The 57,671-nt window shown below is 43.3% G+C and carries 54 protein-coding genes and 2 pseudogenes (1 of these 56 cut by a window edge); 41 read left to right on the top strand and 15 right to left on the bottom strand.

The window, feature by feature from the left end:
- From sppA to argH, 11 genes are all read left to right on the top strand, one after another.
- Positions 1-113, top strand: partial view of a signal peptide peptidase SppA gene (gene sppA, locus MHB50_RS04405; protein WP_339162172.1) — the 3' end only. 889 nt of this gene lie to the left of the window's left edge; the window shows 113 of its 1,002 coding nt (coding positions 890-1,002); the start codon falls outside the window, past its left edge; it ends in the stop codon at positions 111-113.
- A 15-nt stretch (positions 114-128) separates the two neighbouring features.
- The gene (locus MHB50_RS04410; RefSeq protein ID WP_077110816.1) at positions 129-599 is read left to right on the top strand and encodes an RDD family protein; all 471 of its coding nucleotides are present in this window, start codon (positions 129-131) and stop codon (positions 597-599) included.
- A gap of 550 nt (positions 600-1,149) precedes the next feature.
- Positions 1,150-1,839, top strand: coding sequence for a DUF2953 domain-containing protein (locus MHB50_RS04415; protein ID WP_077110818.1), 690 nt, complete (start codon positions 1,150-1,152; stop codon positions 1,837-1,839).
- Positions 1,745-2,212 (top strand): GerW family sporulation protein, encoded by a 468-nt coding sequence (gene ytfJ / locus MHB50_RS04420; RefSeq protein WP_077110819.1) that lies wholly within the window; start codon positions 1,745-1,747, stop codon positions 2,210-2,212. Before MHB50_RS04415 ends, ytfJ begins: the two co-directional genes overlap by 95 nt.
- A gap of 81 nt (positions 2,213-2,293) precedes the next feature.
- The gene (tpx, locus tag MHB50_RS04425; protein ID WP_340084909.1) at positions 2,294-2,788 is read left to right on the top strand and encodes a thiol peroxidase; all 495 of its coding nucleotides are present in this window, start codon (positions 2,294-2,296) and stop codon (positions 2,786-2,788) included.
- A 160-nt stretch (positions 2,789-2,948) separates the two neighbouring features.
- Positions 2,949-3,938, top strand: a complete 990-nt coding sequence (locus MHB50_RS04430) for a class I SAM-dependent methyltransferase (RefSeq protein ID WP_077110823.1) — start codon at positions 2,949-2,951, stop codon at positions 3,936-3,938.
- Between the two features lie 30 nt (positions 3,939-3,968).
- Entirely contained in the window at positions 3,969-5,159 is a 1,191-nt protein-coding gene (locus tag MHB50_RS04435; protein WP_339162179.1) for an acetate kinase, read from the top strand.
- A gap of 68 nt (positions 5,160-5,227) precedes the next feature.
- Complete coding sequence (locus tag MHB50_RS04440) at positions 5,228-6,070, top strand: EcsC family protein (protein WP_340084910.1); 843 nt, start codon at positions 5,228-5,230, stop codon at positions 6,068-6,070.
- Positions 6,067-6,573 (top strand): molybdenum cofactor biosynthesis protein B, encoded by a 507-nt coding sequence (locus MHB50_RS04445; RefSeq protein WP_077110829.1) that lies wholly within the window; start codon positions 6,067-6,069, stop codon positions 6,571-6,573. The genes MHB50_RS04440 and MHB50_RS04445 overlap by 4 nt, the downstream gene beginning before the upstream one ends.
- Positions 6,574-6,701: 128 nt before the next feature.
- Positions 6,702-7,943: an argininosuccinate synthase gene (locus MHB50_RS04450; protein ID WP_077110830.1), complete on the top strand. Its 1,242-nt coding sequence runs from the start codon at positions 6,702-6,704 to the stop codon at positions 7,941-7,943.
- Positions 7,940-9,310, top strand: a complete 1,371-nt coding sequence (argH, locus tag MHB50_RS04455) for an argininosuccinate lyase (protein WP_077110832.1) — start codon at positions 7,940-7,942, stop codon at positions 9,308-9,310. Before MHB50_RS04450 ends, argH begins: the two co-directional genes overlap by 4 nt.
- A gap of 217 nt (positions 9,311-9,527) precedes the next feature.
- Here argH and MHB50_RS04460 read toward each other — a convergent pair whose 3' ends face one another.
- On the bottom strand, positions 9,528-9,983 hold the full coding sequence (locus tag MHB50_RS04460) for a universal stress protein (protein ID WP_077110834.1): 456 nt from the start codon (positions 9,981-9,983) through the stop codon (positions 9,528-9,530).
- 259 nt (positions 9,984-10,242) lie between these two features.
- On the opposite strand from MHB50_RS04460, the gene MHB50_RS04465 reads away from it, so the two are divergent.
- The 5 genes from MHB50_RS04465 (at position 10,243) to MHB50_RS04485 (ending at position 14,005) form a co-directional block, all read left to right on the top strand.
- The gene (locus MHB50_RS04465; RefSeq protein WP_077110836.1) at positions 10,243-11,085 is read left to right on the top strand and encodes a basic amino acid ABC transporter substrate-binding protein; all 843 of its coding nucleotides are present in this window, start codon (positions 10,243-10,245) and stop codon (positions 11,083-11,085) included.
- 94 nt (positions 11,086-11,179) lie between these two features.
- Complete coding sequence (locus MHB50_RS04470) at positions 11,180-11,836, top strand: amino acid ABC transporter permease (protein ID WP_077110838.1); 657 nt, start codon at positions 11,180-11,182, stop codon at positions 11,834-11,836.
- A complete protein-coding gene (locus tag MHB50_RS04475; protein WP_077110840.1) occupies positions 11,833-12,555 on the top strand; it encodes an amino acid ABC transporter ATP-binding protein in 723 nt (240 codons plus the stop codon). Before MHB50_RS04470 ends, MHB50_RS04475 begins: the two co-directional genes overlap by 4 nt.
- A gap of 663 nt (positions 12,556-13,218) precedes the next feature.
- Entirely contained in the window at positions 13,219-13,431 is a 213-nt protein-coding gene (locus tag MHB50_RS04480) for an HNH endonuclease signature motif containing protein (protein WP_139345595.1), read from the top strand.
- Positions 13,432-13,465: 34 nt separating this feature from the next.
- Complete coding sequence (locus MHB50_RS04485) at positions 13,466-14,005, top strand: SMI1/KNR4 family protein (protein WP_077110844.1); 540 nt, start codon at positions 13,466-13,468, stop codon at positions 14,003-14,005.
- 261 nt (positions 14,006-14,266) lie between these two features.
- On the opposite strand, the gene MHB50_RS04490 is transcribed toward MHB50_RS04485, so the two are convergent.
- From MHB50_RS04490 to MHB50_RS04515, 6 genes are all read right to left on the bottom strand, one after another.
- Positions 14,267-15,490, bottom strand: coding sequence for a M20 family metallopeptidase (locus tag MHB50_RS04490; protein WP_340084911.1), 1,224 nt, complete (start codon positions 15,488-15,490; stop codon positions 14,267-14,269).
- Positions 15,487-16,953 carry a sodium/pantothenate symporter gene (gene panF / locus MHB50_RS04495; RefSeq protein WP_340084912.1) on the bottom strand — a complete coding sequence of 489 codons (1,467 nt, stop codon included), beginning with the start codon at positions 16,951-16,953 and terminating at the stop codon, positions 15,487-15,489. The genes MHB50_RS04490 and panF overlap by 4 nt, the downstream gene beginning before the upstream one ends.
- Positions 16,950-17,237 carry a YhdT family protein gene (locus MHB50_RS04500; RefSeq protein ID WP_077110850.1) on the bottom strand — a complete coding sequence of 96 codons (288 nt, stop codon included), beginning with the start codon at positions 17,235-17,237 and terminating at the stop codon, positions 16,950-16,952. Before MHB50_RS04500 ends, panF begins: the two co-directional genes overlap by 4 nt.
- Positions 17,238-17,345: 108 nt before the next feature.
- Entirely contained in the window at positions 17,346-17,837 is a 492-nt protein-coding gene (locus MHB50_RS04505) for a hypothetical protein (RefSeq protein WP_340084913.1), read from the bottom strand.
- A gap of 4 nt (positions 17,838-17,841) precedes the next feature.
- Positions 17,842-19,404, bottom strand: coding sequence for a sodium/proline symporter (locus MHB50_RS04510; protein ID WP_340084914.1), 1,563 nt, complete (start codon positions 19,402-19,404; stop codon positions 17,842-17,844).
- Between the two features lie 21 nt (positions 19,405-19,425).
- Positions 19,426-19,551 carry a hypothetical protein gene (locus MHB50_RS04515; protein ID WP_268920976.1) on the bottom strand — a complete coding sequence of 42 codons (126 nt, stop codon included), beginning with the start codon at positions 19,549-19,551 and terminating at the stop codon, positions 19,426-19,428.
- A gap of 198 nt (positions 19,552-19,749) precedes the next feature.
- On the opposite strand from MHB50_RS04515, the pseudogene MHB50_RS04520 reads away from it, so the two are divergent.
- The 5 genes and pseudogenes from MHB50_RS04520 to MHB50_RS04540 all read left to right on the top strand — a co-directional run bounded on the left by MHB50_RS04520 (position 19,750) and on the right by MHB50_RS04540 (position 26,235).
- Positions 19,750-21,013: pseudogene (locus MHB50_RS04520) on the top strand (M20 family metallo-hydrolase).
- On the top strand, positions 21,010-21,231 hold the full coding sequence (locus MHB50_RS04525) for a DUF3311 domain-containing protein (protein WP_077110855.1): 222 nt from the start codon (positions 21,010-21,012) through the stop codon (positions 21,229-21,231). The pseudogene MHB50_RS04520 and the gene MHB50_RS04525 overlap by 4 nt, the downstream one beginning before the upstream one ends.
- Positions 21,231-22,697 (top strand): sodium:solute symporter family protein, encoded by a 1,467-nt coding sequence (locus tag MHB50_RS04530; RefSeq protein WP_340084915.1) that lies wholly within the window; start codon positions 21,231-21,233, stop codon positions 22,695-22,697. The genes MHB50_RS04525 and MHB50_RS04530 overlap by 1 nt, the downstream gene beginning before the upstream one ends.
- 25 nt (positions 22,698-22,722) lie before the next feature.
- On the top strand, positions 22,723-24,342 hold the full coding sequence (locus tag MHB50_RS04535) for an amidohydrolase (RefSeq protein ID WP_077110870.1): 1,620 nt from the start codon (positions 22,723-22,725) through the stop codon (positions 24,340-24,342).
- A gap of 1,035 nt (positions 24,343-25,377) precedes the next feature.
- The gene (locus tag MHB50_RS04540; protein ID WP_077112956.1) at positions 25,378-26,235 is read left to right on the top strand and encodes an ABC transporter ATP-binding protein; all 858 of its coding nucleotides are present in this window, start codon (positions 25,378-25,380) and stop codon (positions 26,233-26,235) included.
- A 188-nt stretch (positions 26,236-26,423) separates the two neighbouring features.
- On the opposite strand, the gene MHB50_RS04545 is transcribed toward MHB50_RS04540, so the two are convergent.
- Positions 26,424-26,576 carry a hypothetical protein gene (locus MHB50_RS04545; RefSeq protein WP_171973958.1) on the bottom strand — a complete coding sequence of 51 codons (153 nt, stop codon included), beginning with the start codon at positions 26,574-26,576 and terminating at the stop codon, positions 26,424-26,426.
- Positions 26,577-26,861: 285 nt separating this feature from the next.
- Between MHB50_RS04545 and MHB50_RS04550 the strand changes: the two genes are divergently transcribed.
- Positions 26,862-27,551 (top strand): ABC-2 transporter permease, encoded by a 690-nt coding sequence (locus MHB50_RS04550; RefSeq protein ID WP_236017056.1) that lies wholly within the window; start codon positions 26,862-26,864, stop codon positions 27,549-27,551.
- A 109-nt stretch (positions 27,552-27,660) separates the two neighbouring features.
- Here MHB50_RS04550 and MHB50_RS04555 read toward each other — a convergent pair whose 3' ends face one another.
- On the bottom strand, positions 27,661-29,274 hold the full coding sequence (locus tag MHB50_RS04555; RefSeq protein ID WP_205179272.1) for a PucR family transcriptional regulator: 1,614 nt from the start codon (positions 29,272-29,274) through the stop codon (positions 27,661-27,663).
- Positions 29,275-29,422: 148 nt separating this feature from the next.
- On the opposite strand from MHB50_RS04555, the gene MHB50_RS04560 reads away from it, so the two are divergent.
- From MHB50_RS04560 to ald, 3 genes are all read left to right on the top strand, one after another.
- Positions 29,423-30,892 carry a CoA-acylating methylmalonate-semialdehyde dehydrogenase gene (locus MHB50_RS04560; protein ID WP_205179270.1) on the top strand — a complete coding sequence of 490 codons (1,470 nt, stop codon included), beginning with the start codon at positions 29,423-29,425 and terminating at the stop codon, positions 30,890-30,892.
- Between the two features lie 302 nt (positions 30,893-31,194).
- The gene (locus tag MHB50_RS04565; protein ID WP_340084916.1) at positions 31,195-32,550 is read left to right on the top strand and encodes an aspartate aminotransferase family protein; all 1,356 of its coding nucleotides are present in this window, start codon (positions 31,195-31,197) and stop codon (positions 32,548-32,550) included.
- 149 nt (positions 32,551-32,699) lie between these two features.
- The gene (gene ald, locus MHB50_RS04570) at positions 32,700-33,812 is read left to right on the top strand and encodes an alanine dehydrogenase (RefSeq protein ID WP_077111176.1); all 1,113 of its coding nucleotides are present in this window, start codon (positions 32,700-32,702) and stop codon (positions 33,810-33,812) included.
- Between the two features lie 468 nt (positions 33,813-34,280).
- On the opposite strand, the gene MHB50_RS04575 is transcribed toward ald, so the two are convergent.
- Positions 34,281-35,375 (bottom strand): Xaa-Pro peptidase family protein, encoded by a 1,095-nt coding sequence (locus MHB50_RS04575; RefSeq protein ID WP_340084917.1) that lies wholly within the window; start codon positions 35,373-35,375, stop codon positions 34,281-34,283.
- A 152-nt stretch (positions 35,376-35,527) separates the two neighbouring features.
- Between MHB50_RS04575 and MHB50_RS04580 the strand changes: the two genes are divergently transcribed.
- The 3 genes from MHB50_RS04580 to MHB50_RS04590 all read left to right on the top strand — a co-directional run bounded on the left by MHB50_RS04580 (position 35,528) and on the right by MHB50_RS04590 (position 37,902).
- The gene (locus tag MHB50_RS04580; protein ID WP_340085288.1) at positions 35,528-36,211 is read left to right on the top strand and encodes a metal-dependent hydrolase; all 684 of its coding nucleotides are present in this window, start codon (positions 35,528-35,530) and stop codon (positions 36,209-36,211) included.
- Between the two features lie 51 nt (positions 36,212-36,262).
- A complete protein-coding gene (locus MHB50_RS04585; protein ID WP_340084918.1) occupies positions 36,263-36,517 on the top strand; it encodes a hypothetical protein in 255 nt (84 codons plus the stop codon).
- 74 nt (positions 36,518-36,591) lie between these two features.
- Positions 36,592-37,902: a CBS domain-containing protein gene (locus MHB50_RS04590; RefSeq protein WP_340084919.1), complete on the top strand. Its 1,311-nt coding sequence runs from the start codon at positions 36,592-36,594 to the stop codon at positions 37,900-37,902.
- Positions 37,903-38,063: 161 nt separating this feature from the next.
- On the opposite strand, the gene MHB50_RS04595 is transcribed toward MHB50_RS04590, so the two are convergent.
- On the bottom strand, positions 38,064-38,375 hold the full coding sequence (locus MHB50_RS04595) for a YtpI family protein (RefSeq protein WP_205179036.1): 312 nt from the start codon (positions 38,373-38,375) through the stop codon (positions 38,064-38,066).
- Positions 38,376-38,509: 134 nt separating this feature from the next.
- Here MHB50_RS04595 and MHB50_RS04600 point away from each other — a divergent pair, with 134 nt between their 5' ends.
- On the top strand, positions 38,510-39,448 hold the full coding sequence (locus tag MHB50_RS04600; protein ID WP_340084920.1) for a bifunctional oligoribonuclease/PAP phosphatase NrnA: 939 nt from the start codon (positions 38,510-38,512) through the stop codon (positions 39,446-39,448).
- Between the two features lie 9 nt (positions 39,449-39,457).
- On the opposite strand, the gene ytrI is transcribed toward MHB50_RS04600, so the two are convergent.
- Together ytrI and MHB50_RS04610 are read right to left on the bottom strand one after the other, a co-directional pair.
- A complete protein-coding gene (ytrI, locus tag MHB50_RS04605; RefSeq protein WP_077110085.1) occupies positions 39,458-39,964 on the bottom strand; it encodes a sporulation membrane protein YtrI in 507 nt (168 codons plus the stop codon).
- Entirely contained in the window at positions 39,961-40,293 is a 333-nt protein-coding gene (locus tag MHB50_RS04610; RefSeq protein ID WP_321189654.1) for a YtrH family sporulation protein, read from the bottom strand. Before MHB50_RS04610 ends, ytrI begins: the two co-directional genes overlap by 4 nt.
- 135 nt (positions 40,294-40,428) lie before the next feature.
- Between MHB50_RS04610 and dnaE the strand changes: the two genes are divergently transcribed.
- The 7 genes from dnaE to MHB50_RS04645 all read left to right on the top strand — a co-directional run bounded on the left by dnaE (position 40,429) and on the right by MHB50_RS04645 (position 50,598).
- A complete protein-coding gene (gene dnaE / locus MHB50_RS04615) occupies positions 40,429-43,737 on the top strand; it encodes a DNA polymerase III subunit alpha (RefSeq protein ID WP_340085289.1) in 3,309 nt (1,102 codons plus the stop codon).
- Positions 43,738-43,837: 100 nt separating this feature from the next.
- Positions 43,838-45,076: a malic enzyme-like NAD(P)-binding protein gene (locus MHB50_RS04620; protein WP_077110086.1), complete on the top strand. Its 1,239-nt coding sequence runs from the start codon at positions 43,838-43,840 to the stop codon at positions 45,074-45,076.
- Between the two features lie 111 nt (positions 45,077-45,187).
- The gene (accD, locus tag MHB50_RS04625; RefSeq protein WP_077110087.1) at positions 45,188-46,057 is read left to right on the top strand and encodes an acetyl-CoA carboxylase, carboxyltransferase subunit beta; all 870 of its coding nucleotides are present in this window, start codon (positions 45,188-45,190) and stop codon (positions 46,055-46,057) included.
- Entirely contained in the window at positions 46,051-47,028 is a 978-nt protein-coding gene (gene accA / locus MHB50_RS04630) for an acetyl-CoA carboxylase carboxyl transferase subunit alpha (protein WP_077110088.1), read from the top strand. The genes accD and accA overlap by 7 nt, the downstream gene beginning before the upstream one ends.
- A 381-nt stretch (positions 47,029-47,409) precedes the next feature.
- Positions 47,410-48,369: a 6-phosphofructokinase gene (gene pfkA, locus MHB50_RS04635; RefSeq protein ID WP_339162218.1), complete on the top strand. Its 960-nt coding sequence runs from the start codon at positions 47,410-47,412 to the stop codon at positions 48,367-48,369.
- A gap of 35 nt (positions 48,370-48,404) precedes the next feature.
- On the top strand, positions 48,405-50,165 hold the full coding sequence (gene pyk, locus MHB50_RS04640; protein WP_205179023.1) for a pyruvate kinase: 1,761 nt from the start codon (positions 48,405-48,407) through the stop codon (positions 50,163-50,165).
- A gap of 46 nt (positions 50,166-50,211) precedes the next feature.
- Positions 50,212-50,598, top strand: coding sequence for an FxsA family protein (locus tag MHB50_RS04645; protein ID WP_077110091.1), 387 nt, complete (start codon positions 50,212-50,214; stop codon positions 50,596-50,598).
- Between the two features lie 162 nt (positions 50,599-50,760).
- On the opposite strand, the gene MHB50_RS04650 is transcribed toward MHB50_RS04645, so the two are convergent.
- Complete coding sequence (locus tag MHB50_RS04650) at positions 50,761-51,048, bottom strand: hypothetical protein (RefSeq protein WP_171973816.1); 288 nt, start codon at positions 51,046-51,048, stop codon at positions 50,761-50,763.
- A gap of 61 nt (positions 51,049-51,109) precedes the next feature.
- A complete protein-coding gene (ytvI, locus tag MHB50_RS04655; RefSeq protein ID WP_077110093.1) occupies positions 51,110-52,240 on the bottom strand; it encodes a sporulation integral membrane protein YtvI in 1,131 nt (376 codons plus the stop codon).
- A 120-nt stretch (positions 52,241-52,360) separates the two neighbouring features.
- Here ytvI and MHB50_RS04660 point away from each other — a divergent pair.
- From MHB50_RS04660 to MHB50_RS04680, 5 genes and pseudogenes are all read left to right on the top strand, one after another.
- Positions 52,361-52,836: pseudogene (locus tag MHB50_RS04660) on the top strand (DUF441 domain-containing protein).
- Between the two features lie 247 nt (positions 52,837-53,083).
- Entirely contained in the window at positions 53,084-54,202 is a 1,119-nt protein-coding gene (gene citZ, locus MHB50_RS04665; RefSeq protein WP_077110094.1) for a citrate synthase, read from the top strand.
- 105 nt (positions 54,203-54,307) lie between these two features.
- Positions 54,308-55,579, top strand: a complete 1,272-nt coding sequence (gene icd / locus MHB50_RS04670; RefSeq protein ID WP_077110095.1) for an NADP-dependent isocitrate dehydrogenase — start codon at positions 54,308-54,310, stop codon at positions 55,577-55,579.
- A 118-nt stretch (positions 55,580-55,697) separates the two neighbouring features.
- Positions 55,698-56,636: a malate dehydrogenase gene (mdh, locus tag MHB50_RS04675; protein ID WP_077110096.1), complete on the top strand. Its 939-nt coding sequence runs from the start codon at positions 55,698-55,700 to the stop codon at positions 56,634-56,636.
- 142 nt (positions 56,637-56,778) lie between these two features.
- On the top strand, positions 56,779-57,228 hold the full coding sequence (locus MHB50_RS04680) for a MaoC/PaaZ C-terminal domain-containing protein (protein ID WP_205179019.1): 450 nt from the start codon (positions 56,779-56,781) through the stop codon (positions 57,226-57,228).
- Positions 57,229-57,671: the final 443 nt, after the last annotated feature.

Genomic DNA, 57,671 nt, shown 5'->3' on the forward strand with positions numbered 1-57,671 from the left:
CGTTTTTCAGCGTGGCAGCCCAAAAATTATCAGGAACATCTGGGGTAAATGAGCTTCTCCACGCCTTGAATCGTCCAAATTCACCGCGGCTCATGTATTTATACACGCAATAAGGGAGGTGGCAATGAATGGATGAACTGCAACCTGACAAGACGGCAGCATGGGAATATGGCGGATTTTGGATGCGGTTTTGGGCTTATTTACTTGACTTGCTTGTGATCGCCGGTATCAATGGCATCTTAATCAAGCCGATTTTTCGCCTTCTCGATCTTTCATTAGACGCGAGTGGGATTTTTACACCCATTAATATCACAACGGCTGTCGTATTTTATGTATATTTTATTTTGATGACAAAGTTTTTTGGCCAGACACTTGGAAAAATGGTCTTTGGATTAAAAGTCGTCCCCCTCAACGATCGGGAATTAAGCTGGACAACGGTTATTTTTCGGGAATGGATCGGACGTTATATTTCTGCCACTTTTCAGATCTTGTATGTAATAGCCGCTTTCACGCCAAAGAAACAGGCACTGCATGATTTGTTTGCCGAGACAACCGTTATACACGAGCGTTCCAACACGATGAAACCTGCCTATGAGTAGGGCAAGGTTAGATTCTAACTGCATAGGAATTGCTCAAAAAGAACGAGTTAAATCGAAATATGGGCTAGATGAAAAGTGGATGGAAATTTTTTCAAGTTGCAAGTAATCGTAAAAATGGATTGTAATTCCAAAGCCGCGAGTAACTGGTAAAAGTGGCTAGTAATATCCAAAGTCTCGAGTAACTGGCAAAAGTGGCTAGTAATATCCAAAAAGTACGAGTAACTCAAAAAAAGTGGATAGTAATTCTTGCAAGTTGCAAGTAAGTCGCACAAGGTAATTCCCACAAGTTGCAAGTATAATTTGCAAAATGGATCGTAATTTCCAAAGTCTCGAGTAAGAGGATGCGCAAATCCCACAAGTAGGGCGTAACTCACAAAAGACGATCGTAACGCCCGAACGTCGATATGAAATGGGAAAAAATATAAAATCTCTCCAAAACGGCGAATGGATTTGCCGTGCTTAAGCTTTCGAGGGTTTTTCAATAACCTGCCTATAAAGAGGCAGGTTTATTTTTTTTTTCATACGGCAAAACTGATGCCGGAGGTAGCTTATGGGTACGGTTTTGATTACAGCGATGATGGTGGCAGGCTTGTTGGTCATTTTCATCCTGTTATCCAATATAAAAGTTTCATTACAGTTGAGCGCGGATGTTTCCAAGTGCATCTTATCCATTCAAATACGTTTTTTATACGGACTCATTCGGATCAATAGAAATGTTGATCTTAAAAAGCTTGCTGAAAAGTTGAAAGAAAACAAAACGGCGGAAGAGGTTTTTCGTTTCCGGGAAAAAATAAAGGATGAAGCCAATGTTGAAAAAATGAAAGGGATTAAGTCTTTTTTATGGAAGCAGTTTCCGAAGATACAAATTCACCGGTTCGTTTGGCATTCCAGCGTCGGCTTGAATGATGCTGCCGCAACAGGGGTTTTGTCCGGTGCTGTTTGGGCTTTAAAAGGGACGGCTTCCGCCTGGCTTAAAAGCTTATCCTGCATGAAATGTGAGCCGGAAATCTCCCTTGATCCTTCTTTTCAATCCTACTCAGCGAAAACGAACCTTTCATGTATGGTATCGATCCGGACAGGAAAAGCTATATGGACGATACTGCAACTATATTTACAACGGAAAAAGTTACAAAATGGGAGGACAGATGATGGAACATCCAATCAAAGGTGTAATGACAACGGCCATGGAGAATCTAAAGGAAATGATCGATGTGAACACGATCATCGGCGATCCGGTTGAAATTCCTGATGGCGGTGTGATTTTAACAGTTTCTAAAGTAGGGTTCGGGTTTGCCATGGGAGGAAGCGAATTTTCGGCAGGAAGCAAATCGGGAGGAGGTTATGATGAGGAGTCGACAGACCTGCCGTTTGGCGGTGGAAGCGGCGGGGGAGTGTCCATCACGCCTATTGCCTTTTTGGTCGTCAATTCCGATGGCGTCAATATGCTTCACCTTGAACAGAATACTCATCTGCTTGAAAAAATGATGGATATGGCTCCCGCGGCGATCGAAAAAGTCCAATGGTTTATGAAAAACAGTCAATCTGCCAAGAACAAGCATTCTTCCGATGAAAAACATGACCAAAAGGATAAAAGATTGGATTATCATATTTAGTTTTTTTCTGGCATCTTTTTCCTTGCCATTTCGAATAAAATCCATCATGATGGGAGATATAATCGACAAGGGGGAATGTTTATGCCAGCAGTGACATTTGGCGGCAATCCGGTTACACTTGATGGAAATCCAGTCAAACCGGGAGATGCAGCACCTGATTTTACCGTTTTGGCCCAAGACTTGTCAGAAGTGAAGTTGAGCGATTTTAGCGGCGTGCGCGTCATCAGTGTTGTTCCATCCGTGGATACGGGAGTATGCGCGGTACAAACAAAACGTTTTAATGAAGAAACAGCCCTTAAAAATGCGACTGTTTTAACCATTTCTGCAGACTTGCCGTTTGCCCAAAAACGATGGGCCCAGGAAAATGGCCTTGACGACGCCAAGATTTTTTCAGACCACCGTGACCTGTCTTTTGGACAAGCCTACGGGGTTGTCATAAAAGAATTCAGGCTTCTTGCCCGCAGCGTATTCGTCATCGACAGCAATAATCAAATAGCTTATGCAGAATATGTCAGTGAAGTAACCAATCATCCTGATTACGAAGCTGCCATCGAAGCAGTAAAAAATGCGAAGTAACAAGATCTAATCCCCGGTAAGGGGATTTTTTTCTTTCACGGCAATGACCTTCTAAGTCAGTGGCCAAATTGAAAATATATTAGCGAAACAGCAAATCCTTGTTAACAAGACGTTGCAAAGATAAAATAAGTAAGAGTAGTTTGTCGCGGGAGGTAGAACGTTGAAAACATTTCCAATCGAAAAGTTGTTTGAAGTGATCAATGAAACAACTGAAATATTACAAGAAGAATTAAAGTGCACCTATTTGGAAGCTCTTGCTGAAACAGGGGATAACCTGTTTCACCAAAAGGTTATGCAAGCTGAACTGAGCGAGCTGACTGAAAAAAGATTGGCGAAAAAGTATTCAGAGATTCAGCTTTCAGCCTACCATAACGAAGAAATCCGCAAGGCATACCAATTTGCCATTTTAAAAGGTATGAAGAACCATGTCCAGCAAAACCATCAAATGACACCGGACACCATCGGATATTTTATCAGCTATCTGCTTCCAAAATTTATGAATGGGAAAAATGAAATTCGGCTTCTCGATCATGCCGCCGGGACAGGCAACTTACTGACAACCATTTTAAATAAAAAAGCACCGGACGTGAACATGCATGCTTATGCCGTCGAGGTAGACGATATTTTGATCAGGCTGGCATACACCGGAGCAAATCTGTTGATGCATCCGATCGAGTTGTTCCATCAAGATGGGCTTGGCCCTTTGTTGATCGATCCGGTTGATGCCGTTGTCTGCGACTTGCCAGTGGGCTACTATCCAAATGATGAACGAGCTGCGGAATTTACTTTAAAAAGTGATGAAGGCCATTCTTATGCCCATCATCTCTTCATTGAGCAGGGACTTAACTATACGAAGCCGGGAGGATATTTATTTTTCCTTATTCCAAACGATTTGTTTGAAACAAAAGAAGCGCCAAAACTGAAGCAATTCTTAAAAGAAACAGCTTACATTCAGGCAGTCTTGCAATTGCCGTTTTCCATGTTCGCGAATAGTCAGGCGGCAAAGAGCATCTTTATCATTCAAAAAAAGAAACCTGGGATTAAGCCACCCCAAGAAGTGCTCTTGGCTGCTCTTCCAAAGCTGTCCAATAAAGAAGCATTGGACAAAATATTGGTTAAGATGGAAAAATGGTTTCAGGAAAACAAATAAAATAAACAGACCGCTAAAGGATGATTTTTATTGGCTAAAGTAATTGCTGTTAATGCGGGCAGCTCTTCGATTAAGTTTCAGCTTTTCGATATGCCGGAGGAGAAAGTGATAGGGAAGGGGCTGATAGAAAGAATCGGCCTGCCCAACGGTCTGGTGGCCATGACGATTGAAGGAGAAAGGCTGAAGGAAAAAGCAGATATTCCCAATCATGAAGCGGCGATAAAGCTTTTGCTTGACCGTATGATGACGAATGGGGCGATTAACTCCCCGGAAGAGGTGGTCGGGATTGGCCACCGGGTTGTGCACGGCGGAGAAATCTTTCATGATTCAGTGCCCATAACACCAAAAACGTTAGAAAAAATGGAGCAACTGATAGAACTTGCTCCATTGCATAATCCGGCCAATATTGTCGGGATAAAAGAATGTCAAAAAGCCCTTCCCTCTGTGCCGCAGGTTGCTGTTTTTGATACGGCATTTCACCAAACTATGCCCGAAAGCTCCTATTTATACAGTCTTCCATACGAGTATTACCAAAAATATGGTATTCGAAAATATGGCTTTCATGGAACATCGCATAAGTATGTATCACAGCGGGCGGCTGAGCTTCTTGGAAGGCCCCTTGAACAGCTTCGCCTCATTTCCTGCCATCTTGGAAATGGAGCGAGCATCGCCGCCATCAAAGGAGGAAAGTCGATCGACACGTCGATGGGGTTCACGCCGCTCGCCGGGGTGACGATGGGAACAAGGTCAGGAAATATCGACCCCGCGCTAATCCCCTACTTAATGGAAAAAACAGGGAAGTCAGCAGACGAAATCTTGGATATTTTAAATAAAAAATCCGGTCTGCTTGGTGTTTCCGGTTTTTCAAGCGACCTTCGCGATATTGAATTGGAAGCAGGCAGAGGAAATCACCGCGCAGAACTGGCATTGGACATATTTGCTGACCGTATTCATAAATACTTGGGATCTTATGCCGCCCGCATGTCGGGGGTGGATGCGATCATTTTTACCGCGGGAATCGGGGAGAACAGCGATGTGATCCGCGCGAAGGTGTTAAGCGGCCTTCAATTTATGGGGGTGTATTGGGACCCGGATTTAAATAAAATCCGCGGCAAAGAGGCTTTTCTAAATTATCCGCATTCGCCGGTAAAAGTTCTTGTCATACCGACAAATGAAGAGCTCATGATTGCGCGCGATGTAATGCGTCTAGTAATTCACTGAATCTATTTTTTGTGTTTTTACTCTTACTTTTTTATACTTAAGAATAAAACGATGAAGGGATGATTGCAATGGATTGGACAAAAAGGGAAGCAGTCGTTTGGGAAGAGTTGCAAGAATGGCGGCAATCAATGTTTGAACATGAACCGACCGATTTTGAGAACGCATACGATAAATGGATAGACCAAGTCTTTTCATTATTGCCTGATTCATTGCAAATTCAATTTTTTGAAAAAGTGGATGGATGGCTTTTCCATTTAAATTCATTGCTTCGGGGATCGCAATTGCAGTCCGAAGCGCCTGAAAAAATCTTGAGTGTTGCCAGGTCAATGAGCGGAGACATCGAAACATTAGCCGATTTGAGAAGGCTTTCTGTAGACAAGCTGACGTATTTGGCAGAACAGCAGGCGGCAAGACACAGATTATACTCCCTCATCCAAGGCGGTATGACCGGGTCAGGGAAAGCCATATGGGTGAGCAGCGATTTTCTGGCCATGCTCGTCATTAACCTGCGAGCCATCCAGTTGACCGCGATGTCATTCGGTTATAATGTCCAGTCCCCCGCCGGCCTCCTTGAAACATTGAAAGTATACCACACAGCCATTATGCCGAACCGCCTTAAAATGTTCGGCTGGGAAGATCTGATGAACGACTTGAAAAAAGAGGGAGAGGAATATTACTACGACATTCCCGAACGAGTGACGGACCAGTCTTGGATTGACGAGCCAATGAAACAAGTTTTAAAAACAGCGTTGATTGTCATGTTTGCCAAGAAAAAAATATCCGGCCAGCCGCTTCTTTCCATGATGATCGGTGCGGGCATCAACTACAGGACGACTAGAAATATTACTGAATTTGCTTTAAAGTATTACCAATATAAACATTTGCTTCAAAAAGGCGGCGGAGAACTATGAGTGTCCATGAGCATAAAAAAGAAGCGCCGCGCTCAGTCCGCTGTGCCGTTATCACAGTCAGTGACACAAGAACGGAAGAGACGGATAAAAGCGGAAAGTTAATAAAAGAACTCTTACAAGCACACGGGCATTCTATTGAGTATTATGAAATGGCCAAAGATGACGGAGAGACTATTCAAGCGGCATTCGTCAATGCCATCCGGCAGCCAGAAGTACAAGCCGTCATTGTCAATGGCGGGACGGGAATAGCCAAACGAGACGTCACGATTGAAACGCTCGTTCCGTTATTTGATAAAGAAATTGTCGGTTTTGGCGAGCTGTTTCGAATGATCAGCTATACGGAGGATATTGGCTCTGCTGCCATGCTGTCAAGAGCGGCGGCAGGCGTATGCCAAGATAAAGCTGTATTTATCACCCCTGGATCAAGCGGTGCCGTCAAGCTGGCTATGAAAAAATTAATTTTGAACGAATTGGGACATATCATCAGGGAAATACAAAAATAATGGCAGGGACTACCCGATTTTTCGGTGAGTCCCTGTTATTATTTTTATACATAATGATGAATAAGTATTGTACAATAGCGAAATGTGTGTTATTATCTCTTATATTAAATGATTAATTATAAACATTCATGTATAACTATACACCCCAAACGGAGGTTTTTTGTGTGAAAAAGAAAGTTGTTCTCGCTTATTCCGGAGGGTTGGACACCTCTGTTGCAGTAAAATGGTTTATTGATCAAGGATATGAAGTTGTCGCCTGTTGCCTCGATGTCGGCGAGGGAAAAGACTTGAATTTTGTAAAAGAAAAAGCTTTGACAATGGGCGCTGTTAAAAGCTATATGATTGATGCAAAAGAAGAATTCGCCAATGAATATGTGCTTCCCGCACTTCAGGCGCATGCTTTGTACGAGAACAAATATCCGCTCGTTTCCGCTTTATCCAGACCGCTAATCGCGAAAAAGCTTGTGGAGGTGGCTGAAAAAGAAAATGCGGATGCGGTGGCTCACGGATGTACAGGAAAAGGGAACGACCAGGTCCGTTTTGAAGTTTCCATTAAAGCGTTGAACCCCAACTTGGAAGTATTGGCGCCTGTCCGTGATTGGAGCTGGTCCCGTGAAGAAGAAATTGAATATGCAAAAGAAAAAGGTGTCCCCATTCCAATTGACTTGGACAGCCCGTTCTCCATTGACCAAAACCTTTGGGGAAGAAGCAACGAATGCGGGATTTTGGAAGATCCGTGGGCCGCACCTCCAGAAAATGCGTATGAATTGACAGCAGCATTGGAAGATACGCCGGACACACCGGATGTCATTGAAATTGAGTTTGAAAAAGGCGTACCAGTTGCGGTTGACGGAAAAAAATACCCATTAAGTGAATTGATCCTTCACTTGAATACGCTGGCCGGAAAGCATGGTGTCGGCAGAATCGACCATGTTGAAAATCGACTTGTCGGCATTAAGTCCCGCGAAGTGTACGAATGCCCCGGAGCCGTTACTCTACTAACCGCCCATAAGGAATTGGAAGACTTGACCCTTGTAAAAGATATCGGCCACTTCAAACCTGTGATCGGCAAGAAGTTGACAGAACTTATTTATGATGGTCTCTGGTTCTCACCGCTCACACCGGCACTCCAAGCATTCTTGAAAGAAACACAGCAATATGTCAATGGGACGGTACGCGTCAAGCTGTTTAAAGGACATGCGATCGTTGAAGGCAGAAAATCACCGAACTCGCTTTACAATGAAAAACTTGCTACGTATACAGCGGATGATGAATTTGACCAATCTGCCTCTGTCGGTTTCATAAAGCTCTGGGGATTGCCGACGGAAGTGCACAGCACGATCCATAAAAAGGATAAAGTCCAACAATGAAAAAATTGTGGGGAGGCCGCTTTTCCAAGACGCCAGAGCAATGGATCGAGGAGTTTGGGGCCTCCATCTCCTTTGATCAGCAATTAGTTTTGGAAGACATTGACGGTTCGCTCGCACACGTGAAAATGCTCGGTAAAACAGGCATTCTTTCACAAGACGAATGTGAACAGATCCAAGCCGGCCTATTGAAACTGAAGAAAAAAGCGCAGGCAGGAGAATTGGAATATTCCGTTTCCGAAGAGGATATCCATTTAAATATTGAAAAGATGCTCATTGAAGAAATCGGGCCGGTCGGGGGCAAGCTTCATACGGGAAGAAGCCGAAACGATCAAGTGGCAACCGATATGCATTTGTACTTGAAAAAGCAAGTCAAGGTCATCATAGCGCATATAAAAGAATTGCAGGCGGCTCTAGTAACACAGGCAGAAAAAAACGTGGAGACCATTTTACCGGGTTACACGCATTTGCAAAGAGCGCAACCTGTCTCTTTCGGTCATCATTTATTAGCCTATTTCTGGATGTTGGAGCGAGATAAGCAACGGTTCGAAGAGAGCTTGAAAAGAATCGATATATCGCCGTTGGGAGCCAGTGCGTTGGCAGGGACGACTTTTCCGATTGACCGCCACTATTCGGCGGAAATGCTCGGCTTTTCCAGTGTATATGAAAACAGTATGGATGCTGTCAGCGACCGTGACTTTATCGTGGAATTTTTGAGCAATTCGGCCTTGGCCATTACTCATTTAACGAGGCTGGCCGAGGAAATGATTCTATGGTCGAGCAAAGAGTTCAGCTTTATTGAACTTGATGACACGTATGCAACGGGAAGCAGCATCATGCCGCAGAAGAAAAATCCCGATATGGCAGAACTGATCAGGGGAAAAAGCGGAAGAGTGTTCGGAAATCTTATTTCCATGCTGACGATTTTAAAAGGCTTGCCACTGACATATAACAAGGATATGCAAGAAGACAAAGAAGGCATGTTTGATACAGTCCATACAATGGTCGGTTCATTGAAAATCTTTGCCGGAATGGTTGAAACGATGGCGGTAAAGGCAGATGTTATGAAAGAAGCTGTCAATCAGGATTTCTCGAATGCGACCGAACTGGCCGACTATTTGGCGGCCAAAGGCATTCCGTTCCGTGAAGCGCATGAAATCGTTGGAAAGCTTGTTCTCTACTGCATTCATAAAAACTGTTATTTATTGGATCTTTCTTTGGAAGAGTTCAAGGACGCTTGCGATAAAATTTCCGATGATGTTTATAACGTACTGTCACCGATCGAAGCGGTAAGAAGAAGAAATTCCTATGGCGGTACGGGATTTGAGCAAGTAAAAATACAATTGGAACGAGCTAAGAAACTCATATAAAAGAGCGTTTCCCGTAAGGAAGGGATAACGCTCTTTTCCTGGAACAACCGCCTCGGCGTCTTTGCTGAGATGGTAATATGCTCTGCTTGATTGCCGTTTCTGCAATGTTTTCAATGCGGTATTCAACGTTGTTCTTTACCAGATTTCGTTGGTTGAAATGCTGTTTCTTCGCAATTTGTTAGGCATTGCCACTAAGGCTGCGCGTCTTGCGTTTTTCTTATGATTGTTCAACTTCCGTTCTAACGACCAGGACATCACATTTTGCGGAACGGGTGATGTTCTCAGAGACGCTCCCGATCAACAGGCGTTCAACCGCGTTAAGGCCGGTGGCGCCACAGACGATCAGATCAATATTCAAGTCTCTTGCCACTTCTTTTGAAATAACGACTTTAGGAGACCCATGTTCAATCATCGTATGTACATTCGAAAGACCTTCGGATTCGGCTTCTTTACGATAGCCTTCGAGCAGTTCTTCGGCATAGGCCCTTGCTTTTTCCGCCATCGTTACATCATAAGCTTCGATAGCACCATATGACCGGGTATCCACAACATGGATAAGGTTCAGCTTTGCGTTATTGTTTCGTTTGGCAATTTGTACCGCTTTTTTAAATGCCCATTCTGCCTGTTTTGATCCATCAACTGCAACGAGAATGTTTTTATAAGATAATTCCATTTTGAAACGCCTCCTTTTTTATTATTTTATCATTTATATACAAATATTTCTCTTTTTTACGATATTGAAACATGAAAACTTTACGAACAAAAAAAGAAAATCCAATATGGACGTTTCTATATGCGAAATAAAAATAGGGCAATTTTAAATAATACAAATAATTGTATTGATTATAAAACGATTACAAGCTATCATTTTATAATGTGATCATACGAAATTTCATCAAGATACGACAGTATCAAGAGGAGGATCTATACTGATGTATTCTATAAAAAAATCTTTTATGGCCGTTTTGGCCGGATCTGCCCTGCTTTTGGCAGCCTGTGGGGGAGGCGGCGGAGATACCAAATCGGGAGAATCGAAGGATGGGCAAAAATCGGGAGATAAAAAAGTGTTGAATGTTGGTACAGAAGCAACCTTTATTCCTTTTGAATTTATGGAAAAAGGTGAGGTAACCGGATTTGATGTGGACTTGCTAAATGCGGTTGCCGAGGAAGCTGGATATGAAGTGAAAATTGAAAATACCGGATGGGATGCCATGCTCGCGGGATTGCAGGGCGGACAGATTGACATCGGCATGGCGGGAATCACGATGACAGACGAACGTAAAAAAACATATGATTTTTCGAAACCGTACTTTGAATCCATCGGTATGATTGCTTTTAAAGAAGGAGCTGATATTAAAAGCGCTGAAGATATAAAAGGCAAGAAAATTGGCGTGCAAAATGGGACGACGGGACAATTTAACGCGGAAGAAGTTGTAGGAGAAAACTCCCCGGATATTTCCAAATACGAATCTGCGGCACTTATGTTCCAAGCATTGCAAAGTGACAATGTGGATGTCGTCGTAACCGACAAAGCCGTTGCAGAAGCATATAAGAAGAAATATCCTGATAGCAACATTCAAACAATTACTGATGACAAAGCATTTGCCATTGAGCATTATGGGATTGCCTTCCAGAAAGGAAGCGAATTGAAAGCCGAGTTTGATCAAGCACTTGATACGATATTGGATAACGGCAAGTACGCCGAAATTTATAAAAAATGGTTTGATGGTGCAGAGCCGGATATAGAAGCTCTACGTAAAGCGGCGAAAGAATGATTACATGCGGCTGTCCATTAACTGATGGATGGCCGTTTTTTCAGTTAAGTATGTAACGGCCGATTCGAATCGTAACAAAGAAAGGTGAAAACCATTGAATATTCGCTTTGACATTATTACTGAATATATTCCATTCTTTTTAAAGGGTACTTTATTAACCTTGGGTCTGACATTAGCAGGGACTTTGATCGGGCTCATTTTAGGCTTGATGATTGGATTGGGAAAAATGGCCAATTCTGCTGTCGTTCGCTTTCCTTTCGTTTGGTATATTAACTTTTTCCGGGGAACTCCTTTCCTGGTGCAAATATTTCTGATACATTTCGGGGTTGTACCACTCTTTATGACACCAGCCAATCCAATCGTATCAGCTATTATTGCCCTTTCTCTGAACTCTTCAGCGTATATTGCGGAAATCTTTCGCGCTGGAATCCAGTCGATTGACAAGGGGCAAATGGAAGCGGCGCGTTCTCTTGGCATGAGTCATAACCAAGCGATGAAGCTCGTCATTTTACCGCAGGCCATCAAGCGGATGATCCCTCCTCTTGGAAATGAATTTATTGTGTTATTAAAAGAAACATCATTGGCGGCCATTATTGCTGCGCCTGAATTGATGTATTGGGGACGAGCGGCTCAAGGTGCCCATATGACCGTATGGGAACCATATATTACAGTCGCCATCATTTACCTCATCCTCACACTTTCTTTAACACAGCTCATGAACTATATTGAAAGGAGAATGAGGACCGAATGATCTCTGTAAAAAACTTAAAAAAATCTTTTGGGGACAATGAAGTCCTCAAGGATATTTCTCTTGAAGTAAAGCCTCAAGAAGTGGTCGTTGTCATCGGGCCGTCTGGTTCAGGGAAATCTACATTTATTCGTTGTTTAAATCTGCTTGAATCTGTAACGGGAGGACAAGTGATCGTTGACGGAAAAGACTTGACAAATAAAAAAACGGACATTAATGAAGTCCGCAAAAATGTCGGTATGGTCTTCCAACACTTTAATTTGTTTCCCCACAAGACCATTTTAGAAAACATTACAATGGCCCCCATTCATGTAAAAGGACTGGCAAAACAGGAAGCCGAACAAAAAGCAGTCGATCTGCTGGCCAAAGTAGGCCTGTCCGATAAAGCTTCCGCCTATCCCGATTCACTCTCTGGCGGACAAAAACAGCGAGTGGCCATTGCCCGGGCTTTGGCCATGGAGCCAAAAATAATGTTGTTTGACGAACCAACATCGGCTCTGGACCCCGAAATGGTCGGCGAAGTCCTGGAAGTCATGAAGCGGCTTGCAAAAGACGGCATGACCATGATTGTTGTCACACATGAAATGGGCTTCGCGCGTGAAGTCGGAGATCGTGTGATTTTTATGGATAACGGCTATATTGTCGAAGAAAATGACCCCTCTGAATTGTTCAGCAATCCACAGCACGAGCGGACAAAAGCATTTTTGAGCAAAATATTATAAACATACAGGCGGAAGAAAATAAATTGTTTTCTTCCGCCTGATTTATTGTCTTGGATGCCGTTTCCCTGGACCATCATGGTATAAAATTACTTTTTATGGAAAATCCGGGCATGCCGACGCGCCCTCCAATGGACCGATTCAATGCACTCGTGGCAGCGGGGAAATTTATTGATGAGCTTCGGCAACTGCCCAAGCAGGTAAGTTCATCTGCAGTCGCAACTATTGGAATAATATCCGTCGAACCCTATGGAACAATGTGATTTACGAAGAGGTCACTCTGTTTGTGGATATTCGTGATATATTTGAAGAAAAAGAGAAATGGTAATGGAGGTAAATGTTTCATTCGTTGATAATGCCCATAAGTTAAAAAATTGACATAGAACCTTTAATTATTTAGAGTGCGACCAAAAGAAATCCTTTTACAACTCTGCTGCATGGAGATTTCAATCCACGCGCTCATATAGGTATTGTCGATCTTTTATAAAAAACATAATATTTTAAAATTTGTGCAGGTTTTTTCAATAATATGTTGAAGATACTTTAGTACAACAGGTTATCCATAAACGCTTACTTAATAAAAAAGCACAACCATATCCAGAAATTAGACATACTGCTTTTAACGGAATGGATTTGCCTATGCCTGCTAGGGCGGATTACCGTGAAGTGCCTAAAGAAAAGAGAGTGGACCCATTAACTAGTGAAGAAAGAGGGCAATATATTAAAAGATTTATTGATACTTACAAAGATCCTAAATGGGATTGGAGTAAATATGATATTCACCATGTAGTCCCAATACAATATGGAGGGGATCATAGTTTTGATAATTTATTTCCGTTACCTAGAGATATACATCAACAGGTAGTAACTCCTTGGTAGAGAGCTTACTAAAGTTCAAGGAGGGGGTCTATAAATGTTAATAAAAAAAACCTTAGATAATTTGAAACAACAACTAAAAAAAAATAACAACAGATTAGAACTTATTTTTTCCAAAGGTAAAGTCATAACCGTAGGTTGTAGTTTTAATCCTCCAGCAGATCCAGAAGCTTTAAAGCAGGTTCAGGAAAATAATGACTGGGATATACCAAAGGATTATGAAGCGTTCTTATTACAGCATAACGGGGCACAATTGCTTCAAGCGTATCTTGGTGATATGAACATTGGCGGAGGCTTAATATTGTTTTCGTTAGATGAAGTCATCCAAGCTCATCAAAATCTTTCTATGGATCACATGTTTTATCCGATTGGCATGGTAAGTGAAGAGTATCTTATGGTGAAAAATAACAAAAATACGCCAAACTATCTTTATATTGAATATTTAGACCCCGCACCATTAAACATGAATCTTGAATTATTTGTTGACCGGTATATCGTTTCGAGTGGTGATATCTTTTGGGAATGGCCGAGATTGGATGCAATCAATTACTATAAGTTTTATTCAACATTCAAATGAACAAAAGCGTCTCATCACTATTTTGACATAGCGATGATCGGGATTTTTTAACACATATAGGGGCTGGGACATAAGTTGAAAGCTGATTCATATTCGTAAAAATCGTCAGAATAAAACCGCGTGAAATCAAGGTTTTAGGGGGAACCACCCTTTTAAACTTGATTCCATGCGGTTTATTTCATTTTTACAGGGTTTTTTCACGGCCCTTTTGCTATTGTATTTGCTTCTGCCCCAGTCCCGTTGTTTTCGCCGTATTCCATCCTAGCTTTCTTGTAAAAAGAGTAAAGCTGCCCTGCGATAAATTTCCGTCATGATCACAAGGTCTTCCACTTCGACATATTCATCTATTTGATGGGGAATTTCGCGGTCGCCCGCTCCAATGGTCACAATGGGGATGCCTTCCAAGTGTAAGAATGTTCCATCCGTTGCTCCCGGAACTCCATTGTACGTGGCGGGTTTTTTTAGCACTTCTGTCACAGCTTGGGATACACTTTTGACAAGCGGATCATCGATGGGTGTTTCGGTCCAAGGACGATCTTCGATGACTTCATAGGTTGCTTTAAAATCTGGATCATCTTTTACCAAATGGTCAAATATGGCTTGGATCTTATGTTCCAGTTCCTTATGGTTTTGGCCAGGAATTGTTCGGATATCTAAGGTCGTCATGCATTCATCGGGCATTACATTGATTTGTGCCTCCCCGGCAACAGGAGCTTGCAAGATGGTAGGGGTGATGCTCGGATATCCCAACATGGGATGTTTTCCGAGACGCTGTTTCTCTTTTTCCTCAAGCGTATGCAGCTCACAGATGATCCGTGCCATCCGGAGATTTGGATTAATACCGCTTAAAGGCATGGCCCCGTGGGCCATTTTTCCATATGTTCGAATAATGACTCTCATGGCTCCTTTTTGGGTGATGCATACTTCCTTATCCAAAGGCTCACAAATGATGGCCCCATCAACGTCTTTGGCCCAACCTCTCTTAATAAAGTCTTTAATGCCAATCATCATGCCTTCTTCATCACAAGGAATGCACAATATGATTTTGCCGCTCCAATTTTCTTTTTCTTCATGTAGGGAAAGTCCGGCGATCATCATGCAGGCCAGATTTCCTTTCGTGTCATTTGTGCCTCTGCCATACATTTTTCCATTGATAATCTCCGCTCCAAAAGGGTCGTATGTCCATGAACTGTTCTTACCTTCCGTTACAACATCGGTATGACCTTCGAACAATAACGTTTTGCCAGGCTTTCCAGAATCAATGATTCCTATGACATTTGGTCTCCCCGGCTCTACCTCTTCTATGTGGACTTCCACTCCGTTCTTTTTTAAATAATTGTAAACGAAGCGGGCAACCCTTTCCTCATTCCCGTCTTTTTCTCCGGGACGATAAACACTTGGAATGCGCACAAGTGCTTGTGTTAATAAGATGACTTCCTCCGTTTCACTTTTCAATATGCGGTTGGTCGTTTCTGCTTTTTTCATTTGCCCACACCCCTTTGTAAATGTTCATCGGTTTGATTTGAGGTATATTTGTTTGTCAGGAGACTGACAATGACAAATCCAATCAAAGACATGACTACAGGCAAGGTCACTGAGTGCATTCCAAGGGGCTGGGGATAAAAAGTATCAAATAAAATATAAGAGCTAATGCCAATCACCATGGAAGTCAAAGCGCCATATTTATTCGCTTTCGTCCAATATAAGCCAAGAATGAGCGGCCAAATGAAAGCTGCTTCCAATCCGCCAAATGCGAATAAGTTCAGCCAAATTAACAGGTTGGGGGGATCCAAAGCCATTAAAAATACAATGATCCCGAGAATCGCCGTAACACCAAAGCTTAATTGTTTTACCTTGGCCTTCGTTGCCTTCGGCTCTATATAGTTTAAATAAATATCCTTTACGATCGTTGAGCTGACAAGAATCAAGAGCGAGTCAACGGTCGACATGATTGCGGCCAGCGGGGCTGCCAGTACAATTCCGACGAGCCAGGGAGGCAACACTTCCATTGCCAACAGCGGCATCACTTTGTCCCCGACCTCGATTCCGGGAAGAATGGGTCTGGCAAACACACCGATCAGATGCATATTCAGCATAATAAATCCAACGACGATCGTTCCGACGATGATGGCCCTATGCATGGATTGCGTACTTTTATAGGCCATTGCCCGGACACTTATTTGCGGGAGCGCAACGACTCCCACGCCAACCAAGATCCAAAAAGACGATACATAGGCCGGTGTAAGGGAAGCTTCAACGCCAAATGGGGTCACCAAGTTTGGATTTTCCCTCGTTAAATCAGCTATAATATTGGAAATTCCGCCGCCGGCAGCAATGGTTGCGATCAAAAGGATGAGCGTCCCAAACAACATGATGACGCCCTGAACCGCGTCGGTTAAAGCCACTGCCCGGAAACCTCCGATGATAACGTAAATAATGACCGAAGCGGCAAAAATGGCCAATGAGGTGAAGTAGCCCATTCCGGTAATCGACTCTATGAGTCTTGCGCCGCCCACCCATTGGGCAGCCATCGCGGAAAACAAAAAGATGATAATGCTGAGAGCAGAAATGATAACAACCCACGGACTTTTATATCTTTCCTTCATATAATCCACCATCGTAATGGCTTTATATTTTCGGGCCATGATAGCAAACTTTTTGCCCAAAATCATGAGGACAAAATATCCAGTAACTACTTGGGTCATCGCCAGCAACACCCAACCAAGCCCTTGGGTATAGGCCACACCGGGACCACCGATAAAACTGCTCGCGCTTCCATATGTAGCAATCATCGTCATGGCTAAGACAAAGCCGCCTAATTCCCGGCCTCCAAGAAAATACTCCTGCAAAAAATTGTTTGAAGATCTGATAGAGCGGCTGGACCATATTCCAATGGCAAATATGATGATCACAAAGCAGGCGAGAGAAACAATAATGGCCCAGTTCACTTTTGATCATCCTCCTCGACATCCAGGCTCACATCAACAAACCAAAATTTCACTACAAGGGTCACCAATACGGCCATGACAATAAAGCCCAGTACACAACTGTAAAAAAACCATGCAGGCAGGCCGAAAACATACTTGTATTCTTTTAATGGCTTACTGCCCAATCCATATGCAAAACCGTACCACCAAATAAAATTAAAAATGGCTAGCGCAACTCCGATTAGCGCTTCACGGTGGGCAATTTTGAAGCGGGGATCGGGCTTGTTTGGAGAATCTGTCCCCATTCATCACTCCTCCTTCTTTTTTGATCATGGAACGGCTTTATAAGCCTGCAAGATCATTTATTCTTTTTAAATTAAAAAAACAAAAGCATTTAGGATGAGAGAGTCACTTTATAAAGGATGATACTTTCCGCTAACCCCGTCAACCATTAATCTAAAATCGTCTTTTCCGATCTGTTTCGCATCCACAATCCAATAGGGGCGGTAAAATAATAATTGCTTTTGCAATGTGACTTTTGGAGTTAGCAGCACCTTTATTTTAGTGGACAGGGTACGAAATATATAGTCTTCGGCGATTTGGACCGCTCGATGTTTCTGAATGGTGCTGGGAAGAAGGCGTTCAGCAGAAACGGTCTTGATCTGAAATGTTGGGGCTTTATCAGCCAGTGCGGCAACGCCTGATATGCCATCAACTGTACTGCCGATTATTCCTTTCAAAGGTGATAATGGATTTTTTCTGGCAAATGAGTGTTCAAAAAATAAGTATGGGTAATATAATAACTCATCAACAGAAAAATGGAGAGAAGGCTGCAAGTTCTTAAAAGACCGGATTGTATCTTCTTTCGAAATCTCTATCTCTTGTGTGTATATTTCTTTTTCCATCGTCTTATTCCTTCATCAGATTTCTTTCTGCGAGAAAATCGGAAACATTTTTTGTTTCCGGGCTTAGATCACGGGCAATGTTTTTCTCAATATTAAGCGGTATTTGTCTATTTCCTTTCGCTTTTTCAAAAGCATCTTGCATGGGCTGCGAAGGTTTTCTCCCAAACTGACTGCCGATCACCATGCCTAAAATAGAGATGACCAATCCAGCCAAAAACGGGTGAATAGCCGTTGCTCCTTCTAACCCCATGGAAGTCCAAATGATGTTAGTTGTTCCCCCGCCGATCATGGCACATAAAGCACCTATATGGTTTGCTTTTTTAGAATATACGGAAGCTACGTATGGAACAAGGAAGCTGTTTCCAAGAGCACCAAAGGCAAATATAACGAGTGTAAAGACGGAGGGAGGTTCATATATAGCAACAACCACCCCGATTATTCCGGCTAATAAAATACATACTCTCGAAACAAGGATCATTCTCGGCTGGCTTGCCTCCCGATGAATAAACCGTTGATATATATCCCGGGAAAGGATCGTCCCGGCTTGCATTAAGATAGAGTCGGAAGTGGACATAATGGCAGCCATTACAGCTGAAAGCAAAATAGCGGCAAAGATCCCTGGGAAGTACGTATACGCAAGTGTGGGGATCACCATTTCAGGGTCTGAAAGGTTTGGCAGCATGACGATTCCAATTAACCCAAGTATATAAGGGGTAAAAATAAACATTTGATTCCATAGAGCCGACCACATGATCGCGCCTTTCACCGTCTTTGTACTTTCCATCGACATATGGCGCACAACGACATGAGGCAATCCCATATATCCGATCGAATAGATGAGTATGGCTCCCAAGACAACTCCCCATTGTCCATAATACGCCAAGTCTTTCCCCCATATGCTGAGATAAGTGGGATCTATGGCAGCCAACTTTTCGTTTAATGCCGATAACCCTCCAATATGCGCGAGAGCCACAACAAATATCGCTACAACGCCAAGCACCATAATAATTCCTTGGATAAAATCAGTCCAGACAACAGCGAGATATCCGCCGGTCACAGTATAAATAATAATAACACTTACCCCAAGAATAAGAGCAATTTCATAGGAAAGTCCCGTTAAAGTTGACAACGCCTTTCCTGAGGCGATAAATTGGGCAAATACGTATGCGAATAAAAAAACGATGGAAATAATGGAAGCCACTATTCTTACCGCCGGGCTTTCGTACCTTTTCTCCAAATATTCTACAGGTGAAAGGGCACCGAGTATTTCGGACATGCGTCTCATGCGCTTTCCCAAAACAGAGAGATTAATAATCGAACCGCCGGCATCCCCTATCGCATACCATAAGGCGTACCAGCCTTGTTGAAAAGCCAGCGCGGGGCCGCCCATAAACATATATCCGCTCATAGCAGTGCTTTGCATTGTTAAAGCTGTTACAGCAGGTCCCAATTTTCTACCGCCCAAAAGATATTCATCCACTGATTGCGCGGCTCTACGGGAAAAATACAAACCAACTCCCAGTAATCCTAACAAATAGATCATAAAAACGATCAAATCCGGTTTCATTTTTTCGCCCCCGACTCATCATTATTCACTCTTGTCTTCTGCTTCATCTTCTTTTTTTAATTTGTTATACATAAAGAAAGCCAAGCTCAACCAAATAAGCGGCCATGGCAGCAGCAACCAAAAAGTTTCAGGCGGTAAATGAAACATCCATTCTCCTCCTTGGGTGAATTTTGCGAGCGATTTCATTTTGGTTTTATACATGTATACGGATGATGATTACTGATCATTCAAAATTTCAAACGATCGGAAGTAAAAACATCACATAATATTTTATAAATTGAGATAATTTGAAAGTATAGTGAATTGTTTATAACATATCAAAAATAGCTTTAAGGAGGGGACGGGATGTGGTTTTTTACCATTAATGGCGAACGATTATACAGTCGTATAATGGAACTTGCAAAAATCGGACAAATAGGGAAAACGGGAGTACGAAGGCTGGCACATTCTCCGGAAGATAAGGAAGCAGTGCTACTTGTGAAGAGGTGGATGGAAGAAATCGGACTCAAAACGAGAATCGACCATTTTGGAAATCTGATTGGACGTCTTGGTGGCGCACATTCTGATTTGCCCGTTTTGATGGTCGGTTCCCATATCGATACACAACCATATGCCGGCAGGTTTGATGGGACTGTGGGTGTTTTAGGCGCCCTTGAAGCGCTTCAAACCATGATCGAAAATAATGTTGTTCCGGTCATGTCAATGGAAGTGGGCGCTTTTTCCGATGAAGAGGGAAACCGTTTTCATAAAGGATTGTTTGGGTCGAGTGGTATTCTTGGCCTTTTGGAAGATGGAGAGCTTGACAGGCAGGATAAGGAAGGAATGACGAGAAGAGATGCGCTAATCGAATTCGGATGCGATCCTGGAAAATTTCCTGAATGTGAATATCGGCATGATCAAATCCATGCTTTCCTTGAACTTCACATTGAACAGGGGCCCGTGCTTGAATCGAAAGGAGAGCCGATCGGAATCGTATCGGGCATTTCCGGTCCGCTTTGGTTGACGGTGGAATTGAACGGATTTGCAGGCGATTCCGGCTCCGTCTCGATGGGAATACGCCAGGATGCTCTTGCCGGGGCTGCCAAAATTATTACAGCTTTGAACGATTTGGCAAGTGAAGATCCTGAGACTTCGACGGTCGGTACAGTTGGCAGCTTACGTTTTTTTCCGAATTCTCGAAATATTATTCCTGAAAAAGTGTCCTTTACGATCGACTTGCGGGACATTGATGAAGAGCGGAGAAATGCCATAGAAACAAGATTAGTAGAAGTCATCAAGGAATCGGTGAAAAAACATCAGTTAACATATGACATTAGCGAAGATATCCGAAGTGAGCCGCGGTATTGTGTTGATTGGATCAAACAGATCATGCGGGAAGAAAGCGAGGACATGGGGTTAAACCCACCAGAGCTCATGAGCGGGGCGTTCCACGATGCCCTTGCCATGTCTACAGTGTGTGACTATGGAATGATCTTTGTCCGTTCCAAAGACGAGGTCAGTCACAATCCGAAAGAATACTCTTTTCCCCGAAGATATTTCCCTTGGGGCCGAGTTATTGTTTAAGACAATGCTGCAAATAGCGGAAAAAAAGGCAGGCGAAAATACATGAGTACAAAAAAGTTCAACCTCATTTTTTCCATTGCTTGCGTTATCCCGTTCCTATTTTTGATCTTTCCATTGTATGAAATCGGGAACAAGGCAACACCAATCATTTTAGGAATGCCATTTTCCTTCTTTTGGGTTTTGTTATGGGTTGCCGTCACTTTTATCGCGGTTGCTTTTTTATATGATGTCGATCCAAATAAAGACGAAGAGGAGGAAATGTAATGCCCCATTGGCAAATTGCGTTATTTATTATGACCGGCTATCTTGTGACAGCTCTTATTATCGGGATTCTTGCGGGGAAGGGAAGAGATCATGGATCTTTGGATGAGTTTGCGGTCGCTGGCGGCAAACTTGGCCTGATTGTCATGTGGTTTTTGATGGGTGGGGCCATTTTTAGCGCATTTGCTTTTTTAGGTTTGCCCGGGTGGGCATATGAGAGGGGAGCACCAGCATATTATATCGTTATTTATTCAGCCTTTGCCATTTTACCGTGGTATATTGTCGGTCCAAAGGTTCGAAAAATCGGCCAGAAATATACAATTTATACCGTTTCGGAATTTTTAAAAATACGATTTCAAAGCAAGGCGCTGGCGGTGATTGTCGGACTGATTACATTTCTGGCCTGCATTCAATATTTGGCGACACAGTTAACGGGAATGGCCCATATTTTCAACATGATGACAGAAGGAAGGATGCCTTTTTGGCTGGGGGTTCTTGTATCATATGGCATCGTGGTTATTTATGTAGCAACAGGTGGATTGCGGGCGGCGGCATGGTCGGACGTCTTTCAAGGCTTTCTCATGATTGTCATTTCCTGGGTTGTTGGCTTGGCAATCGTCTTTCAACTTCATGGAAGCGTAGGCGAAATGTTTAACGGCATTATTCAGGAGCAACCAGCCTTTTTGCAGATTGGAAAAGAAGGATCCCATATGGGGGCCATTCCCTTCACAACGACCATTCTCGTATCAGTGATCGGGTTTCTGATGTGGCCGCATTTATTTTCGAAATCTTATGCTTCCACCCCGAACACGATTAAAAAGACTGTGTTGGTTTATCCACTATTTGCATTATTTTTGGTGCCACTTATACTCGTCGGCTTTGCGGCAAAAGGGGTCGTGGATCAGCAGAATCTTGAAAGTGCCGATCAAATATTTCCGTTTTTGATTACGACTGTTATGAATCTTCCTGGGTGGATATATGGCCTCGTTGGAGCGGGAGCGCTTGCGGCAGCGATGTCTTCGGCTGATGCCATTACCCATAGTGCGTCACTGGAAACAACGGATGGCATTGTTCGCAACATATGGACCAATCTATCCGATAGAACCGTTTTACTGATCATGCGGATTGGCGTATTTGTAATTGGTGCTCTTGCTTATCTCATTACCATTTTTGGCGGACAGGGGTTAGTCGCCCTTCTGATTGGCGCCTATGGGGCGATTGTCCAGTTTGCTCCCGCGATATATAGCGCGCTTTATTGGAAAAGGGCTACTGTATCCGGGGTAATCGCCGGGTTAATAGTGGGGACGGTCTTCAATTTTTACTTCCAGCTTGTGGCAACTTCAACGCCTTTTGAGATTCATGCAGGTATATTGGGACTAATGGCGAATATTGTGATCACAATCGTTATCAGCTATATGACAAAGCCTCAAAATCATAAGGAAGTGGATGATTATATCAATGCTGCTTAAAAAGATGTTACAAAGAATGGATGAAATGAAGGCGGATATCGTTTTTAAGAATGGCGAGGTGGTGACTGTCAATGCCGACAATGATGTAAGTGAGGCAGTTGCTGTAAAAGGAAACAAAATTGTGGCCGTTGGTACGAACGACGAGATAACGTCTTTTATAGGCCATCATACAACTGTCATTGATTTGGAAGGAAAATCGCTTCTGCCCGGATTCATAGACGCTCATCTGCATTTAACGGTTTACGGTTTAAACTTATTGGGGGTAAATTGTACGGCTCCCCATGTTCAATCTTTGCAAGATATTTTTACAGATATAAAGAAAAAGGCGAACGAAACAACAAGAGGGGAATGGGTGAGAGTTTGGGGATTTAATGAACAGAACATCACCGAGAAACGATTTCCGACAAGGGGAGAGTTGGATGCCATTTCGCTTGATCATCCCATCGTGATTACCCGATTTTGTAATCATTTCTCCATCGTCAATAGCAAAGCGTTGGAGTTGGCCGGAATCAATGAAGCAACGCCCGATCCCGAAGGCGGGATGAGGGAACGGGATTCAGATGGACGATTGACCGGAAAATTGATTGAAAATGCTCATATGGAACTTTTCCATACAGCATCTTTTACCGATCACGAGTTGGAAAGCGCACATAAGCTGGCTTCGGATACGTTCGTCAAAGCCGGAATCACAAGTGTACATGATGCCGGAGGATATGGATGTAGCCCGGACATTATAAGGATGATGCAAAAAGGAGTCAGATCCGGCGATATTAAAGTAAGAGTGTATGCCATGATCGGTTCCTTGACCAATTCTGAAGAATTTATTCAAACGATGCTCCGCGCAGGGGTTGTGACGGGACTCGGGGATGAGAAATTTAAAATCGGTCCTGCTAAATTGTTTACTGATGGAAGCAGCACCGGTCCGACCATTGCTACCCGCAAACCTTACACGAGTGATCCAAATGATTACGGGATTCAATATATTGAACAGGAGAAACTGAACCGGATATTGGGGGAAGCCCATGAAAAAGGGTTTCAAATTACGGCCCACGCCCAAGGAGACAAGGCGATTGAAATGGTGATTGATTGTATTGAGCAGGCCCTTGAGCGGTGCCCGCGCGCTGACCACCGCCATCGGATTGAGCATGCGGGGATTGCTGCACCAAACCTGCAAGAACGGATGAAACAGCTGAACATTATTCCGATCCCCAACCCCGTTTTTATATATATGAATGGAGAATCATATATGCATCATTATGGAGAGCGAGTACATGTCATGTATCCGGCAAAAGATTATGTGGATAAATCTATTCCGGCAGCCTTTGCGTCTGATGCGCCGGTCGCCGATTGTAATCCGTTCCTTGGAATACATGCTGCGGTAAATCGGATGACCCAATCAGGACAGGCGGCTGGTCCGGGCCAGGCTGTCGATGTGATGGAAGCTGTCAGGGCATATACGTATAATGGAGCATATGCAAGCTTTGAGGAACATCTCAAAGGTAGTATTGAAGAGGGAAAACTGGCTGATCTTGTTGTATTGGATCGCAGCCTTCTGCAAACAAATAAGGAAGACATGAAACACATTTCCGTGGAAATGACGATGCTTGACGGTGAAATTTTGTATCAAAAGAATGCAATATACTAACATTGGCAGCACAGACCAAGATCATGTTTTAGGGGCTGGCACACAACTAAATCAGCTGATGAAAAAACGAACAATAAAGTGAAACTTCATTCAGTAGCCGTTTTCTTGCATCTCCTACTGAATGTTAGTTGAACCAATCGGGCATTTAGGTGCCGTTATCTTCCACTTAGACCTTTTGTATTCACTCATGTTTTGAAGTAGGAGCGTCTTACGGCACCTTACATGCGGGATAAAGTGAACCTTCATTCAGTAGCCGTTTTCTCCCATCTCTTATTGAATGTTAGTTGAACCAATCGGGCATTTAGGTGCCGTTATCTTCCACTTAGCCCTTTTGTATTCACTCAAGATTTTGATGTGGGAGGCTTACGGCACCTTACATCAGACTGTCTAACAAATAAAACCAAAAAAAGGTATAATATAGGTAACTTATAAGCAGAGGAGATTCTTTAGAATGGGCAATGTTCACGGTTTTTCAGGGAAATCAAATAAGTTTTCAATTACTGTGTTTAGATGAAATGATTGATAAGGAAAACCCTGTTCGAGCAATTGATGCTTTCGTAGAATCACTCTGCTTGGTCGATATGGGAATTAAAGAATATAAAAAACATAATCCTGGACAACAACCTTATGAGAGAAAAGATTTATTAAAGTTGTTCATCTATGGATACTTTAACAAGATCAGATCTTCTCGTTGAGTATGAATATAATATATCAGGATTCTGGATCAATTTAGAACAAATTGCTGATTATCTCGTGTATATTCAAAACGGCAAAATTATCTTTGATGATAGTAAGGAGGTGCTTAAAGAGCGTTACTATTGTTAAAGGTGCCACAGATTTATTAAATAAAGACCTGCGTAAATACTTTATCCAAACTCGAGAAACATTAACGGGTTTTGAAGGTCTTGTTGATCAACCAGGGATGGTAAGAAAGTTAATGGGCAGCCAGCATCATTGGAAGATATAATGTTTTATACAGCGAGAAGCTAAATAGACGTTATCTCTTAAATCAAGTAATCATGAGGAGGATTTATATTGGCCGTTATCTTAGAAGTAAGTAATTTAAGGAAAAGCTATGCCGATTCTGATTTTGCTTTAGATGATGTTTCTTTTTCAATTAATTATGGTGATATCGTCGGATTTATTGGAGAAAACGGAGCTGGTAAATCAACAACAATGAGTTCAATACTAGGAACTTTATATAAAGACAGTGGGACTATTCATATTTTCGGTGAAGAAATAGACCCAAAAGATCCAGACCTAAAGAATGATATCGGTGTTGTATTTGATGACATGAAGTTACCTGGAGACTTAACCATCCTAAACTTAAAAAAAGTTTTTAGAGGTATTTATAAAAACTGGAATGATGATCAATTTGATTATTACGTAAAAATGTTCTCTTTACCTCTAAAAAAGAAGGTTAAGGACTTTTCAAGAGGGATGTCAATGAAGCTATCAGTTGCGATTGCTTTGTCTCACAACGCAAAGTTATTAATCTTGGATGAGGCTACGGCAGGACTAGATCCAACGGGAAGAGATGAATTGCTAGATGTATTACAGGATTTTGTTCAAGATCAAGATCGAGGGATTCTCCTTTCCTCTCACATAACAAGTGATATCGAAAAAATCGCAAATAATCTCATTTTTATAAAGGGCGGAAAAATACTATTAAAGATTCAAAAAGATGAACTTTTAAAAAACTATGCAATTCTTACGTGCAACGAGCATGAATTTAAAGAAATTAATCAGGACTTGGTAGTAGCTTATAAACAAAACGGAGATGATACAGATGTTCTGGTTTCTGATCGTGAAAAAGTAAGACATCTAATAAAGAAAGAATCTTTCTCTATAGATGAAATCACTCTACTTTTAATGCGAGGTGAGAAAGTTTGAAATTCATTAGTTGTAGGAGTTAGCCTTGGAGTTCTTGAAAAAGACAATACGAAATAAAAAAAATTGCAAAAAAATACGCTATCTTAAAACCGTGACCTTTTGCAAATTGTATGGCCTCTTATATAAAAAGCTCCTTATCTGGAGAAATATAGTTAGTCACATGATATAAATCCGCATTATAAGGCTCTTTATTGAAAAGGACATGATAAATTGCCACTAACAAACGGTGGGCAATCGCAATATTGAGTAAACCCTTGATCATCCGTAATTGCGATGACAGCAACAACAAAGGTCTTGTGAACGTCAATTCCGCAGCAATTCGGATAAACGATTTTTAGCATGCTAGCTACCTCCTATCCATTTGATTGAAGAAGAACTATATATTGACTGCAAGGCTCTCTATAAACGAGACGCTTATGCAAAGATACGTTTACGTTCTCTATGTCATAGTTAGTTGTTCTTGAAAAGCCAAGCTACACATATAAAAATGCGAGGTCGTGTAGTGAAACCATGCACTTATTCACCTCCCCGTGATTTGTAGTGTATATAGGCTCCTTCAAAAATAGGTTACTACTTTAAAACGAAAGATAAAAGGCATAACCTTCATTTTCATGCGGTGTTGTGCCTTGAGCGAAGCGAAAGGAATGATTATAAAAATGAGAGGACTATTTTTGAATCAATATTTTACAGTTGAAAAGAGTCTTAGAAATTACGTGTTTATAAGTGTTGTTATAGTCTGCCTTCTCATAATAAGTAATAATGAGATGATGTTGTCTTTCGCCACATGGTTGCCTATCTTATTTATGATCACTCCAGCTTTTGAAGCTTTAAAACACGAATCCTCATCTGGTTGGAATAAATTTGTGTTAGCATTACCAATCAAAAGAAGTCAAGTTGTACAAAGTCATTATATTTTCTATTCACTAATCATGCTTTCAGGGATTATTTTGACTTTTGTATTATTTGTTTTAACAGATCTAATAATGGGACAAAATCAAACAACAACAGCCGTTTATTCAATAATGAATGGGGTTGGATTAGCACTGATTATAGGTTTTGTTACTTATCCTTTAACCTATCATTACGGTACAGAGAAATCTGATATGATTCTGATGATGGGTGTACTTGCAGCTATAGGATTATTTTTCTTGAGTGAATGGATATATAAAGGGATTTTAGAAAATTTTGGTGCGCCACTTAGTCCAAACACAAACCACGATCTACTTTTTTCTTCAAGCTTTTTATTGATTAACTTGTTTCTTTTCATCATTTCATACTTTGTGACGCTTCAAATTTACAAACGCAAGGAGTTCTAAGCATAATCGAGTAAATAACTTTTCGCCCCTCTCACACCACCTTACATGCCGGATAAAGTGAAACTTCATTATAAGGCGACTGTCAAAGAGAAGGCAGTCCCAGCCCACATTAATTGACAGCCTTTATCAAGTCGTACGCTTTCAGAGCTGTTTCGATTGCAATTCTTTTATCCGGATTCATGAAGTCTGCGCCCAACAACTGCTCGATTTTTGCAAGCCGATGATAGAGGGTTTGTCTGACGATAAACAGTTTTTCGGCAGCTTCCTTTTTTGCCCCGCCACACTCCAGATATACTTTTAAGGTTTGGAAAAGTCCGCTTTCTGTTGTTCGGTCGTATTCCAGTATGGGACCTAGATAATCCAATACATATGCTTCCAGTTCGCCGGTATTTTTTAAAGGAAGAAATAGCCTGTAAACGCCCATTTCATCATATAAATGGATGTTTGCCTGAATGCCGATCACTTCTTTTGCTTCTTTGTAGCTTTTTGTTAATTGCTTAATACGGGTATATTCCCGGCCAATTCCGATGGTGAATGTTTTTCCGAACAAACCTTTTTTCTCATTATTTTCGTCGATATAGTGGATAATTCTTTTTAAATGTTCCACTGCCTTTTCTTTTTCTTCAACTGTAATCGCTGCAATCACGGCAATTTCATCTCTTGTAGCTGATACAGAGGGGAGAAATCCATGTCTTTTAAAAAGGGTGCGTATAAGCATTGCCCTTTGCAAGTTAATGTCTTCCCATTCTTCTTCGCTGATTTCTTGATCGTGTGGCTGAAATTGAAGGACAAATACCCGGTAGCACATGTCCATATGGATGAAGGGCAGATGGGTGTGCATTTCGTTTATATCAAACTCGCGTCCTTGTAAAATATTTCGTACGAACTTATCTTCTGAATGCTGCTTTCTTTCCTCAATCGTTCGATTTCTTAACATGATTTGCGCAATTGAAAGGGCAGCCCGGTCAAGAATGAGATAATGAAATTCTTCCGGTGCGGAACTTGCGGTATGGAGGAAAAGGCATCCCCATGTGTGTCCAAGGCCTTTGACCGGCATGACGACGAAGCGCTCATGTTCAATGTTGATGATCTGTTGTTGCCGAATGTCATTTCTCTCCATTTCGACATATTGTACTGCTATGTCAAGAAGTTCCTTTTGGTCTGCGGGAAAGTAAAAGTTCCTGCCTTCAGCCGGTAAAAACATAACCGTGTGATGGAAATATTGATAGAGCTCTTGCAAAATTTTCTGGATTCCATTGGATGACATTGACAGCTCAATAAACTTTCGGGAAGACGTATCGAGGTATTTTAAAAGGTCATGATGTCTGTTGATGATTAAACTGTGAAGGTCTTGCGTAATGTCTACAAATTTTACAGTCTCTTCAAACAAGATAATGGGAAAGTGATGTTTGTTGGCCAGTTGCAATATATCTTCGTGAATTTCCTGAAAGTAGGGTCCTTTTTCAATACAAATACCGGCAGCATTTGATTGAATCAATTTCCGTACAAATGTAAGCTGGGTAAGAAAATCTGTTTGAAGACCGACGCCTGTTGTCAGAATCAATTCGCCGCCGTGAATGAGCGACTCGAAATCGACAACTTCCAATACATGGACCCAGCGAATAATCCGATTCAGTCCCTCTGAACCAGCTAAAACTTTTGCATGGTGAAAATGTTCCCTTGAAAGAATGTCTCCCACTTTTAACGTAAATTCGTTCATCATATCGTTGGCCTCCAATATGTAAAATGAATCGCGCGATGATTTTACACTTTGTATAATGTATTGCCTAAGATTTATTTGTAAAATTGATTATGAAGGGAATATAAATTTGAGTCAACCATTAATATGGTAAAGATAAGGAGGAGAAAAATTGAGTACAGTTGCAGAAAATACGAAAACGCTTGCAAATTTCATAAATGGACAATGGGTAAAATCTAAGACTGAAAAGTATGAAGATGTACCGAACCCCGCCACCGGGGAACTGCTTGCCAAAGTTCCGATCTCAACAAAAGAGGATTTGGATGAGGCGGTCAAGGCTGCTAAAGAAGCCTATAAAACTTGGAAACAAACACCTGTTCCCCAGCGCGCCAGAGTTTTATTCAAATACCACCAGCTGCTTGTCGATGAGTGGGACGAGTTGGCGCGGCTCATTACGGTTGAGAATGGAAAAAATTTCAACGAGGCGTATGGTGAGGTTCAAAGAGGGATAGAGTGTGTCGAGTTTGCGGCCGGAGCACCTTCCTTGATGATGGGGATGCAGCTTCCTGACATCGCTACAAATATCGAATCGGGAATGTACCGCTATCCTTTGGGCGTCATTGGCGGTATTACGCCGTTCAACTTTCCGATGATGGTTCCTTGCTGGATGTTCCCGCTCGCGATTGCGTGCGGCAACACGTTTGTGCTAAAACCGTCAGAAAGAACGCCGCTTCTTGCCAATCGTTTGGCGGAATTGCTTCAGGAAGCAGGGATTCCAAAAGGGGTATTCAACATTGTTCACGGCGCCCACGATGTCGTAAACGGGATGTTAAGCCATCCTGATGTTCCGGCTGTCTCTTTTGTAGGTTCACAACCGGTTGCTGAATATGTGTATAAAACGGGAACCGCCCACGGAAAGAGGGTTCAGGCGCTTGCCGGAGCGAAAAACCATACGATCGTCCTTCCGGATGCCGATTTGGAATCCGCCGCAACAAACATTTTTAATGCTGCCTTCGGATCAGCGGGTGAACGTTGCATGGCCTGCTCCGTCGTAGTAGCTGTTGAAGAAATCGCAGATGAATTGGTTCAAAAGCTTGTGGAAAAAGCCGACAGTATCAAAATGGGAGACGGGCTTCAAGAAGACGTGTTCCTCGGTCCGGTCATCCGCGATTCCCATAAAGAGAAAACACTCGGCTACATCAAATCCGGGATCGAAGAAGGGGCCAAGCTTGTGCGTGATGGCCGGAAAGATGAATCTTTAGCAAAAGGCGGCTACTTCGTAGGACCAACCATTTTTGAAAATGTGACACAAGACATGAAAATTTGGAAGGAAGAAATTTTTGCTCCGGTCTTATCAGTTGTACGTGTGAAGAATTTGGATGAAGCGATTGAGTTTGCAAACAAGTCCGAATTCGCAAATGGAGCTTGCTTGTTTACGGACAGCGCGAAAGCGATTCGCAAATTCAGAGAAGAAATCGACTCGGGGATGCTTGGTATTAACTTGGGCGTGCCTGCCCCGATGGCATTTTTCCCATTCTCGGGCTACAAAAAATCTTTCTATGGTGACTTGCATGCCAACGGCCGTGATGGCATCGAATTTTACACGCGCAAGAAAATGGTGACACAGAGACACGCCTATTGATCTTGGAAAATGGGATGCGGCGCCTAGTCTGGGAAATTGCCGGATGAAAATGTGTAGGTGGACCAATTTACCAAGGTCAGAGCTTTGGATCAGTCTGCCACATGGAGGAAGGGAGAACTCCTCTGAAATGAAGCCAAAGCTCACGCATCACGCTTTCTATCAGGCGTTGCATTTTTTCTAGTCCTGGTGTTCGCATCTTGTTTGTTATCGGACGGTAGAAAAATAGAATACGAAAATAATCGTTCGGCCATCCCGCAATTTATGCGGGATGCTTCTGGCCTTGAACAAGAAAGGGGTTTCATATGTCAACAACCCAAACAGATCCATTGATTGAAAAAGATCGCAAACATGTTTGGCATCATATTTCTCCTTATAAGGAAACAAGTCCCCCGACAATTTTTACTGAAGCAAAAGGGGCTTGGATGATTGATCATAAGGGGAACAAAGTGTTGGACGGCATGTCGGGGTTGTGGTGTGTCAATGTCGGATACGGAAGAGAAGAGCTTGCCAAAGCGGCCTATGACCAAATGATTAAAATGACGTATACACCGATGACGCAAAGTCACCAGCCGGCAATTGACCTTGCTGAAAAATTAAATGAATACCTGGATGACGATTATATGATTTTTTACTCGAATAGCGGTTCGGACGCAAACGAGGTTGCTTTTAAGATTGCAAGACAATACCATCAACAAAATGGGGAGCCTTCCCGTTACAAATTTATTTCCCGGTATCGCGCCTATCACGGAAGTTCAATGGGAGCGCTGTCTGCAACAGGGCAGGCTTTGAGAAAGTATAAGTATGAACCGCTCGTGCCCGGCTTTTTGCATGTGGCGCCGCCGGACAGTTATAGAAGGCCGGCAGGAATGTCAGTGGAAGAATTCAATATTCAAAAAGCCCGGGAATTTGAGAAGAAAATCATTTGGGAACAAAAGGAAACGATTGCCGGCATTATTATGGAACCGCTCATCACCGGCGGCGGAGTCATTATCCCACATCCGGTTTATATGGAAAGAGTCCAGGAAATTTGCGGGAAATATGGGGTTCTTCTCATCATTGACGAGGTGATTTGCGGCTTTGGAAGAACAGGTAAAATGTTTGGCCATATGCATTTCAATATAAAGCCCGATATGATTTCCATGGCAAAAGGTCTGACAAGTGCCTATTTGCCTCTTTCAGTCACAGCGGTCAGAAAGGACATTTACGAAATATTCAAGAAAAGTGAAGAAAACAGCCATTTCCGCCATGTCAATACATTTGGCGGAAATCCCGCGGCTTGTGCATTGGCGTTGAAAAACTTGGAGATTATGGAAAGAGAAAATCTCGTAGCCCGTTCTTCAGAATTGGGAGAGCGCTTAAAAAACGAGCTGGCTGTATTGAAGGATCACCCTTATGTCGGTGACATTCGGGGTATGGGGTTTCTGATGGGGATAGAAATGGTGGAGGATAAAGAAACGAAGGAACCAGCAAAAAATGAGTGGGTTGCGAAAATCATGTCCGAATGCAGAGATAAAGGACTCATTATTGGTAAAAACGGAGACACGGTAGCGGACTATAACAATATTTTAACATTATCTCCACCACTTTCCTGTACAGATGAAGATGTCGATTTCATTATTTCAACCCTAAAAGAAGTTTTTCATCAAAATAAAAATTGACCATTAAGCGCAAATGGAGCGGGGATGTTTCAAAGCATCCCCGTTTGTTCACGAAAAAAATAAAAATGTTTTTCGGGAAAGCTTTCGTTTATAGAATGAAAGTGATATATTCAAATTGTGGCTAGTAAGAACAGTTAGGAGGAAATATGATGATTATTGGTGTGCCAAAGGAAATTAAAAGTAATGAGAATCGCGTAGCCATGACACCTGCCGGTGCTTATACATTAACCCAAGCAGGACATGAAGTACATATCGAAACAGGGGCGGGGCTTGGATCAAGCTTCACTGACGAAGAATATGTACAAGCTGGTGCAAAAATCGTAAATAGCGCCAAAGAAGCATGGGATGCGGAAATGGTCATGAAAGTGAAGGAGCCTCTTGAGGAAGAGTTCGGTTACTTCCGCGAAGGATTGATCCTTTTCACATACTTGCATCTTGCTGCAGAACCTGCATTGACGAAGGCGCTTATAGAAAGCAAAGTGGTTGCCATTGCGTACGAAACTGTACAGCTTCCAAACCGCTCACTTCCGTTGCTATCTCCAATGAGTGAGGTTGCAGGAAGGATGGCTACTCAAATCGGTGCGCAATTCCTATCCAAAACTTATGGAGGAAAAGGAAAGCTTTTAGCAGGTGTACCGGGTGTTGAACGTGGGAAAGTCACGGTCATTGGCGGCGGCCAGGCTGGTACGAACGCTGCAAAAATGGCAGTAGGCCTTGGAGCCGACGTAACGATCATCGACTTAAGCGTAGACCGTTTACGCCAGCTTGATGATATTTTTGGAAACGACGTTAAAACATTAATGTCCAATCCATTCAACATTGCCAATGCCGTGAAAGATTCTGACTTGGTGATTGGCGCAGTTCTTATTCCTGGAGCAAAAGCCCCTAAACTGGTTTCCGAAGAAATGGTGAAATCCATGTCTCCGGGCTCTGTTCTTGTGGACATTGCCATTGACCAAGGCGGTATTTTCGCGACAAGCGACAGAGTAACAACTCATGACAACCCAACATATGAAAAACACGGTGTTGTTCACTATGCTGTTGCCAACATGCCTGGTGCTGTTCCGCAAACATCCACGATGGCTTTGACGAACGTAACAGTGCCATATGCACTGCAAATCGCCAACAAAGGCTACAAACAAGCTTGCTTAGATAACGAACCTCTATCAAAAGGAATCAACGTCCTAGACGGAAAAGTGACATTCAAAGCTGTCGCAGATGACCTTGGATACGAGTTTGTTGACGCAAAAGAATTGCTATAATACTAATAACAATCGCCCGGGTTCTTCCGGGCGTTTTTTAGAAGACTCGCTTTCTTGTTTCACCATGAGGCGAGCGAAAGCAACCTCGTGCCACTACTGCGGACTAAATAGGGCGGTAACGGCGAAAATCCCGGTGGATCAACAGGAGTACCCGCGCAAGGGAGCAGCTTACCCGCGTATGGGGGCAGGTTCCCCGTGCAAGGGAGCAGGTTCCCCGCGTATGGGAGCAGGTTCCCCGTGCAAGGGAGCAGGTTACCCGCGTATAGGAGCAAGTTACCCGCGCAAGGGAGCAAGTTACCCGCGTATGGGAGCAACTTACCCGCGCAAGGGAGCAGGTTACCCGCGTATAGGAGAAAATACCCGCGAAAATCAAAAAATCGCGCACAATGTAAATCCCCGCTTGTCATCTGAAACTCTACTCTACGAAATCTGGGCTTAGTCTGCCACGGCGGTTGCTCTGCCTTTCAATTATTCTACTATTTGCAACGTTTTGGGATATGTTGTCATGACCCGGACGCCGTTTTCTGTCACGAGCACGTCATCCTCAATCCGGACTCCGGTAAAGCCGGGTATATAAATTCCCGGTTCGATTGTAAAAACCATCCCTGTTTTTAAAGGCATATCATTTCGTTCATGTACCGACGGATATTCATGGACGCCGATGCCAAGGCCGTGTCCCAGCCGGTGGGTGAAATAATGGCCGTATCCCGCCTCAGAAATAATATTGCGGGCTGCAATGTCCAGTTCTTTTGCCGGTACTCCCGGTTTTGTAAGTTGCACGGCTGTTTCCTGTGCTTTCAGAACCGTTTCGTATATTTTTTTCTGTTCATCGCTTACTTCGCCAAAGGCAATGGTTCTTGTAATATCTGAACAATATCCATTAAAAGAGACGCCCAGATCAAATAGAACAAAATCTCCTTTTCGTATTTTCGTATCTCCCGGTACGCCATGTGGAGAAGCGGTGTTTGCCCCGGCAAGAACGAGTGGAGAAAAGGCCATCCCGGCTCCTTTTTTCGTTATTTCATATTCGATTGTTGCGATGAGGTCAACCTCTGTTTTTCCTTCGGCTATTTCATTCACGCCAACTTTTACTGCAAAATCAACGAGTTCGCATGCCTGTTCCAATAGCTCAATTTCTTTACTGTCTTTGATGAGGCGCAACTCATTAAGAAAAGGTTCGGCAGGGAGAAATGAAGCATCCTTATACAATTTCCGAAGCTGTTCAAACTTTGTAATATTCAAATGGTCTTTTTCGATCGCCCATAAGCGGATCTTGTCCAGACGGGCACTCATGCGTTTTTGAATCAAGTCCCAAGGATTGTCCGTGTCGCTGTATCCGATAATTTCTTCATTCCATCCGGCCCGTCTCGCCTCTTCCGCCTCCATTCCCGGACAGACAAGGATAGGCTCTTTCTCTTGAAAAACGATGAGGGCAAGGAGTCGTTCATGAGGTTCACATCTAAAGCCTGTAATATAAAAAACATTGTCCGGCGAAGTGATAAAAGCAGCATCAATTCGATCCTGGCGCAACCATTCCATCAATTTTGTAAGTTTTCCACTCATGGACAAACCACTCCCTTTTCATCCGGTTACCTAAAGATTACCATTTTAAGCGGTTGCATAAAAGGGAAATGGATTATTTGGCAGGAAGACAGCGAATGGTCTAGAATGATTTTATGTTGAGGATTTTTTAAAAACAAGGAGGTTGCTGCATGATGAAAGTATCTTATCATGGACATTCGGTTGTCAAAATGGAAACGAACGGCAAAACAATATTGATCGACCCATTTATTACAGGCAATGAACTTACTGATTTAAAGGCAGAAAATGAAAATCCCGATGTGATTATTTTAACCCATGGGCATGCTGATCACGTCGGGGATACGATCGAGATAGCCAAGCGGTGCAATTCCCTCGTTGTGGCACCAAATGAACTTGCTACATATATGGGATGGCAAGGGGTGCAAACGCATCCTATGCATATCGGCGGATCCCGCGAATTTGATTTTGGAAAAATTAAATTTACACAGGCTTTTCACGGCTCAGCTATTTTTACGGAAGATCAACAAATCATTTATTTGGGAATGCCCGCAGGTGTGCTGTTCATGGCTGAAGGCAAAACCATTTATCATGCAGGCGATACAGCGCTGTTTTCAGATATGAAGTTAATCGGTGAACGTCATCCCATCGACCTGGCTTTCTTGCCGATCGGCGACAATTTTACAATGGGGCCGGAGGATGCGGCACTGGCAGCAGAATTCTTGCAGGCAAAAACGGTTGTACCGATCCACTACAATACGTTTCCGCCCATTAAGCAAGATCCTGAACAATTTATCGGGATGCTGAAGGAAGGACTAAACGGGAAAGTAATGAATCCGGGCGATTCTATCGAACTATAAGCATATCCCCCTGCATACATTAGTAGAAATATTGTATGGAGGGGATTTTACATGAAAAACCGATACTTGCTGTGCTTGTTGCTTTGCTGTGCCCTTATTTATATTGCTTTGCCAAGACTGAATGTACATGCCCAGGGACTAGAAGGTATTTTTTCACTTTCGTGGATTGCTTTTGCTCTTCTCGTTTTTGCCGGGAATTTAGCAGCGCTGCTATTTTTTAATAAAAAATCCCTGAAGAAACATCAGGTGAAAACGATGCATAAAGATACCGAGGGCAGACGAATACGGCCAAAAGGGACAATATAAGTTTGATGTAGCGGGCTTTTCCCGATATAATGGAATAATAAATAACTGTACGTTTCAGGAAAAGGGTGAAAAGCTTGTCGACGAAGCATGAACAAATTATCCGTCATATCGATGGCCTTCCCGTTGGCGAAAAAATCTCCGTCCGTCAAATTGCAAAAGTGTTAAACGTTAGTGAAGGGACTGCGTATAGAGCGATCAAAGATGCAGAAAACAGGGGATATGTCAGTACAATCGAACGGGTCGGCACGATTCGGATCGAGCGCAAGAAAAAAGAGAATATAGAAAAGCTCACCTTTGCGGAAGTCGTCAATATTATAGATGGACAAGTGCTAGGTGGAAAGGCGGGCCTTCATAAAACACTTAATAAATTTGTCATCGGGGCAATGAAACTTGATGCGATGATGAGATATACGGGCCCTGGCAACTTGCTGATTGTCGGAAATCGAACAAAGGCGCATGAGTACGCTTTGAAGGCGGGAGCGGCGGTTTTGATTACGGGCGGTTTTGATACGGAGGATCACGTAAAACAGCTTGCCAACCAATTGGAACTCCCCATCATATCAACAAGCTACGATACGTTTACGGTGGCCACAATGATTAACAGGGCCATTTATGATCAACTGATCAAAAAGGAAATCGTTCTTGTGGAAGATATTTTTATTCCGCTTGAAAAAACGATAAGCATGTCAACTACAGAAAAAGTGGCGGATTGGTACGCTCTGAAAGAGAAAACAGATCATAGCCGGTTTCCTGTCGTTGACGCAAATGGAAAAGTGCAAGGCATGGTTACAGGAAAAGATGTGATTGGCCAGGATCCCAATTTGGGGATCGAAAAGGTAATGACGAAGAATCCCATCACCGCCTCGCAAAAAACGAGTGTCGCTTCGGTTGCCCATATGATGATTTGGGAAGCAATCGAAGTTCTGCCCGTTGTCGATAACCAACAAAAGTTGGTGGGGATTATTAGCCGCCAAGACGTCTTGAAGGCGCTTCAAATGATTCAAAGACAGCCGCAAGTTGGCGAGACGCTGGATGATACAGTATCGAAGCAGTTGTCCAGCGGCAAGCAAGTCGGGGAGACGACATTTCAATTTGAAGTGACGCCGCAAATGACGAGCCAGCTTGGGACAATCTCAAACGGCGTATTTACTTCCATCGTGGCAGAATCAGCCAACCGTTTTTTCCGGCTGAAGAAAAAGGGAGAACTCGCTGTAGAGAGTATGACTATTTATTTCCTGAAGCCAGTGCAAATGGATAGCATGATCGAAATCATCCCCAAAATATTGGAATCCGGACGCAAATACGGAAAAGTGGATGTTGAGGTATATAATAATGGCGAGATTGTTGGAAAAGCATTGATGATGTGCCGTCTCATTGATAAATAAAAGTTTGTTTAAGTAGTTAAAACGCGACGGGGAACTGGCGTTATTTCCTTTTTTATTGAGATAAGCGCAAGACGGCTGGCTATACGTCGCTTGCACTGGGAAGTCCTGGCCGTTGAACCTGTTTGAACGAAAAAAAAGCCGCCTTCCAAGCGGCTTTATCATCAGCTTTTTTCCTGTTCCAACTGCCGGGCTTCTTCTTGGGCATAAGGAACGTGATGCCGATAGCTTCTAAATCCTGCCCAAGTACTTAAACCGCCAATGATAATAAAGACGGTGGCTACGATATATGTTACGGTTGTATTGAAAAGGAAAAGTTGATTGATTCCAAACAAGGCAACAAACAAGCCAAGTGCCATGCTTGATTTCCCACTCAACAATTTTCTTTCCATGGGGCGGCGGCTCCTTACATACTTTATTTTATAATAAAGATAAAATGAGAACGAAAGTACGATAAAAAAAACAAGAAATGGCAATTTTGTAACCTCCAAAAAATCAGCGTTCATATCCACACCATTGTAACGTCATTTTTAAGGAAATGCCACTGGGTGCATCAATGAAGTTTTAATAAAAATGTGAACAGGCTCCGCAAGAGCGAAAGGAGTTACATATGAAAGAGCAAATATTCGAAGCGATTAAACGGTATCAAAAGATTATTATCCACCGGCACGTTCGGCCGGATCCCGACGCTTACGGCTCTCAAGGCGGATTGGCGGAAATCCTGGCGGCATCTTTCCCTGAAAAAGAAGTTTACGCTGTGGGTCGGCATGATCCGTCACTCGATTATTTGCGTAAGCCGGATGTTATTGACGATGATGTATATGAAGGGGCGCTTGTCATCGTTTGTGATACAGCCAATCAGGAACGAGTATGTGATGCCAGGTATAAAGACGGCGAAATGCTGATAAAAATAGATCATCATCCGAATGAAGATCCGTACGGGGATCTTTTATGGATTGATACGGAAGCCTCTTCCGCAAGTGAAATGATTTATGAGTTGTATGATACATTTCAAGAGCAGGGTTTAAAGATGACCGACGAAGCGGCAAGGCTTATTTATGCCGGAATTGTTGGAGATACAGGCCGGTTTTTATATCCGAGCACGACGGCAAAAACGTTTCAATATGCCAAGGAGCTCATCCAATATTCGTTCGACCGCTCCCTTTTATATGATCAGATGTACGAGTTGTCTGCCAATATGATCAAACTGCAAGGGTATGTATTGGAGCACTTTGAGATGGATCCCGACGGGGCGGCGTTTGTTTCCATTGATAAAGAAACATTGAAGAAATATAACGTACAGCCCACCGAAGCTTCCTTGTTGGTCAGTACGCTCGGTATCGTAAAAGGAATCAAGGCATGGGCATTTTTTATAGAAGAAGAGGATCAAATACGGCTGCGGCTGCGTTCCAAGGGGCCTGTCATCAATACGATTGCCATGAAATATAATGGCGGCGGGCATCCTTTGGCGGCAGGAGCATCCGTTTACACATGGGAAGAAACAAAGCAAGTTATCCAAGATGTGAAAGCAGTTTGCAGACAAAGCTGAGCCGACGGATTAGCCGGCCAGCTTTATTTCTGCAATAAGCGCAACGGTTGTATAAAAGTATAATTCTTTCACTTCAAGCTCGTATGTTTTCCCATTGATTTTGAAAGACTTATTTTCAACTGTCTTTTTAATAATTTCCTTATTTTTATATACATCCGTCAAATTTTTCGCGATAAGCGACTTTAAATCTTCTTTGACCGCTTCTTCTGCTTCAAATATGCTTTGTCGGTCTGTGATGCGGTATCGCTCAAAACCGATAATTTTAACGTCGATTTTTTGAATGGTCAGCATTTCTTCGTTTTTCTTATTTAATTCTTGATAGTCCTCTTGGAAAATTTGAATATAGCCTCTTAGTTCCTTAATTTGAACGGCTTGTTTTTCTATGAGGGCGCTGTTTCTTTCTTGCAACGCCCCAAACATGAACAAAAATATAAGCCAGCTAATGCAGCCGCCTACTGCAGCCCCGGCTAAAAACCGTTGCCAAGACGGCTGCTTGTAATAAGGCGGTATCCTCATGAAAGATGCTCCTGAGTGAGCCAAGAAATGATGAGTGAAGCGGTTTTGGCTCCGCCCATTGCCGACAGGATCCAAAGAAATTGTTTAAATAAATCTCTTGTGCCGCCTTCCAAAAAGCCTTTTTCAAAACTGTATACAGTATCGAATGTGCCGCCGATCGCGGCGATAATTGCCCAAATACGGACCTTTACGGCAGTATTGGCAATTTCAGTCAAAAGGGGTTCTCCAGTAATAAAAGCCGCCAATCCCCCAATTAATGAACCACCCAACAACACGCCTAGCGCGACAAAATAACAGTAAAAAAAAGTCGGGAAAAATGATTCATGCACGGTTATCATCCCCAAAGTTTTATAAAGCTTCCACTAATACATATATGGGACAAAACATCATTATATGAAGAAAGTATATAATAGGGTTGATATTCTTTTTTAAAAAATATGCAAAGAAGGAAAGAGGTGAATCCGTTGAACTTTCCCCAATTGAATATTTCCACCGCATACAGCTTGCTTTCCAGTACAATCTCCATACCCGCCCTTATTAAAAGGGCGAAACAGCTGCAATATCCAGCCCTTGCTTTGACGGATCATCACGTTTTGTATGGCGTGCTTCCTTTTTACAAAGCTTGTATAAAAGCGGAAATCAAACCGATCATTGGGATGACCGTCCATGCCGGAAATGGGGAAGAAAGGGCGCAAGCGATCCTGCTTGCCGAAAATAATGCCGGATATGCCAACTTATTGAAGGTTTCCAGTTTCATTCAAATACAACACAGCGAAATAATTCCTTGGGAAAAGCTTGCACAATACAGTGAGGGATTATTTGCTGTTTTTATCGGTCAGGAAGCAGATAACCAAAATGGAGACCTGAACCGGTTTTTACATATATTTGGCAACCGATTTTATATCGGATTACAAAATTACGGCAGACAACAAGATCGCGACAGGATGACTTCCCTTGCAACATTGGCCCGGTCCCTTGGCATCCCTATGGTTGCAGCCAATAATGTACGGTACTTGGACAAGCAAGATGCGTTTGCTTATCATTGTTTACTTGCGATTCGGGATGGAAATCAAATGGCAGTAGAGGAGCTTGACCAGACAGAAGGGCTTTATGATTTGAAAAGCCGGCCGGAGCTGGAGCAATTATTTTCAGATTTCCCGGAGGCGCTTCAAAACGCCGCGGATATCGCTGAAAAATGCAATGTCATGATTGAAACAAATCAACATTTACTTCCGAGATATCCAGTTCCGGCTGGTGAAACGTCCAGGGAGATGCTCCGCATGCTGACTTTTCAGGGATTGAAGGAGCGGCGCGTTGACCAAGAAGAATACATCTCAAGACTGGAATATGAGCTTCATGTTATTCATGAGATGGGGTTTGATGATTATTTTCTAATCGTATGGGATTTTATGAAGTATGCTCGTGAGAACGGTATTTTGACTGGACCGGGACGGGGGTCGGCAGCCGGATCTCTCGTTGCCTATTCACTTGGCATTACCGAAGTGGATCCGCTAAAATATGGTCTGCTGTTTGAACGGTTTCTCAATCCGGAACGAATTTCACTTCCGGACATTGATATTGATTTTCCTGATATTAGGCGGGATCAAGTCATTCAATACGTTGTCGAAAAATATGGAAAAGAGCATGTCGCCCATATTATTACGTTTGGAACGTTTGCCGCAAAAGCCGCAATTCGCGATACAGCCCGCGCCTTCGGGTTTGATTCAAAAGAATTGGACAAACTTTCACGTATGGTCCCCGGGCGGCTTGGATTAACTTTAAGAAGGGCCTATGAAGAATCGGAACAGTTGCGCCAATTCGTCAACGAGTCTGACCGGAATCGCCGCCTGTTTGAGACGGCTTTGAAAATTGAAGGCTTGCCGCGGCACGCTTCGACCCATGCTGCCGGAATGATCATAAGCGACCAACCGCTTGTTGATATTATCCCGGTTAAAGAAGGGCCTGACGGTACGCCCATCACCCAATTTCCGATGGAAGATCTGGAAGAAATCGGTCTATTAAAAATGGATTTTCTCGGTCTTAGAAACTTAACCCTCCTTGAACAAATTGTGAAGAGTATTCAAATCGAGACGGGCGTCAAATTGAGAATCGAGGATATACCGCTTTCGGATGAAAAAACATTTGAACTGCTGCAAAGAGGGGATACAACAGGCATTTTTCAGCTTGAGTCGGGGGGCATGCGAAAAGTGCTCCGTGATTTAAAGCCGACTGAATTTGAAGATATCGTGGCTGTCAATGCGCTGTTCAGGCCGGGTCCGATGGAAAATATACCTGTCTATATTGCCCGTAAGCACGGGAGGGAAACGGTCCGGTACCCTCATCCGGATTTGGAGCCGATTTTGGATTTCACATATGGTGTCATTGTCTACCAGGAACAGATCATGCAAATCGCTTCCAAGATGTCCGGATTTTCTCTTGGCGAGGCTGATCTTTTAAGGCGGGCCGTCAGCAAGAAAAAGAAAGATGTCCTTGATCAGCAGCGGGATCGTTTTGTAGCGGGAGCCCGAAAAAACGGCTATGATGAAAAAACGGCAAACGAAACGTATGATTTGATCGTTCGTTTTGCCAATTATGGATTCAACCGCAGCCACGCGGTCGCATACAGCTATATCGCCTGGCAATTATCTTGGTTGAAAGCTCATTATCCGAAACATTTTATGGCTGCTCTTTTAACATCCGTCATTGGAAATGAAGATAAAATCGCTTTGTACGCAGCCGAAGCAAAACAAAAAGGAATTGCTATTTTGCCGCCTTCAATCAATAAAAGCCATTATCCGTTTAAACCGGAAGACGAGGGCATCCGGTTTAGCCTTGGGGCGATCAGGGGACTGGGAGCGGCCGCGCTGAAGGAAATTGTCCAGGCGCGGAAAAGTCGGCCATTTGAAGATTTGTTTGATTTTTGCCTCCGGGTGTCGCCGCGGATGATCAACCGGAAAATACTTGAATCTCTTGTCTATTCCGGCTGCTTCGATGAATTTGGCCATGATCGCGCTGTATTGCTGGCCACACTTGATGTGGCGATTGAGCATGCCGAACTGATGAGACCGTCACGAAACGCCCAAACAGAAGATTTATTTGTGGATGAAGCCATGTTTCAATTCAAGCCAAAGTATGTGGAAGTTGAACCGATGGGCTTGTCAGACAAGCTGTTTTTTGAAAAAAAGGCTACGGGCATTTTTCTATCAGACCACCCCGCTAGTACCTTTAAAGCGGCATTTATGTCCAATGGGGCTGTCGATTTAATCAAGCTTTCCCCGGGGCGGCGCAATGTTGCCGCTGGAGTATATTTGGCAAAAGTCAAGACGATCCGGACAAAGAAAGGCGACATGATGGCATTTGCGACATTGAGTGATTCTTCAGGTGAAATGGAGGCAGTGATTTTCCCGGAAGTGTACAAACGTCATATGAAGCTTATTCAACAAGGGGAAGTTGTCCTGGTGGACGGGCATGTCGAAGAAAGAAACAATCAACCGCAATTTATGATCAATAAAGTGACATCAGCAGAGGAACTTGACATTATGGATCATAAAATGTTGTATCTTAAAGTCATTGAACCGCTGCATGAAAAGGAGACATTAAATCAATTAAAGAAAATATTGAAAAACCACCCCGGCAAAACAGAGATCATATTGTATTATGAAAAAAAACGCCAGACGATTAAGCTGGGTAAAAATAATTTGGTAAACCCAAGCGAAAACTGTTTAAAAGAATTGAAGGCTTTGCTTGGAGAGCCATGTGTCAAGTTAAAATAATTTTTTCAAATGGACCATAATATGTTATATTGTTTTATAAGCTTTTAGACATATAAAAAATGAAAAAACGGGTATGGCAGGAACGAAGGAGTGAACCTTTTTGACATTAAGAGAAGAAGCATTGCACATGCATAAAATATTTCAGGGGAAGTTGGAGTCAAAATCCAAGGTTGAGGTTAGAAATGCAAAAGATTTAAGTCTTGCTTATTCTCCTGGTGTTGCAGAGCCTTGTAAAGAAATTTATGAAAATCCAAGTTCGGTTTATGATTATACGATGAAAGGAAATATGGTTGCTGTTGTTTCCGACGGAACAGCGGTTCTTGGACTTGGAAATATCGGGCCTGAAGCAGCTTTGCCGGTGATGGAAGGAAAAGCTGTTTTATTCAAAAGCTTTGCCGGCGTTGATGCGTTTCCTATATGTCTTGACAGCACGAATGTAGATGATATTGTCAAGGCGGTTAAATTGCTTGAACCGACATTTGGCGGTGTCAATCTTGAAGATATCGCAGCTCCGAATTGTTTTGAAATCGAAGAAAGATTAAAAAAGGAATTGACGATCCCTGTCTTTCATGATGATCAGCATGGAACTGCTATTGTAACGGTAGCCGGACTTGTCAATGCGTTGAAATTGACAGGCCGAAAAATGTCTGAAATCAAAATCGTTGCCAATGGCGCAGGTGCAGCCGGAATTGCCATCATCAAGCTTTTACATAGTTACGGTGTGCGCGATATTATTATGTGTGATTCGAAAGGCGCCATTTATGAAGGACGCCCTGAAGGCATGAATGAAGTGAAGGAAGCAGTGTCCAAATTTACAAACCGCGACCGTCAGGATGGAAACTTGGCGCATGTCATCCAAGGAGCCGATGTCTTTATCGGGGTGTCGGTAGCGGGTGCGCTGACAGAAGAGATGATTGCGACGATGAATGACGATCCGATCATTTTTGCCATGGCAAATCCAGATCCGGAAATTATGCCGGAAAAAGCAATGGCGGCCGGGGCAAAAGTCGTCGGGACAGGCCGTTCAGATTTCCCCAACCAAGTAAACAACGTTCTGGCGTTCCCAGGCTTGTTCCGGGGTGCCTTGGATGTGCGTGCGACTCATATTAATGAGGAAATGAAGCAAGCGGCTGTTGAGGCCATTGCAGGGTTAATTTCAGAGGAGGAACTTTCCTCGGATTACGTCATTCCACGTCCGTTTGATCCCCGGGTTGCACCGCATGTCGCCGCTGCTGTAGCGAAAGCCGCAATGGAAACTGGTGTCGCCAGACAAAGAGTAGAGCCTGAAACGATCAAGCAAAGAACGATGGATTTGGCTGTCGTTGGAAAAAACAACTGAAATAAGCCTAGAGACAAATCAACGAAGGCCGTGCCGCATATTAAGGGCCGGTCTTTGCTGTGCAACGGTAACGAATAAAGAAATGATAATAGTTGAAAGGAGGGCGTTCCTTTGCTAAAGGATTTTTTTTCCAAGCCTAAAAAGAAAAAATATGCCACAATCCCACCGGAAACAGCAAAGCAAGATGTTCCAGAAGGCATCATGACAAAATGTCCGAATTGTAAAAAGATCATGTATACAAAAGAACTGCAAAAAAACTTAAAGGTTTGTCTCCATTGCGGATATCATCACAAAATGACCGCGTTTGAAAGGGTAGACAGCCTGTTTGATGAAAACACGTTCGTCCGTTTTGAGGACAATCTTACTTCTGCAAACCCGCTCGGCTTTCCAAATTATTTAGAAAAACTGGAACAGGACAAGAAAAAATCCAATTTGGATGAAGCGGTTCTGACAGGTTCGGGCTCCATCAATGGAACGGAAGTGGTCACGGCGATTATGGACTCCCATTTTCGAATGGGAAGTATGGGGTCGGTCGTCGGTGAAAAAATTACTAGAGCCATTGAAACTGCGGCAGAAAAAAACGTGCCGTTCATTATTTTTACCGCTTCGGGCGGAGCCCGGATGCAAGAAGGCGTGTTATCGTTAATGCAAATGGCGAAAACGAGCGCGGCATTAAAAATGTTCAGCGACAAAGGCGGACTGATCATTTCGGTTATGACGCACCCGACAACAGGAGGCGTGTCAGCAAGCTTTGCCTCACTCGGGGATTTTAATTTTGCTGAACCAGGTGCTTTGATCGGCTTTGCTGGCCGCAGGGTTATTGAGCAGACCATCAGGGAAGAATTGCCCGACGATTTCCAAACAGCCGAATTTTTGCTGAATCACGGACACCTTGATGCTGTGATCCCACGCCTTGAAATGAAAGAAAAGCTGACAACGGTGCTGGAAATCCATCAACAAGTAGGTGAACTATCGTGGTAAACGAGCTTGAATTTGAAAAGCCCGTCTTGGAATTGCGCAAAAAAATTGCCGAGCTAAGGGAGTTTACGAAAGATTCCGATGTCGACTTATCTGATGAAATCGATAAGTTGGAAACCCGATTGGAAAAGCTTGAGAAGGAAGTATATGAGAATATGCGGCCATGGGACCGGGTCCAGCTTGCCCGCCATTCAGCGCGGCCGACAACACTTGATTATATAGGTGAGCTGTTTACGGACTTTTTTGAGCTGCATGGAGACAGGCTGTATGGTGATGATGCGGCGATCGTCGGTGGAATCGCCAAATATAAGGGCCTGCCTGTTACGGTCATTGGCCATCAGCGCGGGAGAGATACGAAAGAAAATATTCGCCGCAATTTTGGCATGCCGCACCCGGAAGGCTATCGCAAGGCGCTGCGTTTGATGAAGCAGGCGGATAAGTTTAACCGGCCGATTATTTGCTTTATCGATACAAAAGGCGCGTATCCCGGGAAAGCTGCCGAAGAACGTGGACAAAGCGAAGCAATCGCGCGAAACTTATTTGAAATGGCTGGTCTTAAAGTGCCGATCATTTGTATCGTGACCGGAGAAGGCGGAAGCGGAGGCGCTTTGGCACTCGGAGTCGGAGACCGAATTTACATGCTCGAAAACTCAACATATTCTGTGATTACTCCCGAAGGAGCGGCAAGCATACTGTGGAAAGATGCTTCATTCGCCAAGCAGGCGGCCGAGGCATTGAAGATAACCGCCCCTGATCTGAAAGAACTCGAAATTATTGATGAAATTATACCGGAAGTAAAAGGCGGAGCCCACAGAGATATGGAAAAACAAGCCGTCGAAATCGATAAAGTCATGACAAAAGCTTTGCGTGAACTGTTGGAAAAAAGCCCTGAAGACCTTATAAAAGAGCGTTATTTAAAATACAAAAAAATGGGTAAATACATACAACAAAAAGCAGTTGAAAATGTAAAGTGATAAAGATTGCCCAACGCGGGCATTCTTTTTTTTGTTGGGAAGTGTGTATTCGCCAAGTTTTTATATAAAAGCGAAAGAGCTGTTATAGCGCAAATGATCGGAATGTATCAGGCATCTCCCATTTTGCGTGTTTCGGTTTTGGTGCTGCCCCAGCCGTTATGAAGCGTGCGACAAGGCTGGCATTCTTAATTTCCACAAGCCGATTTTTCGCTTTGGCATTCCGAGACGGTATTATTCGAAAACAGCGATGCTTGTCGCAAATGCTTTTTCATGCAAATTTCACATACCCAATATACTCTTGAAAAATTTGTGAATCATTTCATTTAATGGTATTTTTAACTTAGCTAGGATTGTTGACAACTTGTGTTGGGGGTGGACTATATGAGAAAAATGGCGGTTCTAACGAGTGGAGGAGATGCTCCCGGGATGAATGCTGCCATCCGTGCCGTCGTGAGGAAGGCAATTTTCCATGGGCTTGAAACGTATGGGATTTATCAGGGATTCAGCGGGTTAATCTCGGGCAATATTAAAAAGCTTGAGGTAGGAGCGGTTGGGGATATTATACATAGAGGCGGAACAATTCTTCAGTCAGCCCGCTGTGAAGAATTTAAGACGAAGGAAGGACAACTCCAAGGGTTAGAGCAATTAAAAAGCAAAGGTATTGACGGTCTGATTGTCATTGGCGGAGATGGCTCCTATAAGGGGGCACAGGGATTGTCTCAACTTGGATTTCCTTGTATCGGCGTACCTGGCACGATTGATAATGATATTCCAGGCACTCAATATACAATTGGATTTGATACTGCTTTGAATACTGTTTTGGATGCAATAGATAAAATCAGAGATACGGCTACTTCTCATGAACGCACTTTTATTATTGAAGTAATGGGCCGCCATGCGGGAGACATAGCACTTTGGTCAGGACTGGCGGGAGGGGCGGAAACGATTTTGATCCCGGAAATTCCCGGTGATTTGAAAGAGATTGCCCAACGTCTTGAAAAAGGAATGGAAAGAGGCAAGAAACACAGTATTATTGTTGTTGCAGAAGGTGTGACGAGCGGTACGGAAATCGCACTGAGATTGGAAGAAGAAACGGGGCTTGAAATCCGGGTGTCCGTATTGGGGCATATGCAACGAGGAGGATCGCCAACAGCATTTGACAGGGTGCTTGCAAGCAGACTTGGTGCAAGGGCGGTGGAATTGCTGATGGATGGCAAAGGCGGTCGTGCAGTTGGAATACATAAAGATGAAATAATAGATGAGGACCTTTTTTCAGCATTGGAAAAAGCCCACGATTTTAAACAGAACTTATACACGTTATCAAAAGAGCTATCCATCTAACAAAAAACAACTTCAGAGGAGGTTTCCCCATATCAATGAAAAAGACAAAAATAGTTTGTACGATAGGGCCGGCGAGTGAAAGCCCCGAGCTATTGGATCAAATGATTGCTGCGGGAATGAATGTGGCACGCTTAAATTTTTCACACGGAAATCATGAGGAACATAGCGAAAGAATCGCCAATATTCGCAAGGCAGCTAAACGGGCAGGCACCGAAATTGGTATATTGCTTGACACGAAAGGGCCTGAGATCAGAACGCATGACATGGAAAATGGGGCTGTTGAACTAAAAGAAGGATCCGAAGTCATTATCTCGATGAAAGAGGTAACGGGGACGGCTGAAAAAATGTCTGTTACATATGAAGGTTTGATCGAGGATGTGCATGTTGGCTCGAAAATTTTATTAGACGATGGATTGATCGAGCTAGAGGTGACCGAATTAAAAGAGGACAGGCAAGAGATCGTCACGAAAGTCATCAACAGCGGAATATTAAAAAATAAAAAAGGCGTCAATGTACCCGGAGTTTCCGTCAACTTGCCGGGTATTACGAACAAGGATGCGAAAGATATTTTGTTCGGCATCCAGCAAGGAGTCGACTTTATCGCTGCCTCGTTTGTCAGAAGAGCTTCCGATGTTTTGGAGATCAGACAGCTCCTTGAAGAAAATGGGGCGCCGCATATGCATATCATCCCAAAAATTGAAAACCAGGAAGGTGTTGACAACATCAATGAAATCCTGGAAGTTTCCGACGGTTTAATGGTTGCCCGCGGGGACCTTGGTGTTGAAATTCCCGCTGAAATGGTGCCCCTCGTGCAAAAAGAATTGATTCAAAAGTGCAACGAGGCGGGAAAACCGGTGATTACCGCTACACAAATGCTTGATTCTATGCAAAGAAATCCGCGACCGACGAGGGCGGAAGCAAGTGATGTGGCCAACGCCATTTTTGACGGATCAGATGCCGTTATGCTTTCCGGGGAGACGGCTGCCGGGGCTTATCCGGTTGAAGCAGTCAGAACGATGGCCAATATTGCTCTAACATCCGAACAAGCGATGAATCACAAAGAGCTTCTTTCGAAAGTTAGTAAAAACGGAAAACGCAGTATGGTGGACGCCATTTGCCAATCGGTGGCACATACAGCCATTAATTTGAATGTAAATGCAATTGTTGCTCCGACGGAAAGCGGACATACAGCGAGGATGATTTCAAAGTTTCGACCAAAAGCGCCGATTGTGGCGGTGACATCCCATGTTGCGGTTACCAGGCAGCTGGCGCTTGTTTGGGGAGTACAACCCCAGCTTGGCCAAAAGGTGACAACAACTGATGAAATGCTTGACCTTGCCGTTACCGAGAGCCTAGATAGCGGTCTTGTAAAACATGGAGATCTCATCATTATTACCGCAGGTGTTCCCGTTGGTGAAAAAGGAACAACAAACTTAATGAAAGTGCATGTTGTGGGCGATATATTGGCAAAGGGACAGGGAATTGGCAAAAAATCAGCGTATGGAAAAGCGGTGGTTGTGAAAAGCGCTGCAGAAGCACGGGAAAAAATGGAAGAAGGAAACATTTTGGTTACGATTGGAACAGATCGGGAAATGGTACCAGCCATTGAAAAATGCGCTGCCCTCATAGCAGAAGAAGGCGGATTGACAAGCCATGCGGCTGTTGTTGGAATTAGCTTGGGCATTCCCGTTATCGTTGGGGTGGAACGCGCAACCGAAATGATAGAAGACGGCCAGGAAATAACAGTTGATGGAACCCGGGGGGTCATTTATAACGGCCATGCAAGCGTGCTGTAAACTGTGGTATAATTATTATAAACAACCACCGGGGATGTGAAGCCGAATGAAATATGTAATGCTTGTTTTTATTATCGTTCCGGCATTGGAAATTGGACTGTTTATTTTAACAGGCCAGGCAATTGGAAGCTTTGCCACGGTTGCCCTTATTATTGCAACAGGCATCTTGGGCGCCGCACTTGCAAAAAGAGAAGGGCTAGGTGTACTGAGAAACATCCAAGAACAAATGCGTTTTGGACAACCGCCCGGTGTCGCGCTGCTGGAAGGCTTTTGCGTCCTCGTTGGAGGATTGCTTTTGCTCACACCGGGATTTATCACCGATGCTATCGGCTTAATAATGCTGTTGCCTCCTACAAGGAAGCTTATGAAACCGATGTTGCTGAAATTGTTTAAACTCTGGATCTCAAAACGGCAGATTTATATATACAGATAAAAAGGATAGACCGGGAAGTAGGATGTTCTCCCGGTCTATCCTGTTGTTTTGCGTGTTGGAATGTATAATCTTGCAGCTCGAAGTTGATTTCACACGGGGAAGTAAAAGTGCCATGAAGGATATCTCCTGCACTTAAAAAGGTTTGTCGCCGGACGACTTTCGTTAAACGAAACGCTTTTTTCCACCCACAATGAGAATCAATGCCGCTATACATTTTGCTGCCAGTCCTATAGGGCTTTCAGCCAGCTTTTCGAACCCAAAATCAAGAGGAACATGTAAAACAATGTCTCCCACAAGGTTCAGTTCACTTCCAAGTATCCCGTGCTCATTACATTCATTCCCGGGCTGGCACGGATACTGCCACCATTGAAATAACGGTAAATCCTTGACGGTGATGCTTCGTTTACCCTGGATACATAAAGCAAAAATGATCGTTGTTAAATCAAGCATAAACGTTAAAGGAACCAGGCCGGGAAAGACCATGAATGTTCAAGCGGCTCAACTTAGCCCATTAACTTTCCCTTGGCGGCCGGGGCGTACCTTTGATATAAGCCCAAATATCGCGAAACACGTTGGCTCTGTGGAGTGTGGTAAGAAGCACGAGTGTTACCGGACCAAGAATTAAACCCAGAAAGCCGACCAGCTTGAATCCGACAAACAAGGAAACAAGCGTTGCCAGCGGGTTCATCCCGATGTTGGAAGATAAAATTTTAGGCTCCATCAATTGCCTTTGGACAATCACAACTGTATATAAAATTCCAAGGCCGATCGCAAGCCCGAAGTTGCCGGTCAGAGCTTCATAAATGATCCACGGAACAAATACCACACCCGTTCCAAGATAAGGCAGCAGATCCACAATTCCTGCAATGAGGGCAATGGTAATGGCGTAGTTTACACGCAAAATCAATAATCCGATTAACACAATCACAAGCGTGATGGAGATAAGGGTAAGCTGCGCCTTTACAAAACCGGCGAGCGCCTTTCTCAAGTCGACAAAAACCCTCAACCCGCTGTGCCATACTTTTTCGGGTAACATCTTTGTTAAAGAAGTGGAAAGTTTGTCCCAATCTTTGCTGATAAAGAAAGTTGCAAGCAGTGAAAAAATAATGACAGTTGCCGCGTTTGGAATCCAGGAAACGAGGGAAGGCAATTTGAGAAAGAAGTTTTGCAAAAAAGCTGTCGCATTTTCCGATATTTTATTGCCGGTCTCGCTTATACTATTTAAAATAGTCTCTTGTTGACCACTGTCAAGACTTTTAAACATGCTGGCTACTTTATTGTAAAAAGGGATGACTTGATTGGCAAAAAGTTTTTCTAAATACGTGATCATTGTGCCCACATGTTCAGGAACAACTTTCGCTAAATAAGAGGCGCCTGCCACGATTTCCGCAATTAACAAAGTGATCAGACCTGTAAATACTCCAATCACAACGAGAAGTGCCGTTAGCACAGCGAGTATCTTGGGAAACTTCCAGCGCTTTTCAAGAAATCGGACCGCGGGATTGATCGAAACGGCGATCACGATCGCAATAATGAAAGGATAGGTTAACTTAAAAATGTAATAAATCGCTATAAGCGAAAGGGTAATAACAGCAACAACAATCAAAAATCGAATGAATCTGTTTACATTTTCACGATCCAAAGAACCCCCACCTTCATTTCGGCTTATTGGCTGTCCGGGCAAGATGCTCCGGAACACGATCTTTTCTTTTATAATACCATGTTATGAAAGATTCTGTTATTGATTTGGGAGATGAATTATTTGTTAAACCAGGCTTATTTATTTTTATTTCTATTGCTGGGCATCGGTTTCCTGGCAAAAAACCAATCTCTTGTTGTAGCTGTTTCCGTTTTGGTCATACTAAAAATGGCAGGGGCAGATGAAAAGCTTTTTGGCATCATACAGGCAAAAGGAATTAATTGGGGAGTTACCGTTATCACGATTGCGGTACTAGTTCCCGTGGCAAGCGGCCATATCGGTTTTAAGGAACTGGGAGGCGCAGTCAAATCTCCTATGCATGGGTTGCCTTGGGAGCTGGAATGGCCGTGGCGCTTATTGCCAAGTATGGCGTTACCCTGCTCACTGAAGATCCCCACATTACAACAGCTCTTGTTCTCGGAACGATCATGGCGGTTTCCCTGTTTAAGGGGGTTGCGGTCGGGCCGTTAATTGGGGCGGGGATTGCATACTTCATCATGAGAATATTCGAGTTGTTGCGGATTGGAAAAGGTTTGTGAAAGACCTTACTGGATCAATCTGTCAAAAAAGGAAAACACCATTTTCTTTCCGTATTTGCAGCAAATCAGTTATAATGGTCATGGATAATTAAGAATGTTGAAAATTAGACAAGACTTTTTTATTGACTATAATAGGATTAAGGGACATTTTTACTATGGAATCATCATTGCATCGTGATTCTTTCCTCCGGTTTTCTATTGTTTCACAACTATAGATAGATAAATTAGATAAAAAGGAGAGGTTATTATGACAGCAACACGCGGGTTAGAAGGGGTAGTGGCCACAACATCTTCGATCAGCTCCATCATTGACGACACACTTACATATGTCGGCTACAATATCGATGATTTAACAGAAAACGCGAGCTTCGAGGAAATCATTTACTTATTGTGGCATTTGGAATTACCAACGGAAGAACAGCTTCAAGAACTGAAGCAGGAATTGGCCGACAATATGGACTTGCCACAGGAAGTTATTGACAGCTTTAAAACATATCCGCTCGACAGAGTGCATCCAATGGCCGTACTTCGCACCGCTGTATCGACTTTGGGCATTTTTGATGAGGAAGCGGACACTGTCACCAAAGAATCAAATTATAAAAAGGCCATTCGCATACAGGCTAAAATGCCGGCCATTGTAGCTGCTTTTGCCCGGATCCGAAAAGGATTAGAGCCTGTAGCACCGCGAAAAGACCTGGGGTTTGCCGCCAACTTTATGTACATGCTCAAAGGTGAAGAACCTGCAGATATTGAAGTTGAGGCAATGGATAAGGCGCTCATACTTCATGCAGACCATGAATTAAATGCATCCACTTTTACCGCCCGTGTTTGTGTGGCCACTCTCTCGGACATTTACTCGGGATTGACCGCAGCAATCGGTGCCCTGAAAGGACCATTGCACGGGGGAGCAAATGAACAAGTTATGAAAATGCTTACAGAGATTGGTTCCGTTGATAAAGCAGAAGGATATGTACGTGAAAAATTAAAAAACAAAGAAAAAATCATGGGCTTTGGCCACAGAGTTTACCGTAAAGGCGACCCTCGTGCAAAGCACTTAAAAGAGATGTCCAAAAAACTGACAGAACTGACCGGAGAACCGGAATGGTATAATATTTCCGTTAAGGTGGAAGAAGTATTTACTTCTGAAAAGCCATTGCCGCCTAACGTAGACTTCTATTCTGCATCTGTTTATCACAGCCTTGGCATCGATCATGATTTGTTCACACCTATCTTTGCAGTAAGCCGTACATCCGGCTGGCTCGCTCATATTTTGGAACAATATGACAATAACAGGCTCATTCGCCCGCGTGCCGAATATACAGGACCAGGCATGCGCTCCTATGTTCCGCTAGATGAGCGTAAATAGTCTGCTTAGATTTTTACAAGATCTTTTGATATGATAGAACGGGGAAAAGGTTAGAAGCATCACCATCGCTTTCTAACCTTTGATATTGAACTTGGAGGGATAAAATTGACACAAGGTGAAAAAATCACAGTAACCAATGGGGTATTAAATACGCCGGACAACCCAGTTATTCCTTTTATCGAAGGAGATGGAACCGGTCCTGATATTTGGGCGGCTGCTCAACGTGTTCTGGATGCCGCTGTAGAAAAAGCTTATGCCGGGAAACGTAAAATTGAATGGAAAGAAGTATACGCAGGGGAAAAAGCTTTTAACAAATTCGGCGAATGGCTTCCTGAGGAAACATTGGAAACGATCCGCGAATATCTAATCGCTATTAAAGGTCCGCTCACTACGCCAATCGGAGGCGGCTTTCGCTCTTTGAATGTTGCGCTTCGCCAAGAACTGGATCTGTTTGTATGTCTTCGTCCGGTAAGATACTTTGAAGGAGTACCTTCTCCGGTAAAACGTCCCGAAGATACAGATATGGTTATTTTCCGTGAAAATACGGAAGACATTTATGCCGGAATCGAATACCAAGCCGGTACAGAAGAAGTTAAAAAAGTGGTAGATTTCCTGCAAAATGAGATGGGCGTCAATAAAATCCGTTTCCCTGAAACATCAGGCATCGGAATCAAGCCTGTTTCCCAGGAAGGGACAGAAAGACTTGTCCGGGCGGCGATCAACTATGCCCTTAAAGAAGGACGCAAATCTGTCACTCTCGTACATAAAGGAAACATCATGAAATTTACAGAAGGGGCCTTCAAAAACTGGGGCTACGAACTGGCTGAAAAAGAATTCGGCGATAAAGTATTTACATGGGATCAATATGACAAAATAAAAGAAGAGCAAGGAGCGGACGCTGCGAATAAAGCACAGGCTGATGCGGAAGCGGCTGGAAAAATTATCGTTAAAGACGCGATTGCCGATATCTTCTTGCAGCAAATCCTTACCCGTCCAAGAGAATTTGACGTGGTTGCCACGATGAACTTGAACGGTGACTATATCTCTGATGCTCTCGCTGCTCAAGTAGGCGGAATCGGAATTGCTCCTGGAGCCAACATCAACTATGAAACAGGCCATGCCATTTTTGAAGCCACTCATGGCACAGCACCAAAATATGCGGGCCTTGATAAAGTGAATCCATCTTCCGTCATTTTGTCCGGAGTGCTGATGCTTGAGCACCTCGGCTGGGGAGAAGCAGCCCAATTGATTACCAAATCAATGGAAAAAACAATCGAATCCAAAGTCGTTACATACGACTTCGCCCGTCTCATGGATGGAGCGACAGAAGTAAAAACCTCCGAGTTTGGAAATGCATTGATTGAAAACATGGATTAATCTTTCCTGATTCGAATGCAAAAATATTAGGGCTATTGGGGCTATAGAGCTACACACTTTTAGGCTGTTCAAAGAACGGCCTAAAAGTGTGGAAAATTAAAGAAAGAAGGGAACTTCCATGTCAATGAAACGGAAAAAAATCTCGGTAATCGGTGGAGGATTTACGGGAGCTACCACTGCATTTTTAACGGCGCAGAAAGAACTTGGAGATGTTGTACTCGTCGACATTCCACAAATGGAAAACCCGACGAAAGGAAAAGCGCTGGATATGTTGGAAGCGGGTCCTGTACAAGGTTTTGATGCCAACATCACCGGGACTGCCAACTATGAAGACACGAAAGATTCCGATGTTGTCGTCATTACGGCTGGAGTCGCCCGCAAGCCAGGCATGAGCCGCGACGATCTTGTCCAAACAAACCAAAAGATCATGAGAAGCGTTACTCGGGAAATTGTTAAGTATTCACCAAACTGTATCATCATCGTTCTAACGAATCCGGTAGACGCCATGACGTACACAGTTTACAAAGAATCCGGTTTCCCGAAAGAGCGAGTCATTGGACAATCAGGTGTCCTTGATACCGCGCGTTTCCGTACATTTGTTTCCCAAGAACTAAATATATCCGTAAAAGATATTACCGGCTTTGTTCTCGGTGGACACGGCGATGACATGGTGCCGCTCGTCCGATATTCCTATGCCGGCGGTATTCCGCTTGAAAAGCTGATCCCGAAAGATCGGCTCGATGCCATTGTCGAACGCACAAGAAAAGGCGGCGGTGAAATTGTAAACTTGCTGGGTAACGGAAGTGCCTACTATGCCCCGGCTGCCTCTCTCGTTGAAATGATTGAAGCCATTATCAAAGATCAACGCAGAGTTCTGCCAGCGATCGCGTATCTTGAGGGGGAGTTTGGGTTTGAAGGCATATATCTCGGCGTTCCTACGATTCTCGGCAAAAATGGCATTGAGCAAGTGATTGAACTTGATCTGACTGAGGAAGAAAAAGCTGCATTAAACAAATCTGCCAATTCCGTTCGCGAAGTTATGAACGTTCTTGAGTAGAATGCTCAACTAAAAAGCCCTGTTACCCTCGAATGAACCTTTTCATTCGGGGGATTATTTTTTAGTCTTTGTTTTTTAAAAAAGACATGATATGATGTTCAAAAGAGAGTTGTAAGCGCTTATAAACACGGAGGTGTTCTTATTGTTACTTGGGAAAAAAAGAAAGCTCGGGAGACAGATTGGAGAATTAACAGAAGGTGAAAAATTAAAACTGACTGAAAAAATCGAAGATAAGGATCTACTGTTGTTTCTAGGTCTAACGAATGATGCCAATCCTCTCTATATCCAGCAAGACTATGCTTCCCAAACGCCATATAAGAAACCCATCGTTCCTTCCGTTATGCTGACGGGGATTATTACCTCTGCTATTACGAAATTTTTACCCGGTCCGGGATCCCATGTTCTTAAGCAAGAAATTGAATTTGTCAAACCAGTTTATCATTATGCAACGGTTGAATTTTTATTTGAAGTCGCACATGTTGACCGCGAGGCCCATACAGTGACAGTAAAAGTCAAAGGAACGGACGAAAATGAACAAACCGTTATTAAGGCTGCGATTCTTGTAGCCCCGCCCCATGGAAATGAAAGCTGATGAATTCATATGGAAACAGGCAAATGATACCTATTCAGACAGGCCCAACGGTCTGTTTTATTTTTTGTGAACAAAAATAGGTCAAAATGCTTTCCGAAAAGGGTATATCCAGTTTCGGCGTATGGATGGGTCGTCCAAGTGCGTCCCGATCGGTAAGAATATCGCCGTGTGGACAGGATGTCCAAGTGCGTGCGAATCGACAAGGACATCGCCATATGGATGGGGTCCAAGTGTGTGCGAATCGTTAAGGCCATCGCCGTAAGAGCAGAGCGTCCAAGTTCGTGGCGAAATCGTTAAGGCCATCGCCGTAAGAGTAGGGGCCTCCAGTGAGTGCGAGTGTAAAGACCATCGGCGATTGAGCCTTCTCGCCGGATAGGTGTTCAATAGGTCTCATAGGCGGAGAACAAGAGGGTTCGTAACATCCAATCTAAGAAAAAGGACAC

This window comes from Siminovitchia sp. FSL H7-0308, from assembly GCF_037980985.1.
Classification (GTDB): Bacteria; Bacillota; Bacilli; order Bacillales; family Bacillaceae_C; genus Siminovitchia; species Siminovitchia thermophila.

Excerpts from the sequence above, each read along its gene's own strand:
- MHB50_RS04515 (WP_268920976.1), bottom strand. The coding sequence starts at position 19,551 with ATGTTTCATTTACCGCCTGAAACTTTTTGGTTGCTGCTGCCATGGCCG.
- MHB50_RS04645 (WP_077110091.1), top strand. The coding sequence starts at position 50,212 with ATGAAATATGTAATGCTTGTTTTTATTATCGTTCCGGCATTGGAAATT.
- MHB50_RS04490 (WP_340084911.1), bottom strand. The coding sequence starts at position 15,490 with ATGAAAAAAGCAGAAACGACCAACCGCATATTGAAAAGTGAAACGGAG.
- MHB50_RS04530 (WP_340084915.1), top strand. The coding sequence starts at position 21,231 with ATGCCCCATTGGCAAATTGCGTTATTTATTATGACCGGCTATCTTGTG.
- MHB50_RS04535 (WP_077110870.1), top strand. The coding sequence starts at position 22,723 with ATGAAGGCGGATATCGTTTTTAAGAATGGCGAGGTGGTGACTGTCAAT.
- MHB50_RS04575 (WP_340084917.1), bottom strand. The coding sequence starts at position 35,375 with ATGAGTGGAAAACTTACAAAATTGATGGAATGGTTGCGCCAGGATCGA.
- MHB50_RS04565 (WP_340084916.1), top strand. The coding sequence starts at position 31,195 with ATGTCAACAACCCAAACAGATCCATTGATTGAAAAAGATCGCAAACAT.
- MHB50_RS04460 (WP_077110834.1), bottom strand. The coding sequence starts at position 9,983 with ATGGAATTATCTTATAAAAACATTCTCGTTGCAGTTGATGGATCAAAA.
- citZ (WP_077110094.1), top strand. The coding sequence starts at position 53,084 with ATGACAGCAACACGCGGGTTAGAAGGGGTAGTGGCCACAACATCTTCG.
- MHB50_RS04440 (WP_340084910.1), top strand. The coding sequence starts at position 5,228 with ATGGATTGGACAAAAAGGGAAGCAGTCGTTTGGGAAGAGTTGCAAGAA.
- MHB50_RS04505 (WP_340084913.1), bottom strand. The coding sequence starts at position 17,837 with ATGGAAAAAGAAATATACACACAAGAGATAGAGATTTCGAAAGAAGAT.
- MHB50_RS04500 (WP_077110850.1), bottom strand. The coding sequence starts at position 17,237 with ATGGGGACAGATTCTCCAAACAAGCCCGATCCCCGCTTCAAAATTGCC.
- MHB50_RS04485 (WP_077110844.1), top strand. The coding sequence starts at position 13,466 with ATGTTAATAAAAAAAACCTTAGATAATTTGAAACAACAACTAAAAAAA.
- MHB50_RS04600 (WP_340084920.1), top strand. The coding sequence starts at position 38,510 with ATGAAAGAGCAAATATTCGAAGCGATTAAACGGTATCAAAAGATTATT.
- MHB50_RS04585 (WP_340084918.1), top strand. The coding sequence starts at position 36,263 with ATGAAAAACCGATACTTGCTGTGCTTGTTGCTTTGCTGTGCCCTTATT.
- ytrI (WP_077110085.1), bottom strand. The coding sequence starts at position 39,964 with ATGAGGATACCGCCTTATTACAAGCAGCCGTCTTGGCAACGGTTTTTA.
- ald (WP_077111176.1), top strand. The coding sequence starts at position 32,700 with ATGATTATTGGTGTGCCAAAGGAAATTAAAAGTAATGAGAATCGCGTA.
- MHB50_RS04555 (WP_205179272.1), bottom strand. The coding sequence starts at position 29,274 with ATGATGAACGAATTTACGTTAAAAGTGGGAGACATTCTTTCAAGGGAA.
- MHB50_RS04445 (WP_077110829.1), top strand. The coding sequence starts at position 6,067 with ATGAGTGTCCATGAGCATAAAAAAGAAGCGCCGCGCTCAGTCCGCTGT.
- MHB50_RS04465 (WP_077110836.1), top strand. The coding sequence starts at position 10,243 with ATGTATTCTATAAAAAAATCTTTTATGGCCGTTTTGGCCGGATCTGCC.
- MHB50_RS04410 (WP_077110816.1), top strand. The coding sequence starts at position 129 with ATGGATGAACTGCAACCTGACAAGACGGCAGCATGGGAATATGGCGGA.
- MHB50_RS04545 (WP_171973958.1), bottom strand. The coding sequence starts at position 26,576 with ATGCTAAAAATCGTTTATCCGAATTGCTGCGGAATTGACGTTCACAAG.
- MHB50_RS04450 (WP_077110830.1), top strand. The coding sequence starts at position 6,702 with ATGTATAACTATACACCCCAAACGGAGGTTTTTTGTGTGAAAAAGAAA.
- MHB50_RS04650 (WP_171973816.1), bottom strand. The coding sequence starts at position 51,048 with ATGCTTGATTTAACAACGATCATTTTTGCTTTATGTATCCAGGGTAAA.
- pfkA (WP_339162218.1), top strand. The coding sequence starts at position 47,410 with ATGAGAAAAATGGCGGTTCTAACGAGTGGAGGAGATGCTCCCGGGATG.
- MHB50_RS04510 (WP_340084914.1), bottom strand. The coding sequence starts at position 19,404 with ATGAAACCGGATTTGATCGTTTTTATGATCTATTTGTTAGGATTACTG.
- ytfJ (WP_077110819.1), top strand. The coding sequence starts at position 1,745 with ATGATGGAACATCCAATCAAAGGTGTAATGACAACGGCCATGGAGAAT.
- MHB50_RS04415 (WP_077110818.1), top strand. The coding sequence starts at position 1,150 with ATGGGTACGGTTTTGATTACAGCGATGATGGTGGCAGGCTTGTTGGTC.
- mdh (WP_077110096.1), top strand. The coding sequence starts at position 55,698 with ATGTCAATGAAACGGAAAAAAATCTCGGTAATCGGTGGAGGATTTACG.
- MHB50_RS04525 (WP_077110855.1), top strand. The coding sequence starts at position 21,010 with ATGAGTACAAAAAAGTTCAACCTCATTTTTTCCATTGCTTGCGTTATC.
- MHB50_RS04580 (WP_340085288.1), top strand. The coding sequence starts at position 35,528 with ATGAAAGTATCTTATCATGGACATTCGGTTGTCAAAATGGAAACGAAC.
- pyk (WP_205179023.1), top strand. The coding sequence starts at position 48,405 with ATGAAAAAGACAAAAATAGTTTGTACGATAGGGCCGGCGAGTGAAAGC.
- MHB50_RS04475 (WP_077110840.1), top strand. The coding sequence starts at position 11,833 with ATGATCTCTGTAAAAAACTTAAAAAAATCTTTTGGGGACAATGAAGTC.
- tpx (WP_340084909.1), top strand. The coding sequence starts at position 2,294 with ATGCCAGCAGTGACATTTGGCGGCAATCCGGTTACACTTGATGGAAAT.
- argH (WP_077110832.1), top strand. The coding sequence starts at position 7,940 with ATGAAAAAATTGTGGGGAGGCCGCTTTTCCAAGACGCCAGAGCAATGG.